Source organism: Acinetobacter sp. NCu2D-2, assembly GCF_001647675.1.
Lineage (GTDB): Bacteria > Pseudomonadota > Gammaproteobacteria > Pseudomonadales > Moraxellaceae > Acinetobacter.
Map to the genome: position 1 here is coordinate 173,015 of NZ_CP015595.1, position 57,671 is coordinate 230,685.

Consider the following 57,671-nt stretch of genomic DNA (forward strand, 5'->3'; position numbering starts at 1 on the left):
CTGAAAGTATCACCTTGATTGGCATAAATCACATCATAAAGATAAGTCGAAATTGAAGCATTCAACTGAGTTTTCTCATTCAGTGCCCGTGAATAACTCAGGCCTAATTCATTGCTCGTGGTATTCTTCCCGCCTGGATAATAATAGGTTGCAGACCATATATCCCCTGTCCACTGTCCAAAGTTATGGCTGTAACCGACAATAAAATCATGCTCAAATTGTTCTGAACGTTTTCTACGTTCACCTTGGAACTCGGGGAAAGAATAATCCAGTGTCGACCCCCAATAACCCACATAAAAATTTTGATAAGATAAATTCAAGCCAGCCTGTAAAGCAATATTATTATCTTCAGGGTTATTGGTTAAACCACGAGAAACGTATTTAGACACAAGATCGATATGCCCAGAAAGTTCGGGTGATATGGGTTCTTCGGCCATCGCGAAGCTAGGTAAAAGTAATAACAATGATGGAAGAACATATGAATTTAAATAAGGTGTTTTATTAAAATAGACATTCATGTCGGTCATCCCTAAATCTTTAAAGAAAAATTCCAGATCAGTGATGGGCTGATCTGGATGCTTTTTTATGAGGACGCTTTATAAAAAGGCGCTGTTGATGGTGTAAGCGGCGTACGCTGGCGAATATGATCTGCAATTTTTTCAGCCATCATAATGGTGGTTGCATTCAAATTACCCGTAATAATTAAAGGCATAATAGACGCATCCACGACACGAAGATGGTCTACACCATGTACGCGCCCATAGCCGTCGACGACAGCCATGTCATCTTCTCCCATCTTACAGCTGCAAGAAGGATGATAAGCCGTTTCAGCATGATTACGTACGAACTCATCAATTTGGTCATCGGTTTGTAGTTGTGTGCCAGGACTAATCTCTTCTCCACGGTATGGGTCTAGCGCGGGCTGATGCATGATTTCACGTGTAATTCGAATCGCATCCCTAAATTCACGCCAATCTTGTTCAGTACTCATGTAATTAAACAAAATACTTGGATGCTCAAATGGATCTTTTGACTTTAATCGAATTCGTCCACGTGAAGGTGAACGCATTGAACCTACATGTGCTTGAAACCCATGCTCATGGATCGCGTTAGTTCCGTTATAGTTAATCGCAATAGGTAAGAAATGATATTGGATATTAGGCCAAGCAAATTCATCCGATGATCGTATGAAACCACCTGCCTCAAACTGATTACTCGCACCGATACCTTTACCTAAGAATAGCCATTCTGCACCAATCATAGGTTGGTTATACCATTTCAAAGCAGGATAAAGACTGACGGGCTTTTTACATTGATATTGCAAGTACATCTCTAAATGGTCTTGCAAATTTTCCCCAACACCTGGGAGATCGTTTACCACTTCAATATCATGCTCACGTAGCAAGTTCTGAGCACCTACGCCTGAGCGCTGTAATATTTGAGGAGATGCAATTGCACCTGCGCAGAGTAATACTTCACGCTCTGCATAGACTTGGGTAGGATTGTGTTTATTTAGTCCTTGGATATATTCCACACCAATTGCTTGTTTTTGCTTAAACAAAATTTTGTTGGTGGTCGCATGCGTAATGATCGTTAAATTTTCACGACCTTTCGCCATATCCAAATAACCACGTGCAGTACTTGAACGTCTACCATTCGGCGTTACAGTACGGTCCATTGGACCGAATCCTTCTTGTTGATAACCATTCAAGTCATCAGTTCTTGGATACCCTGCCTGAACACCTGCCTCGACCATCGCATGGAATAATTCATTATTGTCTTGTTTCGGCGTAGCCACACTGACAGGACCTTGGTCACCATGATAATTATTAGCACCAATATCGCGGCTCTCAGCCTTTTTATAATAAGGCAGACAATTCGCATATGACCAATGTTCTAACCCTTTGAAAGTTGCCCATTGTTCAAGATCCATGGCATTACCACGGATATAACACATACCGTTAATTAAAGAGGAACCACCTAAACCTTTACCTCGCCCACACTCCATACGACGATTATTCATATAAGGTTCTGGATCAGTTAAATACGCCCAGTTGTAGCGACGTCCCTGAAGAGGATAAGCAAGTGCAGCAGGCATCTGTGTTCTAAAATCCAGACGATAATCGGGTCCACCTGCTTCCAATAACAGTACCCGAACTTGAGGATCTTCCGTTAAGCGGGCAGCCAATACATTTCCTGCTGAACCTGCACCGATAATAATATAGTCGTAATTCATCGTCGCTTCCTCACTGGCTAAATACAGATTGGAAAGGACCTAGCTCTACTTGGATAGATTTAGTCTGTGTGTAATTTTGCAAAGTCACTAGACCATTTTCTCGTCCAACGCCAGAGTGCTTATATCCACCTACTGGCATTTCAGCGGGTGATTCACCCCATGTATTGATCCAGCAAATACCTGCTTCAATTTGATGAATGATACGATGCGCCGTCGCTAAATTTTGACTGACAACACCCGCAGCTAAACCGTATACAGTATTGTTGGCACGCTTGATCACTTCTTCCTCGCTGTCATAAGTTAAAATACTCATCACAGGACCGAAGATTTCTTCTTGCACAATTTTCATGTCATCCCGACAATCAGTGAATACTGTTGGGAGGACATATGCGCCCTGCGCCAACTCTTCTGATTGTGGACGGCTTCCACCACATAATAATCTCGCACCTTGTTTTTTACCTGACTCAATATATTGAAGAATCTTGTCCATATGAGCGAAACTCGATACAGGTCCAAAATTCGTTTCAGGTTGAAGTGGGTCACCCACACGGATGTAGTTTATTTTTTCAAGAATTTTTTCTTCGAATTGTGGTTTTAATTGCGTTGGAACAAAAACACGGGTTCCATTGGTACAGACCTGACCTGAACTATAAAAGTTCGCCATCATTGCAATATCTGTCGCCAGATCAATATCGGCATCAGGACAAATAATCAAAGGAGATTTGCCACCAAGTTCCATCGTGACGTCTTTAAGAGATGAGTCTGCAGCCTGAGACATGACTTTTTTACCAGTGGCAATCCCACCAGTAAATGAAACTTTAGCAATCTCTGGATGCGTTGTTAAATATGCACCAACCTCACCTCCGCCAGTCACGACATTAAATACACCCTCAGGGACACCTGCTTCTATGTAAATTTCAGCAAGTTTAAAAGCGGTTAAAGGGGTAATTTCACTGGCCTTAAAAATCATTGCATTACCTGCTGCCAAAGCAGGTGCAGATTTCCATAAAGCGATTTGTATCGGATAATTCCAAGCGCCTATTCCTGCGACCACACCTAAAGGCTCACGACGCGTGTATGCAAAAGATGTCTCACGTAAAGGAATTTGCTGCCCTTCAAGCGCAGGTAAAATACCGGCGTAGTACTCCAGTACATCTGCACCAGTCGTGATATCGACCGTTGATGTCTCAGAAAAGGCTTTACCACTGTCAAGAGACTCTAAGCGTGCAAGTTCATCATTACGTTCACGTAGAATAGCGACTGCTTTATTTAAAATTCTGGAGCGTTGGATTAAGGTCATGGCGCTCCATATTTTCTGACCTTTTTTCGCAGAATCCACAGCACGCTGAACGTCTTGTTCTGAGCACTCTTGAATTTCTGCTAACACTTCACCTGTTGCAGGGTTTATAGAATTAAAAGTGCTACTGGATGTTGCATCGACATATTGACCATGAATAAAAGGTCGTAATACTGATAAAGTTGTCAATGTATGTCCCTCGCATAGTTAAATTATTCAAATTGTCTCTGTATAAACGCATTACAAATCGTAATGGGTACACTGAGATTCATTTCTTCATTCATTAAGGCGCCACGTAACCAAAAGCCATCAATTAATGCAGCAAGTGTTTGAGCAGCGATTTCAGCGCGATCAATCGTCATTACTTTCATAAATTCAAATTTTAAATTGGAATGTAGTCGGTAATGATTGATCTGTTGTAACCGGTGTAATTCAGGCTGATGCAAACTATTTGCCCAAAATGCTAGCCAGACTTTCATTGCTGCATGATCAGTTTGTGGCGTCGAAAAATTTGCATGGACAATTGCCATCAAACGATCTTGGGGCTGGTCTCCACATTCAGCTTTTTTTTGCTGTACGGTAACTGCCAATTGCTGCAATAAATACCGCATAGTCGCCTCAATCAAGCCATTCTTGCCCTTGAAATAATGGCTAATAATTCCCGTCGAAACACCCGCACGCTGGGCAATTTGCTGGATAGATGTCTCTGCAAAACCGAGTTCATTCACTGAAGCTAGAGTTGCCTCGATTAATTGTTGGCGTCGTATTGGCTGCATACCGACTTTGGGCATATATACACCTAATGAACAAAAAACATCATGATCACTACACAGCTTGAATGTAGTGTGTTATTAACATTAATAAACGTTTTTTTAATTGAACGTTCAATTAATAAAAATTATAGTCTTTTTACTTTATTGATGTACAGCGCAGTTTGTTTGGTAATTGCAACTGTTTGTAATGACAATAATGCTTTCATTATTAAGCTTGTGTTACGAATCACACTGCGCTGTAGATCACTTTTCCATTTGAATTAGGGTCACACAGATATGGATAACAAAAATGACTCCCCTCAAGATAGCTTAAATCATGTTGTCTTCTATTTTTCTGCGGGTCTCATCTTATTATTTTCAATAGTCACCATTTTGTTCAATGAACAAGCCAATACCGTCATTGTTAATATTTTGAATTGGGTGAGTGCAACATTCAGTTGGTATTACCTACTGGCTGCAACGTTGTACTTTATCTTTATCGTTTTTATTGCCTGTTCACGTTATGGTGAAATCAAACTTGGGCCAAAACACTCTAAACCTGAATTTAGCTTATTAAGCTGGTCAGCAATGCTATTCTCAGCGGGCATTGGTATTGATCTAATGTTCTTCTCCGTTGCTGAGCCTCTATCTCATTACATGGCACCACCTGTAGGAGAAGCTGAAACGTTTGAAGCAGCACGTCAGTCTATGGTGTGGACCCTCTTCCACTATGGACTCACCGGTTGGAGTATGTATGCCTTGGTCGGTGTAGCACTTGGCTATTTCAGTTATAGATATAATTTGCCTTTAACCATTCGTTCTGCACTTTACCCCATCTTTGGGAAAAAAATTAATGGTCCTATCGGGCATACTGTCGATACAGCCGCCGTATTAGGCACGATTTTCGGTATTGCCACGACCTGTGGTATTGGCGTTGTACAACTCAATTATGGTTTACATGTTTTATTTGATTTACCAGAAAATCTTTGGATTCAAACAGCCCTCATTGCTGTCGCAGTGATTATCACCATTATTTCGGTGACTGCAGGTGTCAATAAAGGAATTCGTGTCCTGTCTGAAATTAATATTTATGTTTCCATTGGACTCATGTTATTTATTTTATTGATTGGCAATACTGAATTTTTACTTGCAGCACTCATCCAGAATTTTGGCGATTATATTAGTCAATTTCCAAAATTATCACTGACGAGTTTTCCATTTGAACAACCTAAAGAATGGATGAACAGTTGGACACTGTTTTTCTGGGCGTGGTGGATTGCTTGGTCTCCATTTGTGGGGCTGTTCCTGGCACGCATCTCACGCGGACGTACGATCCGTGAATTCGTAGCAGGTACGCTGATTATTCCACTGTTATTTACTTTAACTTGGTTATCTATTTTTGGTAATAGTGCGCTCTACAGTGTCATTTTTGAAGGAAATACCGCTCTCGCAGAAACCGTCTTACAAAATCCTGCTCATGGCTTTTACGACTTACTTGCTCAGTATCCTGGTTTTACATTTGTTGCAGGTATCGCTACCATTACGGGTCTACTTTTTTACGTCACCTCAGCAGATTCTGGTGCTTTAGTTCTTGGTAATTTCACCACGAAGTTCACCAATATTGAGCATGATTCTCCTCGTTGGCTAAGTGTATTTTGGGCTGTAGCGATCGGTCTACTTACACTCGCAATGCTAATGGCCAATGGCGTTACGGCACTCCAAAACACCACCATCATCATGGGTCTACCATTTAGTTTTGTCATTTTCTTTGTAATGGCTGGATTATATAAATCCCTTCGTCTTGAAGACTTTAGGCAAGCAAGTACCAGTTATAACGCTGCCCCTGTGGTTGGTAACGTGGATATCTTTAATTGGAAAAAACGTCTCAGTCGAGTCATGTTACATCCGAGTATTTCTCAAACCATTAAGATGTTAGATGAAGTATGTAAACCTGCTATTCAAGCTGTTGCAGAAGAGCTGGATCGAAAAGGCGTTCAGGTGACGGTAAATGAAAAACCTTTAGAACATGGTCAAGGTCTTTATCACTTAGATCTGCAAATTGAGTTGGCGGATGAGGAAAATTTTGTTTATGAAATATGGCCTGTTCGCTATGCCACACCTCAATTTAGTTCTCGAGGTAAAAGTGCAAAACGCCATTACTATCGCTTGGAAAGTTATCTTTTTGAGGGATCTCAGGGCAATGATTTAGTCGGTTATAGCAAAGAACAAGTGATTAACGATATTTTGGATAAATATGAACGTCATATGATGTATTTGCATATCAATCGAATCAGTCCAGGCAAACGCCCACTGTTTCCTGACCGTGAAAACTAATGATATTTAAATAAGGAAAGATTGATGTCTGACAGTTTACATGCTTTTGCTTTGTTCTTTTCATTGCTCAATCCGTTTTTAATGAGCATTTATATGTTGGGCATCATTCGAAACTCTGATGCCAAGGTCTTTAATATGGCCTTGATTCAGGGGAGTTTGATCAGCTTTATCGTCTTTATTATTTTTGCAAAAACTGGTGAGGCATTTTTCAATGAGGTCTTACATGTACGTTTCGAATCCTTTCAAATCTTTGGTGGCATTATATTTCTAGTCATTGGCTATCGTTATGTATTTGAAGGTGCAGATACCATTGGTGTGACGCGCGGAGCACCTAGTCATCTAGCAGGAACAATTGCGATGCCGTTTATGATTGGGCCTGGTACTGTTTCTGCTGCTGTCATCACCGGAATCAAACTTAATTTATTGCAAACTATAGCTGTCATATTTATCACACTATTTCTGACGTGTAGTTTACTTATTCTGATGAAATATCTACATGACAACATGCAGCATAAACATTCCAATTATATCGACTTATACGTGGATATCGTTGGGCGTGTAGCTGCCTTGCTGATCGGAACAATTGCAATCGATATGATAGTAAATGGTGTTACTGGCATCATAAATACGTAATTGACATCAATATGATTCGATATCTTCCGTGTTTAAAGTTGAAATATATTTTTCGTAAACTTAGATGATTTTCAAATAAAGTCCATTGAAATCTGATATCCCAAATATAAAAGGCTGTCTTTATGACAGCCTTTTATTCAAACTATTTATGTTATTGATTGATTTAAAGATACTTATTATCAAACATTCGACCTATCAATTTATTTATTTTGACCAAGGGCCATAGCTGACATTGGGCAAAACAATAAATTTTCGACCAAATTGGTCTTGGTGTTCTACGACTGCCTTTAAGCGCTCTTCACCAGTTTGATGATTACTGAAAGCATCTGCAAAATCATGGAGGGTATCACCTAACAAAAGTACAATATTGTGATCTACAGTAATACTTTGACGACGCTGCTCTTTAGATGTGCCGTACAGCAAGATCTGCTCTTGTTTTAATTGTGGTAGACCTAAAGTTTGTAAAGCTTTCATCGTCGATGGGCGATATTTTTGCGATCGGTCTGAAATATAAAAAATTTTCACACCTTGCTGATCCGCAAATTTTAAAAATTCTAAGCTACCTGGAATTAATTTTGGTTGACCAGATTTTTCCCAGTCATCCCATGATTTCCAGTCGGTATAGCTTTGACATTGATTTAGGTCCTGTACAAAAACATCAGTATTATCAATAACTGTTTCATCTAGATCCGTCACAATCGCAAGATTTTTAGCATCTGGATTGTTCTGCAAGATGTCTTTCAAACGATCTGTAGCTAGATTGTAGGCTTGGATTTGTAGTGCTTGAACTTCAGCAGAACGATTTTGGAATTTTAAACTCATTCGATATTGCTGCACTTCACTGTTACAAGTTTTTGCCTGTGCTACATTTTTTGCTGCGACATTCAGGCATAAGCTTGAAAGCATGAGTGCTAAAATAAGTTTAGAAACTTTAATGTTGTTATTCATGGGTTTTTCTCAATTTAAGCATTTAGTGTGTAACAGGGTTGTACTTGGCATGGTATAAGTTTCGCCACATGCGCCAACCATTTAAGGCTAAAAGAATAAAAATAAAATACAGTACAGCGGTGAGATAAAGGGATTTGTGAATAAACATGCCCACATAAATTGCATCTAAAATGCACCAAAGTCCCCAGCTTTCAATGTATTTTTTCGCAGCCCAGTAACTTGCCACAAGACTAAATGACGCCAACATAGAATCAAGCCAAGGAAGAGAAGCTTCTGTAAATCCTGTAAAGATGCCGCCGAGGATTACACCAAATACAACGCCAATCACAAGGCTATATTTCAATGTTTGTTGATTTAAATGACCAATTTTGATCACAGATTGTTGCTGTAGATCTCGCTTTGACCAGTTATACCAGCCGTATAGTTGCATGAGTACAAACACACATTGAAGTGCTGCATCAGCGAATAAATTGACACGATAGAAAATAATAATATAGAGAAAGACCGCAACAATATTGACTGGCCAGCAAGCCTTGTTTTGTTTAGACGTCAGCCATACGCCAAGGACGTTAAAGATAAATGCTGCGATCTCTATATTTTCCATATGGTCATCCTACGAATTTTTTAAAAATTCATCGTTAAGGAAAGTGTTGCTGTTCTTGGTGCACCTAAAAACAGATAATTATCACCATCAGCATCCCCTACATCACGCCAATACTTTTCATTGAAAATATTTTCAATATTGAAACGCAGTTGAGCATCATTTTGGTGTAACTTAAATTGATAATGTGCACCCAAATCGAATACGGTGTAAGCATCTACCTTCGCAGTTGCTTCTTTATTGGCAAACTTGCTTGAGCTGTAACGACCCGCTGCTAAGAGACTCAGACCATCTATCGCTGGAACTTGATAGGCTAATTGAGTTGCCAGTCTAACTTTAGGTACGTTTTGGGCTTGATGATTTGAATACGCAGGTGCATTAACATCTTCTAATTGTGATTTTGTAAGGGCAAATGAGCTTGCAATTGATAAATCTGGACTAAGTGCTCCATTTAAACCTAATTCAAGACCGATATTGTGCTGTTTACCTTCTTCTACAAAATAGAGTTCGCCATCGATAGGTTTGGTAAATTGATTATCTTGACGTAAGTCAAACACTGCCGCGGTAAATAAGAATTGATTGATCTGTTGCTTTAAACCCAACTCATATTGCGTCGAATGGATTGGTAGTAGTGTACTTCCCTTATTTTTTGTAAACCAAGGTGCAGACCTACCATCAGACAAACCTTTCGCATATGATGCATAGAGCATTGTCGAATCAGTTGGCGAATATGTGACGGCCAATTGCGGTAGCCATTTATTTAATTCAGTATCTCGTTCTTTCTCACGTTTTTTATTATGTGTTTCTTCGTCTAAGTCAATCCACTTAAAGCCTAACAACGTAGACCATTTTGAATTCCACTTAATATGGTCATGTAAATTTATAGCAAATTGTTTACTATCAATCGCCTTAAAATAATGCTCAACATCTCCAAACTCTTGTTGGCGGTCATATGTATCTTCATAAATATTTCCTAAATAATCATCTTCTGTGATGTATTTATTTACACCTTTATGACGATGTCGTGATTTGTTAGTTTGCGATACTTCGAGATTAACCCCATGGACTATCGAACCAGTCAAATAATTACCATTTAAATTGATTTTTAATTGATTGGTTTCATATGTATCGTCGGGATTTTTATAGTCATAAATATCATATTCACCATTCGGGCCAAACATACCGCAATTCACTTTTTCTTCACAGCCACTTGTGTAATATCCAAAAGGAAAAATTGAATAATCATCTAATACTGATTTACTATGAGATGCTGTAACAGCAGCGTTCCAGTCTTGGTTTATCGCATAGTTGTATTTAATGCTTGCATTTAGACTATCAGTACTCACAGGCTTACCCCAAGACTGATATCCAAGTAATCGATCCCATTTCACATGCTCTGGTACTTTGCCATCGAGCAATTGATAGCCAGGAACGGATCTCTGTTCAAAACGTTGCGCTTCAATATCAAATTCTAATTTAGATACATCATCTAGTTGCCAATCTAATGCCAGCGACGCGAAATAACGTTCACCATCAACATGGTCTACATAAGAATTCAGCTGCTCATTCGCTACATTAATACGGTAACCCAGTTGATCATTTTGGCCACTAAATCCACCCACGTCAGCTGCAACAGAAAATTGTCCGTGCTGATTGGCTGCAAGGGTTAATGTCTGAATATCTTGAGGGCGTTTAGTGACATAATTGACTACCCCACCTGGTGTAGACATACCACTTTGAATTGCTGAAATGCCTTTCAAAATTTCAACTTGTTCTTTATTTTCCAGTGCAATATTTTGCTCACCACGTACAGTATTACCATTAATCAGATAGCTTGATGCCAAATCTAGACCAAATCCGCGAGATATTAAATTTGGATAATAACCAATAGGGGCATATGCATCGCCAATTGCAGCCTCATTTTTCACAACATCCGAAAGTACACGTGCGTGTTGGTCCTGCATAAGTTCCGATGAAACCACTGATATTGATGCAGGTGTTTTTTGAATATCTTCTGTCCCAAAACCTGAAAGATTAATATTTGTAGGTTTATAAAGTGCCTCAGCTTGGACCACAATTTTTTCTAATTGCGGAACATTATCAGCAGCGTGAATTGCTGTTGAAAGCAAGACTGGTGAGATCAGAGCAGCTTTGAGCGCCAAGTTTAAGGTAGTGTATTGAAACCTATGCATGTTCATAATCAAACCTTATCATTTTGTGAAGGTAACTGTGGTCGTGCTAAATTTTCTGCGTGAATAGCAGCGTTTGGAAAAACTGAGTATTTTTGAATCAGAGAAATTAATTTTTTAGTAAATTGCTGACCTTGCTCGCTCGCAAACCATTGGGTATGACCGATGATCCAATCAAAATAAGCGGCATCTGCGTGCGCCCTATTTCGAGTAATTGCAACAAAGTATTCCAATTCGGAAAAAGCAAAGTCCAGATGAACAATTTGAATTAGGTCAGCAAGAATCAATAGATTTTGACTGAGTGTTGATTCAGCACAATAAGATTTAATGAATGCTTCTAATCCCAATTCATCAATACGTATATCGTTGGTATGTTCTAAATCCAGCCAAGCAATAAAATTACGTTCGATTGTGACTGCCAAATCATAAAGTGCCGAATTTTGGTCAGCTAAACCGAAGTCAATAACAGCAGTAATCTTGGCGGATTGGTTTTTCTCAGACCAAAATAAATTTGAGGCGTGTAAATCGTTATGAGTCCAAATTTTTGGGGCTTGTTGCAAATCAAATTTAATTCTCTGATGTATCCCAGAAACATATTCTAGAAAATCCTGATTTAAATGTTTATTTTCAAAATACATTGATAATGTAGGGCTGAATTCAATATTCTTCTGAATTGCTCCAACAATCTCATCACTCAGTAATAAATTTTGGTTAGATACTAAATAATGTGAACAACGACTTTTATTACTGAATGGAAAATTAGTCATTGCTAGATGCATATTTGCTAGAAGCTTTCCTGCTTGAGCAGCATGTTCTGGATAGAAAAAAGGTGTCCATGACTGTTGATCTGCATATAGATCATATCCCTGTGCACGGTCAAATACTTCATAAATCCACTCGCCTACTTGCACTGCGGTGTTATTGTCATTATCGGTACATAATGTCGTTACTGGAATATTTTGAGTAGCTAAATATTCTATTAGACTGTGCTCTAATAAAATATCTTGTCGCGACCGAAATGAGTGATGACTGCGTTTGATAAAATAGGTCTGAATGACTTGATTACTATCAGATTCCACAGTGACAAGTGCAGCAGAAGAAAATGGTCTAGGACTTTTCCAAATAATTCGAGTATTGCCTTTTAAAAAAGAATACTTGTTACTTATTACATCAATATCGAATAAGGAAATATGTGGCCAATCTTTCTCTTCCCAAGATTGTCCCATACCATGACCTAATTCATTGAGTTGCGTCATTTATTTACCTAAGTGCACAAGCCGATCCACTGTCTACACAGAGCAGTTTGATGATGAATAAAGCAAAAATTCGACTCGACTTAAACACAAGCGTAAAATACATCCACACTTTGAGTAAGCTCGGTCTATAGAGGTTTCACTTTAAAATTAAAAAATTATTTTTAGCCAAAATTATTAAACTAAAAATATAAGTGGTACATACCACTTTAAATTTTAACCTAGTCTATCCTTTTTATAATAATTTTTGAACAATTAATTTAAAATAAATGCAATAAAAAAAGTCTAAACCTGCAATGCAGTTTTAGACTTTTAAAAAATGATTGAATTTTAAAGTGCTTATGCAAACACATCCACAGTCATTTCAATCTTATCCTGCGGCCAAATTTCTATATCATATTCAATGACTAAGTCATCAGATCGTGAAATTCTTTCAATATAAGTCGCGGTTTGACTAGAGGGAATACCTAATAGTTGGCCATCAAATTTACTCACACCCGTATTTTTTATTTTTAAACTACTGCTGGTGTAATCATAATGGAAACTATTTTTAACCACTTCTTGTACTGAAGTAATCACATCATATTCTAGTAAATCTGGAAATAACTTTATGGGTAAATAGTTATATTCAAGTAGTACGGGAACCTCATCTGCATATCGTAGACGAATAATTTCTAAGAATCCTAGTTCACGACTTTCTTCACTAAAAATTTCATAACCATCAAAGCTCTCCACCTGTCGAGTAGAGATCATTTCAGTTTTTGCATGAAAACCTTGGGTTTTCATATATCCATTAAAGTTATCTATAGAAGTTGGATAATATTGAATTTTTTTATTGCTCACGAACCAACCGACATTTTGAACTTTGTAAATTTTGTCATCTGCTCTCAGTTGGTCGTAAGCTTTTCGTACAGTTTCACGCGAACAATTAAATTTTAGGGCCAAATAACGTTCTGATGGAATCATTTGATTGGGGCTGTATTTTTTCAACTCAGCATCAATCAAATCTCTGATTTCCATATACTTCATTCGAATACCCAGTCCTTTTAGTTCAATGCTATAGATACTACTAAATTAAGACTACAAGGCAAATAAAAATATACTCGGCTTTATCCGATTTAATCCACTCACCATGATCACACCTACGTCAAATATAGACATAAAATGATTAAAGGTGACCCTCTACTTTGATTAAAAAATAATCTATATTTAATTTTATTCAAAAGAATCAATAATTAAACTATAAAATTTATCCACATTTACTGTGGATAATTTCACATTCTTGTAAGCTACTGCGTACATCAATTACAGTCATTTGCACCTATTTTTATTTCTGTAGTTTTCATAAGATAGATTCATACAGAGCAGGATGCTCTAAAGTAAAAAAATAAAGATGTAAAACAAGGAATGTACGATCCGACATGATGTTAGATCAAAATAGATTTGTAGAAAGGCTCAACAGGATGTTGGGCCTTTTTATTTCATATTTATAAGCAGTCTGGCTCTATCTACTCTAAGTAATGCTTTGATCCATTCATGCACTACATCATTATTTTTTGATCTTATCTAATTATTTTCTAGATGATTGAATAAAGCTTATATGTGAAATCATTTTTCGCATACACATACTCAATTGTTCATTTGTTATTTGATTTAATATGCGTCATTGTTGATCTAAAGTAGATTATTTCTTAGGCTATCTATGCGTAAATAATGTTTTAAGATCATTCATAATCATAAAAAAACGCGCTCATATGAGCGCGTTTTTCAATTTTAAAATTAGGCTGGATTGACACACTCCCACCACTTTCGACTAGCTCAAGTGGAGGATTCTAAAAGCAAAAGCTCTTAGGCGACTCCCTCACGGATTTCGCTTGCTTTCTGCTTCACAAGGCGACCTTTACCGCATCCACCCTCCACAGACAAAACGGTGTGTCCCACCGCCAAAATATTGCGAGAAGCATTTATATCCGCATTCTCGCTAAAACCACACTCAATACAGTTAAAGTTTGCCTGAGTGAGCCTATTTTCTTTTGCAACATGACCACATGAACTACAAGTCTGACTTGTATATTTAGGGTCAACTTTAACAAGTAAGCCACCTCGCCATTGTTGCTTATACTCCAACATATCAACAAGCATTGACCACCCTTGATCTAGGATTGATTTGTTTAAGCCTGATTTGGCTTTAACATTCTTTCCTTTTTTCTCAATTGAGCCTTTTGCAGACTTCGACATATTAGCTACTTTTAAGTCCTCAACTACGATCATTGCGTGGTTTTTGCTGAGAGTTGTAGTGACTTTGTGCAAGTAGTCATGCCGAATATTGGCAATATGATGATGTAGTTTGTTAACTTTTAAATTAAGTTTTTTCCAATTTTCACTGAACTTGATTTTCTTTTTCAACTTGCGTTGAAGTCTAGCTAATTTCACTTGATTGGCTTTAAAACTATTGATCGGGTTGAATACCTGACCATTAGAGGTTGTGACCAATTTCTTGATGCCAAGATCAACACCAATAGCTGATTTAGATGGGTGAATTGGTGTTTCAATTGTGTTTTCAACACCAAAAGAGATATACCACTTGCCAACATGCTTTGAGATTGTGACGTTCTTAATCTCGCCTAAAATATCTTGTGATTTTCTAAATTTTACAACGCCAATATCACTAGGCAATTTAACTTGGTTGCCTTTAACCCAACAATACCTATTAAATTGAACAATACGAATTGAATCATAACCATCTGATTTTTTCTTGAATCGTGGCATGAGTGGTCTAAGTTGAATTTCATTACCATCGGGTAATTTAAAAAATTTTGGCTTCTTAGCTTTGAATGGTTTTTGCTTTAGCTTGGCTTGTTCTTTTTTATCGAAGAATTTACCCCAAGCATCACCAAGATCACGAACTTTTTGTTGAAGTGAGACACCATTTGAACTGTTTTCTAAAAAAGCACACTCAGGCTTTTTGCGTAATTCAGGGATTTTATTAACTAAATTAACTTTGTTAATTCGCTCATTATTAGCAAGCATCTCGAATGATGCAGCCAATATCTGATTCCAAACAAAACGTGCAGAACCAAGCAACTTGTTTAAAACAAGCTCCTGTTCTGCATTAGGCTCAAGCCTAAATTTGTACGCTTTGTTGATTTTCATAAATGAGTGTGTATGTGTTCATATGTATAAATACTACCACTAATTAAGCCATTCACCAATGACAGAAATATATAAAAACCGACATTCAGCCTTTAATTTGCATGTACATTTAGTGTTTATTACTAAGTACAGAAAGAAAATTCTAGGTGAGTTGCATCATAAGTATTTTATTGAGTGTGCATCTGAAATCTGCAAAGAGTTTGATGCGGAATTAAAGGAGTGTAATGGTGAAGCTGACCATGTTCACATGCTTATTCAGTACCCACCGACAGTTCAACTCAGTAAATTGGTAAATAACTTAAAATCAGTAACAAGCAGAAGAATGAGAAATGAGTTTTTGGATTTACGTGGTAGTTATGCAAAACCTGTTTTGTGGTCACGCTCATATTTTGCAGGGTCTTGTGGTGGCGCACCTTTGGATATTATTAAAAAATACATTGAAAACCAACAAGGTTAAAATCCTTGAAATTCACCTCCACCCTGACTGTCGGGTGGAATCCTCTTTCACTTTAAGATAGAGTTGAACCACGTACGCCCGACTTTAAACTATTTTGGTTATCGGAAATTTTGACACCCTGATTGGTCGTAAGGGCTTGCTCGGTTGCATCCGTCCGGTAATCATCTAACTGATTATTTTTAACATTCTGATTGTTTAAATCCGTGCGATCTGACCTGCAAGTTGGCTATTTGATACTGGCTTTTTCATATTCTTTCCTATTTACAGTTATTTGTGTAGACAGGCACCTTAGGCTGTCTCGAAGTCATTTTTATAAATGGTAAAGATTGTGACTCATTTTCTAAAAATAAGATGCCTTCAAAAAATCAGTCATTAACTAAGGTACACCTCTAATTCAAAGAGGTTGTTCGACTTTGTAGAAACTCTGTATAGAAGCGTTATTTTTCTATTTTTTATGCATCCTCTTATAGATCAGAAATTTTCCTGATTTAATTGTTATGATGAGTCAAAGCTATTCACTTTATTGATTGAAAATTAGCTTAAGGCGATTCTGTATGCTTTTGGCATCTATTTTGCTTAACAGTATTACGTTTTGAAAATTATGTAATATTGGGGCAATGTAGGTATGGGATATGTCGCACGTGAACTGACACCTCGAAATAAACTACTGTTCGGATTGGGTTCATTTCTGATTCCAATTTTAATTTGGTGTGCTGTTAGCTATTTACCATTTGTATGGCATCCACAAGTACAGATTACTCATGCAGGGAGTGTGACCTATCTTCAAGAAGGTAGTCGTATAGATAAGCATACTTACTATGAGGCTGCGCAAAATGCAGTAGATACAGGGGTAGCTCCACCTGAAGGTAAACTCGTCAATCCTATTTATTTACCTGCACCGCATGAAGTTGCAAAAGCACTGGTGACCGCGTTTACTACACCGCCTATGCAAGCCAATGCGCCCTGGTTTCACCAAAGTTTATGGCATAGTATTCAACTCGTTTTTACTGCATTCTTCATTTCGTCTTTAATTGGATTACCTTTAGGTATTCTATGCGGATTTTCTAATCGTATCTCTCAGCTGACCGAGCCTTTTGTTGAGTTCTTCCGTTATTTACCAGCGCCTGCTTTTGGTGCACTTGCGGTCGCCATTCTCGGGATTAACGATGCACCTAAAGTCGCTATCATTGTCATCGGCACTTTATTTCAACAAATTTTAATCATTGCCAATACCACACGATTGGTCGATCGCAGTTTAATTGAAGCAGGTTTCACTTTAGGCACAAATAAAATTAAAAGCCTATTTAACGTGGTTATTCCTGCTGCCTTACCCGAAATTTACCGTAATTTACGAGTCTTATTAGGCTGGGCATGGACGTATTTGATCGTTGCTGAATTGATCGGGAGTACCTCGGGTATTACTTGGTTTATTACACAACAGGCACGTTATCAAAACTTCGATAATGTATTTGCAGCGATTTTAATTATTGGTGTCATTGGTTTGCTCTGTGACGTCATTTTAATGAAATTAGGCCAACATCTCTTTAAATGGAAAGCAGGAGCAAATTAATGAGCACAGTAGAATTTAACGCTCGCGAATACTTCGACAAAATTTATAGTCGCCCTGTTATTCTTGAAGCGAAAAAACTCACACAAAGTTTTAAACATGGTCGTAATGAAAGAACGATTCTCAATGCGCTAGATCTAAAAATTCATAAACGAGAATTTATCTGTGTGATTGGACCTTCAGGCTGTGGTAAATCAACATTCAGTCGTGTTGTTGCCGGCCTTGATCCTTATACTTCGGGTGAAATCCTAGTCGATGGAGAAGCCATTACTGGTCCAAGCCCGGAACGTGGAATGGTATTTCAGGGCTATACTCTTTTTCCATGGAAAACCGTCAAAGAAAATGTCATGTTCGGTCCAAAAATGAAGGGTCAAAGTAATGCGACTGCTGAAACTCAAGCACGCGAATGGATTAATATCATTGGATTAGAAAAATACGAAAATCAATATCCGCATGAACTGTCTGGGGGCATGAAGCAACGTGTTGCAATTGCACGTGCATTGGTCAATGAACCTAAAATTTTACTCATGGATGAACCTTTTGGTGCACTGGACCCGCATACTCGGCAAAAGATGCAGCGTCATTTAATGGATTTATGGCAAAACATTGATATCACAATTATTTTTGTCACGCATGATATGGATGAAGCGATTTTACTTGCGGATCGCATTGTTGCACTTAAAGCTAATCCTGGTGAAATTAAAGAAATTATTGAAGTTGATCTACCACGCCCACGAGATCCTGATGTAATGCTCACACCAGAATTTAAAAAACTTCGCCAACGTGTCGATCAACTGGTTCACGCAGAAGAAGATGAACTCGATCCAGCATTGGCCGATTTACCTGAAATTCCACGTATGACCAAAGTTAGTCATCAAAAATAATCTCCTATTCCTAGACCTTTAGGACGACCTAAAGGTTTATATCGCTGTGTTGGACGACCAACAGTTAAGGTGACAATTATGACAGACCAATATGTACTCCCACTGGTCGATATTTCCAAGCTACAAAGTCCATTACTCACTGATCGATTAGAGGTTGCGGCTGCACTTGATCGTGCTTGTCAGGAGGTTGGATTTTTATATTTAACAGGTTCGCAATTCAATTTTGAATATGCTAAGAAGTTGATTGACATCACCAAAGCATATTTCAATCAAAATTTAAGCGATAAAATGAAACACTATATTGGGCTATCTCAAAATCATAGTGGTTATGTTCCGATTGGTGAGGAACAATTTGCCAGTCAAAGCTATGATCTAAAAGAAGCTTACGATGTGAATTATGATTATCAAGGTGCAATTAGCGATTATCCGTTATTGGGTCGAACACAATGGCCTGACTTCCCTGAATTTAAGACGGTGGTGAGTCAATATTATGAGCATTTACGGCAAATCAGTCGCGATATTTTTTCTACCTTCGCACTGGCATTAAATGTTAAAGAAGATTATTTTGCCGATAAAATTACTCATGCACCTAGTCAGCTCCGACTAATTCATTATCCTTTTAATCCTGAGATTCAAGATGCTGAAGGCATCGGTGCACATACAGACTATGAGTGTTTCACTTTATTATTGCCTACTGCACCAGGACTACAAGTTCTCAATAAAAAAGGACAGTGGATTGATATTCCATTAATTGAAAATACACTGGTCATGAATATTGGCGACATGATGGAAATTCTCTCTAATGGCAAATATTTAGCTACTAAACATCGGGTCAAGAAAGTTGCCGAAGAGCGATATTCTTTCCCACTTTTTTGTGCCTGTAATTATGACACTGTGATTGAGCCAATTGTGAAAGATGAAACACCCCAATATGCTGCATTGATTGGTGGCGAACACTTATTTAACCAAACTGCTCAGACGTTCCAGTATTTAAAAAAACGTATTGCTTCAGGTGAATTGGTTTTGAAAAATGCTGTCCCCCTCTCCTCTTTCGGCCTTTCTGAAAAAAGTGAGGAAACAGTGCAATGAATTTATTTGATACCTTAAAACACATTCCTCATAAGAGCAGCCAAGATAGTAGAGTGCCCCACTATTTATATGGAGCCTTCCGGCGTAAAAGTATTAGTTTTCATAACGGGCTTACAGATGAAAAAACCATTGTTTATTGGTTCCAATCCAAATCATTTACGATTGATTTGCGTCTAAAAACTGTCACTGATACTGCTATTACCGAACGACAAGGTTGGATTGGCGACACACTCTGGGACAAATCATCACAATTATTATCTTGGGAGGTAAAGCCCTATGCTAATTATCAAAACCATGTGCAATGGCCTGAACCTGCAAAATTACATGTCATTGGAAACAGTATCCTAGAATTTTCTCCCAGCAATGTGTATGTAGAAGATTGGAGACAACAAGCCACTGATGGATTATTCCTTGGATTAAGGTTAAAAGAATGTATTGATCAAAGTACAGGTGAACATCTCACGATGGATGGTGGCTTGATTATTTGTGGAAGTTATATCGCGTTCGCTTTAAGTCGTATACCAGAAATCCAACAGAAGGTGGCATCTCTTGATTTCCATTCATGTGAAGATCAGGCTCTTAGTGCTATTGAGAGTTTTGAAGTTTCTATCTCAACCAATGGTCAGACGAAACAATTCACCACCTCTGAAAAGTGCTATCAAACTGCATTCAACTTTGACGGCTTTACTATTTTAGAAGATGGATCTTTAGCTCAAGATATACAGCAAGATGACAAACAGCTAAAGTTGATTTTTGAAGTCGATGTTTTTGAGCCAAGTTATCAATTCTCTACAAGCACGGTTACACTTCCTGCTGCACAAGATTGGCTCAAACAAGAACAAGATCATTTGATGCATCATGCCGAAATGGTTTTATAAGGAGCAATATGTCTTTTATCTACCTCGCCATTGCGATTGTTGCAGAGGTTATAGCGACTTCTGCACTAAAAGCATCTGAAGGATTCAGTATGCTGTGGCCATCGGTGATCACCATTATCGGTTATGCAATTGCCCTGTTTTTTTTATCTTTAACATTAAAAACGATACCGATGGGCATTGCTTATGCTATTTGGTCTGGAGCAGGTATCATTCTGATTTCTGCGGTTGGACTGATCGTTTATAAACAACAACTCGATCTGGCTGCACTGATTGGTTTATCTTTCATGATCATAGGTATTGTGGTCATAAATGTTTTTTCGAAAAGTACGCAACTTTGAGCGAACTAAAAAATCCCCGCTTGCGGGGATTTTTGTTGTCGATGATTAAGGTAATTCTTGCAACACAGATGCATCGATCACGCTGTCTATATCGACTTCTTGTGCATAAATACCATTGCTCACATTGAATTTGTTAACGTGGTAGCTTGATCCATAAATCGAATCGAACCCTGTTCCTTTATTAAAGACTTTTTTGTTTGCATCTATATCAAGCAAATGTGTGCCATCAATAAACTGCATATATTTCTTCGCATCTACACCGACCCGCTTTGACATAATACTCGCGGCTTCTTCACGAGTTGCAGGATCATTAATATATTTAACTGTTTTATCCCAGACTTGAATAATCTTTTTCCATTGCTCTTTATTCGCCTGAAGATGCGATGGGTTTACGGTTAATGTGTCATAAATCAGACCTGGTTTATCCTTCGAGGTGAAGATAATTTTAGATCCAGCAACTGATGACAATGCTTGGTTGGCCACAGGTTGCCATACTGCAATCGCATCGATATCTGCTGTAGCGAACACTTGTGGTAACTCATTGGTCATCGTATTTACAAGTTTTACATCGTTCAAACTAATTTTGGCATCATCCAATGCAGTAGAAAGTAAAAGATGATCGACTAGGCCTTTTTCAGTGGCAATGGTTTTGCCTTTAAGATCCTCAATACGCTCAATTCCATTTTTCGCAATAATGACATCATTTCCCGCTGAGTAATCTGTTGCCATGATCATAACCCCTTTGGTACCGCCTGATCCGGTCACGAGGTTATCACCATTGGTTACTAAAACTGCATCAAGCTGATTTGCTGCAAAAGCTGAAAGTGAAGCTGAATAATCAAACCATTTAAACTCAGCATTGACGCCTGCTTCCTTTAACCAACCTTTATCAATAGCCACTTGCCAAGCAACAAAACCTGGCCAGTCACTATAACCAATGGTAATGACATTGGCAGCTTGAGTACTTTTCGCATTTGCAGATGGTTCAGGAATTTTAGCTGTATTATCACAGCCAACCATAAATAAACTGCCACTCACTGCAACAGCTAAAGTTAATTTTTTGATCATTGCGCAACTTCCCCTATGCATTCGCATCTAAATTTTGTGTTGGATAAATTTTTTGAGTAAATATAGTCACGCCAGCCACCAAAATGACTGACATCAGTTGCATCACCTAATGCATAGTGTTCACAAATAAACCCTTTAACCCACTGCCCATCTATCAGTTTTAGATTTCCAATCCCTAAAGGTGCAGGGACTTCCGCCACAATTTCGCCAAATCGTGCAAATGGAATTTCCCAGATTTCAACTTCAATAGAATGACCTGTTGCCCCATAACTCAAAGCTGGTTTTGCTGGGGTGGTATTTTTCAGTGCATATAGATGGTAATTCGGGGCTGTTTTTGTTTTTTTCAGCAATGTACCACCACGCGTGGTGAGCTGAAAATTCAGCGGCATACCCGATAAATGTGCACCGACCACAGCCAACTGAACCGTGTGTGCAGAATCAATTTTGATATTTTTCTGATAACGTTGTTGAGATGTGCCTAGAGTTAAACCCGTTGCCTGTTGCCAAATTTGTCCGAAGTTGGCTAATGCCTGATCCATCCATGCCTGTGCAATAAAGGTCACACCAGTCGGTAAACCATCTGCACGAATTGTATTAGGTAGTGCTAATGCCGACAAATCAGCAAAATTCACAAAGTTGGTATATGCCCCCATATGGCTATTTTTCACAATTGGGTCAGCTTCAACCTCATCAATTTTATAAATCGTCGGTGCTGTCGGTACCATCAAAGCATCAAATGGTTCTAATGCGATATTAATTTTTCGAGCCAATTGAGCACGTTCATATTCAGCTTCGATCATATCCACTGCAGTGAATTGATCGGCTTGTGCAATAATTTGTGCAATAACAGGATGTGCTTGTTCTCTTGTGACATGTTTTGCCACTGCACTGGTACGCTCAGAAACCCAAGCTTTGTTATAAAGTGCTGAGGCCAACTGATTAAAGACATCAAAATCAATCTCTTCTACGCAATATCCTAATGATTTCACACGTTCAATGGCGTGATCAAAGGCTTTTGCAGATTCTCTATCGCAATAGAATTCAAGCTGTGCAGGAATTGCAATTTTGCCTTTTGAAAATTGGCTTGGCACATTGGCTGGGTGCCGACGAGAAAATTCATCTGTTTCATCATACCCTTGCATCACTTGTGCAACCGTCCATGCATCGTCTACGGTATGTGCAAAAATTGAGATTACATCAATCGTACGACACGCTGGCACGAGACCCGTACTCGAAAACCATCCCTTGGTTGGCTTTAGACCAACAATATTATTATGTCCTGCAGGGACACGACCAGAGCCAGCAGTGTCCGTACCTAAACTGAAAGGTACCTGTCCATTTGCCACCGCTACACTTGAGCCTGAGCTTGAACCACCGCTGATATATTCAGGATTAAAACTGTTTTTAACTGCTCCGAATGGTGAACGTACACCGACTAAACCTGTTGCAAATTGATCGAGGTTCGTTTTACCGATCACAATTGCACCTGCTGCTTTTAATTTCGCAACTACAGTCGCATCATTCTCGGCGATATAGCTCGCTTCTTTACAGGCTGCTGTGGTTTCAAAACCGGCAACATCTATATTGTCCTTCACTGCAAAAGGAATACCGTATAGAGGTAAATCCGCTTTGGCTTGCAATACTAATTGATCGATTTGAGCTTTGAGCTGTGCTGCCGTAGCAATTGAGATCCAAGCATGGCCCTCATTGGTGATTTGCGCTACATATGTATATAAGTCATTCAGTTGAATACGCTGTTCTGCGTAGGCGGTTTGCCAATCTTGAATTGTCCATAATGAATTCATGGCGAAACTCCTTATTCTGTTTCATTTTGAGGAATGGGAGGCATGACGGCATCCATCATTTCAAGATGCCCTTTAATCACCCCTTTTAAGGCAATAAATTTCTGGCTAATTTTGACAAGATCACTACTCTTGCCTTGTAAAAGCATGACTTCCAAAACTTTTTGGTCATCGAGTTGGATATGATGTGAGCTGATGACTTGGGTAAGATATTGCTGTTGAAGTTCAAACAATTGGCTCCGGCAGGTTTTTGAACTTACGTCGTACAATAATGTAAATGTCCCGACCATGACCTCATTATGCTCAGCATGATCTGCGATAAGATGTTGATTAATCATGTCTACAATCGCTTGTGAGCGACTTTCGTAATGCTGATTCACAATTTTTTCATCGAGCGCATTTAAGGTTTTTTCTGGAACAGTGACACTGATTCGTGCCAATTTAGCTTTCGGCACGGGGCTTATTCCTTAATTTTTTGAAGTTGTTGAAGATGAAATCCAGCGCGTGCTGTAAAAATTTCGGCTAACACACGTAGCCATGGATGCTTGGTTTTTTTTGCTTTTGATAAATCCATGTGCATCTCCTGTCTTTAGTATTACAAATAAAATATTTCGTATTACTAAAATGCAGAAAGCGTGCCAAAACAGGTAAACGACTGTTATATAAATATTTTCATTAAAATTTAAGTTTTAATCGCTATTTTGGGGATGTAGCAATTCAATACGATTTACTGAAATGGTGCTGAACGTATTTTTTTTGCACTAAGTTGGTTATAGATGCTGGGGGATTATTTAGATCATAAAAAAGACCGCATCTAGCGGTCTTTTTACATCTTTTTATAAATCGTATCTCTACGATCCACGTCAAGTACAAGAACGACAATTTTTGAATCAATGACTTGGTAAACCAAACGATAGCCTGCCGATCTCAATTTCACTTTGTATAAATCGACTGAGCCACTCAGTTTGTTTTTCGGGATTTTGGGATTGCCTAAAACTGTCTCGAGCTTGCGAATAAACTGTTCCGCAATTTGCGGATTGAGTTTATCGAACTTTTTAAGCGCGGTTTTTGTGAACTCGAGCTCGTAGGTCATTTAGGCTTACCTTTACGGTTTCTTCTGTTTGTGCTTCTTCAGCAAGTTTAAGCAGTTCTTTGTCTTCAATTAAATCCATCAAGCGTTCATACATGTCCGCAGGAACACAATAGAATGCTGGATTGTTACGGTTGAGGATTGCTACTGCTTCACCAAAGCCATTGTTTACGACTTCCATTGGGTTCTTCTTAAGCTCTGAAACACTTGCGACAAAACGTGAATGAATAATATTGTTCATATTGGTCGATTTCCTAGATATGCAAACAATAGTCAAATGATAACCAATTTAAAGATCATTTAAAAGACCTGTTATTTGGTCTTTAAACTCATTCAATCGTTCTTAAATAAATTGCCCAATAGGTTCTCTCTAATATTTCTTGTATATGTTGATTTACACCTTTTATTTCACATAAGTCATTCAATCTTAAAAAATGTTGTCTCAAACCTGTGTACTCAAGATTAGATACAACAATATCTACCGCTAAATCACAATAATTGGTATCAAGCCAAGATATTAAGACTTCAAATGCTTCAACAATACTCCATCCTTGATCAACACAATCATGAAGCCATCTATCTGACCAAATAATTTTGCCTTCTTGAAGTTCTTCACTAAGCCTTTTAGTACTTATTTTTAAGGAATATTGGCTATCATCAGCAATTAGAGGTTCTATAATTTCTTGTGCAAAATTTTTCCACCCATTTTTAATACAAATTTGGTACAAATTCATTTTAGCTAGATCATCAAAATATTGAATATATGGCTTTATTGCTAGAATTTGTTGATCACGATAGATTCCTTTACGACCTTCAGTTTTAAAGCCCCAATGATGATTAAAGTATTTAAAAACTTCTTGTAAATTTCTCTCTTGGATTGAGTTATGCACTAACGAACATAATTTATCAGTACCAACTAAAAGTGCTAGCTGAATAAAAATATTATATTGATTGAGCTTATCCCAATGTTTTTCTAATAAAGTTTCTGCTTTCTCTATAGAGAATTTTTCGAATATTTCAAATAGCATCCAATAATTATCATCATTGATGGTCAACATATGATCTTCAAAGATTTGTTCAAATTTGTCATGCCACATATAGCGAGTTGCTTGCCACCAATATGTGGAATCATTATTTTTAATTTTATCTATTAACTGATCGACTATACTCAAATCCCTATATGTTGCTTTTGCCATTAAAACTCTATCATATATTTCATCTTTACTTAAAATGGTTTGAAGTGTAGGTAGATCCCCCTCACTAGGACTGCTAATCCATATAGCTAAAGCATGTTTACGAGCACAAGAATCATTTTGATTATTTATAAATATTTCTTTAAGTCTATCCTTTGAAGGCTTAGATAATAATTGACCTTCTTTAAAAGCACGACTCACATCGTCAGCTATCTGTCCCCATGTATGAAATCCTCTTCTATCCCAATCTGCTAATTTTTTAACTTGGGCTTCTAATACATCAGGATGATCAACTAATCTCAATAAATACAAAATATAATTTTTTAAACCACTCGTCTGAGCCCAATTTAGTAAATAATGGATAGTAGACTCTGTTGGTAAATAATTTTTAAATTTAAAGTCCAAAGAGTACATTGTGAATGAATTTTTAGGTGATCTCTGATACTGATCTTGCTCTTCTGATAAGTTATTCCAATAGTTTAAAACTGAATCTAGTAAATATACTGATTTTTCATCACAGATTCTTGATAGCACCCAAAATATAAGAAGGTAATCTTTTTCTTCATCTTTAATGTTGTCTATAGCAATCGTTACCGAATCTAAATACTCTACATCTCCAATGTATCCTATGATTATAAATAGCGAATGAAGAGTTGAAACTTTAGTATTTTGATCTTTAAGAATTTCAAATAACTTATTTTTTAAGCCATTTTTATATTTTTTTACTATGAAATTTATAACCAAATGAATCTGCGGATAGTTTATTTCAAAAGGGAACAATCTTATCCAATGAATACCATCACTTAAATTTCCATTTTTAAAGCCACATTCATAATACAAATCATGACGATCTTTTTTAGGATAAAGTTTAAGCAATTCTAGAATTGAGGGGTGTACCAATTCATTTAGAACCGTAAGTGATTTATAACGTAATGTACTCTTCGATAGCTTATGATTTTCTTGATTATTTAACCAATTTGAAATAACTTTTATGCAAGTATCAATATATTTAGAATTGTCTTTGATAGCATAATAGTAAGCATATATTCCTATTAAAAAATTATGCTGAGTAAGTAATTCAAGTCTTTCAATGTTTAATAAGGATAAATAACAGGATAGTCCCAATGCTTCTGAGAAATAGGGATCAGTCAAAAATTCTAAATATTCATCTTTTTCTAAAAAATCCTGTATAGCTTGAGCCATGAGCAGAAATTTAATCTTGTCATGACGAAAGATAATAATATTTTGTTCATCAAGTCTTATAATTTGTCCATCATCGAGTATATTCCGTAGATCTGACCTTTCCTCACGATCTAAAAATCCAGATAATTGAATTATATTGATTTTATCAATCTTATTTAAAACCAAATATGAAATACTTTTTGAAAGAGTTATTTCAAGATCATTACAAAATTTTTCTTTTGCATATGCAATATTTTCTAGTGTTGTTGAAATAAATTTTTCAATAATTTTATCATTTTTTTTAGTTTCCTTAAAATCAACTAAAGCCAAAAGCAAGGGATCATTGCCAACGTTCCTTGCAATACTTTTTAATGTCAACTCATCAATATTTAGGTTTTCTGATTTACATCTTTTTTGTAATGCCTCTAATGCTTGCTCATCTGTGTAATTATCTAAATAAATATATGAAAATCCGTTTTTAGATAATTCTTCTTTGAGCTTGAGTGAAAGTATGCTTAGTTTTTGATACCAAACAGGACACAAGATATTTATTCTTTTTTCATTGCTTGCCCATGAGCTAATTTTTTCAATTAGTTGTTCGGTATTATTTATATTGTTAATATCCTCAATTAAAATGATTAAAGGGTTTTCCACAGAACATAAATCTAAAGCCTTTCTACCACATCCTTTAATTAAGCGACCTGAATATCTTTGTAGCTCTTTTTCAATAGCTTCATCTAAGTTTAAAGAATTTTGTATGTTTTCTTCCCTCAATACTAAAATCGAATGCCCTTTATCTAACTTTTTTAGAATAAAGTTCGTACAAATAGTAGTTTTACCTGAACCAGAGGTTCCAATTACTAAATTCAAATTTTGAAATTTTATGTCATCACGTTCAACGAATAAGTCTTGTTTAAAATTAAGATGTACAGTACTTAAAGTGCCTATTCTTAAGAGTTCTTCATGAGATAGAACAGTAGGCAAAACACCAAAATATTTATGACGAATTGTTTGACCATTCGGATCAATATCTAAAAATGAAGAAATTCTAGAGTTTGACCATATTTCTAATTCAATATCATGTTGTGAAGCAAGCTGATGTGCTTTTATACGTATTTCTTGAGGCTCAACACTATTACACATCAAGGCTAACCTTGCTTTTAAATCAGGATTTCCTTGCCTAATTTTAACTAACTCTTTAATTGCTTTTACTAAGTCACCATCACTTCCTGTGGGTTTACTACCTTTTTTTCTCGGTGTAACTGTGTCTAAATCTCTCAACCATTTGGTTTCTAAATCATTACGTGATGTTGTTGTATGTGCTACTGCAACAACCTTTGCTTCGCCGTTGACATAACACCAACCTACATTATCCAATGGTGCTTTAATTGTTTTACCTTGCGGATTCATACCCTGATGAGAAATACTCTTATAAATCTCAGGTTCAGCAAATCTAAGCACATCAGATGCTAATCTTTCGAATAATCCTGCATCAGTAATATTTGCTAGAGCACTATTGGTTTCATTCATAGTCTAGATTTGAATAATTCATATATTTTTCATTAGTATAATAAAAAACCGCCCTTACGGACGGTCTTTTTTATATCTATCTCATCAAGCTACCGGCGCCAATGTAAACAATACCTGCCCCGTTTTCACCGTTTGCCCTTTTTCAATGGTAATCGCTTCAACCTTCATACGCTCAGGCGCAATAATTGGAATCTCGATTTTCATCGCTTCAATCACGGCAAGCGTTGCGCCTTCTTCCACAATATCACCTGACTGACATTCAATTTTCCAAATTGAACCCGGCATATGCGACTCCACTGCACAGCCACCATCAGGCACTTCTACCCCTTCACCATCATCCACAGCATCTAAACTTTCAGACACATATTCTGCAAGCCCTGCTTCATGCCAACGACGACGTTCTGCATCAAAATTAGCTTGTTGCACTGACTTAAATGCTGAAATGGATGCTTGGTTTTCAGTTAAGAAGTCGTTGTACTCTTTTAAGTTTAATACACCTTCTTCAATACGCAATTTTAAGCGACCTGCTTTAAAGTCCTCACGCATTTGCATGAGTTCAGTTTCAGAAACTTCATAGAATTTAATTTGGTCAAAGAAGCGTAGTAACCACGGCATACCTTTTTCAAAATCAGGATTCCTACGGTAGCGAGACCACATTTGCGTGGTACGACCAACAAATTGATAGCCCCCCGGACCTTCCATACCGTATACGCACATATACGCACCGCCAATACCCACGGCATTTTCAGGCGTCCATGTACGAGCAGGGTTATATTTGGTGGTCACTAAACGTTGACGTGGATCAAGTGGCGTGGCCACAGGTGCACCGAGGTAGACATCACCCAATCCCATCACCAAATAACTCGCGTTATAGACCACATCTTTCACGGCTTGTTTGTCTTTTAAGCCATTAATACGACGGATAAATTCGATATTGTCCGGACACCATGGCGCATCAGGACGCACAGTTTGCATATAACGTTCAGTCGCAAGTTGGGTTTGTGAATCTTCCCACGCGAGCGGTAAATACACCGTACGTGATGGCACTTGTATTTCCGTCACATCTGGCAGCTGTTCTTCCGCTACTTGAAGTAGACGCAATAAATCAATTTGATCAAGTTTGATTGAATCAAAATGGATTTGTAGCGAACGAATCCCCGGTGTCAGGTCGATAATGCCCTGAATATTTTGCTTTTGAACCCATTGCATCAGCGCATGAATACGGAAACGTAAGTTCAGATCTAGCACCAACTCGCCATATTCCACCAATATGTAATTATTGCCAGCAGGACGATACACCACATCAGGTGCACCATTTTCACCTTTTAAGGTATCGAGGACGGCATTTTTTAATGTCGAAAGTTCAGGATAGAACGATTCATCAAATGCCACCGCTTGTGTATCTGAAGCTTCTAATTGCGCTTGATATTTTTCATTTAAAAGTTTGGCTTGGTGATAGCTCACAGGGACAAATTTCACTTTGTCACCGGCTTTAAGCTGACCGAGTTTCCACAGCTCAGAATTAATCAACACCGCAGGACAGACGAAACCACCAAGACTTGGACCATCTGGCCCAAGAATAATTGGCATATCCCCAGTGAAATCGATCGCACCAATGGCATAAGCATTGTCATGAATATTGGATGGATGCAGACCAGCTTCACCACCATCTTCACGTGCCCATTCCGGTTTTGGCCCGATTAAACGAATACCGGTACGGCTTGAGTTAAAGTGGATCTCAAAGGTATTAGCAAAGAAAGTATCAATATCATTTTTGGTAAAGAAATCAGGTGCACCATGCGGGCCATACATCACCGCAATTTCCCATTCATGACTAAATGATGGCACTTGCTCAGGTGCAAGGCTTTTCACTTCATCACTTGTGAATGCCGTAATTGGCAACATATCGCCAATCAATAAGTTACGCCCTGCATGACCACCAAATTGACCTAAGGTAAAGGTCGCTTGTGAGCCGAGGTATTTAGGTACATTCAAACCACCTTTAATGCCGATATAGGTACGGCAACCTGTCGCGATTTTGCCACATTTGAGAATCTGACCTTTACGCACATTCACGGTTTGCCACATCGGAACTTGAACGCCATCTAGTGTTGATGGCATATCACCACCGGCCAGTACGATTTGGCTATCACAATGGAATTTTAGAGTTGGACCTTGTAGCGTACATTCGAGTCCTGCAGTGTTATAGGCATTGCCAAGCAACTGGTTTGCGACATTCAGTGACAATGGATCAATCGCACCTGATGGTGGCACACCCACATCCCAATAGCCCAAACGTCCTGTGACATCTTGTACAGCAGTTTGAATACCGGCTTGTAATACTTCAATCTTTTGAGTTTTCCATTCAAAGGTATTTAAGAAACGTGTGGTTTGTGTGCCAGCTTTAAATACCTCACAGTAGATGATGTTTTGTAGATATTCAAGATTGGTTTCAATCCCTGCAACTGAAGTTTTCGCCAAAGTATCAGTCATGGCTTGAATCGCAGAAGCACGATCGTTTGCTGTGACAATGATTTTAGCAATCATCGGGTCATAGAATGATGATACATTTGAACCTGTTTCGACCCATGTTTCATTACGGGCATTAGAATCAAACTCAACATGTGTCAGTAAACCGGCACTTGGTTGGAAGTTTTTGATTGGGTCTTCAGCATATAAACGCACTTGAATCGAATGACCTTTCGATTCAATTTTTTCTGTTGGTGCAGTCCAATCACCACTAGCCAAGGTGACCATCCATTCCACCAAGTCCACACCAAAGACTTGCTCGGTCACGCCATGTTCCACTTGTAGACGGGTATTCACCTCCAAGAAATAGAATTCTTGGGTGTCGGTATCCATCACAAATTCAACTGTACCGGCAGAACGGTAATTCACTGACTGCATCAGTTGAATGGCAACATTTTGAATATAGGCACGCTGTTCGTCATTGATATGCGGTGCCGGTGTTTCCTCAATCACTTTTTGGTTGCGACGCTGTACCGAACAATCACGCTCTCCCAGTGCAATCACTTGACCTTGACCATCACCAAAAATTTGCACTTCAATATGACGGGCATTTTGCACGAATTTTTCAAGGTACAAACCGGCATCTTTAAAGTTGGCTTGGGCTAAATAAGACACCGTTGCATAAGCATCTTTCAGTTCTGCTTCGTTCCAGACCAAACGCATGCCGATCCCACCACCACCGGCAGTACTTTTCAGCATCACAGGATAACCAATACGATTTGCTTCCATTAAAGCTTCAGCTTCATCCGCCAATAACTGACTACCCGGCAATAACGGTACACTGGCTTGAATCGCAAGTTCACGTGCAGTGTGTTTAAGACCAAAGGCTCGCATCTGTGCAGAGTTTGGCCCAATAAAAGCAATACCTTGTGATTCACACAAGTCACAGAATTCAGCATTTTCGGACAAGAAGCCATAACCCGGATGAATCGCTTGTGCGCCGGTTTGTTTGGCAACCTCTAAAATTTTATCGACATTTAAATAGCTTTGGCTGGCAGGTGCTTCACCGATATAAACGGCTTCATCGGCCAAAGTCACATGGAGTGAATCACGATCGGCTTCCGAATAGACTGCAACAGATTGGATACCTAATTTTTTAAGGGTACGAATGACACGACACGCAATTGCACCACGGTTGGCGATTAAAACTTTATTAAACATATTATGCGTCCTCGCCTTCACGGATGATCAATTGAATTTTAGTTGGGTTGTAAGCATTACAAGGGTTATTCAGTTGTGGGCAGTTAGAGATCAGCACGATCAAATCCATTTCCGCTTTAATTTCCACATATTTACCCGGTGCCGAAATACCATCATCAAACTTTAGATGTCCCTCACTTGTGACGGGTACATTCATAAAGAAGTTAATATTTGGACCGATGTGACGCACATTTAAGCCGTGTTTTTTGGCAATTGGATGCTGAGACAGCGCAATCATGAAATTGTTACGGCAACTGTGCATTGGATATGTGTCATGTGCATAACGAACCGTGTTACTTTCACATGAACATGCCCCGCCTAAGGTGTCATGGCGACCGCAGTTATCATCATGGATGGTGGCAATTTTGTTGCCAAAGTTGGTGTATAGCGCTGCGCCTTTTTCTAAATAGATCTGTTGATTGATGGCTAAGGTATCAGTTGCGCTATAACGCTCTTCAGGGTTAGAAGCCGAGATAAACAGCGTATCTACCGCTTGGTTGCCTTCTAAATCCACGATACGGAAATATTGCCCTTTTTTGACTTCGCACATCCATGCTTCACCGGCTGGACAAATTTCACTTAAAACTGATTTTTCTAATTTTACGAGTGCAGTCATGATCTGTTCCCCTTAAGCAGTTAATGCGTAGTAGCGATTATTGTTTTGAAATGCACGCTGATTTTGCGGGCATGAATCACGACATACATCGCTGTCACCTAAAGGAAGTGCTTTGTATAAAGACAATTGAACATCGGCAGGCGCATATTCCGTGCTGTTATCTAAAGCATGCGGTGCGGATGATAAGAACACCAAGCAATCCATTTCAAAGCGCAGTTCAATCACTTGATTCGTATTGTCAGATGCTACATAGCTGAGATTGCCATGGTCATCCGGTTGAACTTTAGAAAACAGATTTAAAGTACTGCTCAAATCCGTTGCAGATAATCCAAACTTGGTCATCTCAAGCAGTAACGAATCTTTGCCGTTACGGTACATGTCGTTGCGTGCATCTTGGAAGGTTTTTGAACCAAATTGTTGTTCAATTTGTTGTGCAGTGCTTGGTGCACAGAACGCATCATTCCAACCGTGGTCATCTTTGACGATGGAAATCATCGCGCGACCCAGGTCAGATGCAAGGATATGTCCTGTACTTAAAAATGCCGTATGTTGCCCTTTTAAGCTGTCTGGCATGTTATAGCGTTCGAGCTTGTCTTCGCTATTGACGCAATACAGTGCCACATTGGCATTTTTGCCTAAGGATTGAAGTTGTAATACTGCGCCACGCTGAATACGTGCTGACCAGTGGTGTCCACCCGGTAAACGTTCCGTCCAAAGGACTTGATCTTCGTGATAAGTTATTGTGCTCATATGCATCCATCCCAATCTTCTACGGTTTACCTCCCGGGCTTTTATCCCTCCGTGTAGCTTGAGCTTGCAACTTAAGCCGTGAACTCTCGGTCGCAGACATACTTGAAACTTCATGTATCGGAACCCTAGATCACTTTTCATCTAAGTATATGAATGCAAATGGCATGCCAAGCTAGTATTACGTTTTTTAGTTTTTATCATACTATTTTTGCTCAATCATGATGCAAAAATCCTAACTCACTCTAGATTGCACCATTTTAGTTATTTCCATTACACTTTATATTTATGAATCAGTTCCTGAATTTTATTTTTTCATAGATGTCTTAACTCAATTACACGTCGAGCTAAATGATGACATCCAGTTTTACAATTAAGCTCATTTACACTAACCAAATGTCATTAATTTTAAAAACTGAAACGATCCTTCCTAATGTCTCAGAAAAGTGTAGCAACTTGCTACACATTGCGATTGAGTGGTTAGTATTTACAAGATCTGAATCACCTAGCTATTAACACCATTTAAATTAATAAGCTTAAAATTTTGCTCCGTTTAAATTTATCCTCAATCAAGTTTTTTCATAACCTTTAAGGCTATACCTAGTAGCAATGTAAATTTGTACATAAGCGTTCGAAACTTTTCAGAGATTAATGTGCTTAATTAAATTTTATAAATAGACCTCTTGCGAAAGTAAAAAATTGTTTATACTAGTCCCATGAAATATGAAAATTTAACTAGATTTAATGATGGGGAATTTAAACGACTTGTTGGCGTTCCTCGTCCATTATTCTTAAAAATGGTATCAGTGTTACAACACGCTGAACTTGCCAAGAAAAAATCTGGAAGACCTCATTCGTTGTGTTTAGAGGATCAATTGTTGTTAACTTTAAATTACTTACGCTGTTATAGAACTCAAATTGAGTTATCCGCCGACTATAACCTAGCTGAAAGTAATGTGAATCGTACGATTCAGAAAGTTGAAAAGGCTCTGATTCAATCACGGATTTTCGCATTGCCTAAAAGGAATCAAAAGTTTAGTGAGGAGGATTATGTAATCGTTGATGTCACTGAGTCACAGATTGAGCGTCCCAAAAAAACAAAGAAAATTCTATAGCGGTAAAAAGAAGAAACATACGCTAAAAACACAGGTCATTTTTAACCCAAAATTAAAGCAAATTGTAAGTATACAGATTGAAGATGGCAGAAAACACGATCTGACGATTGCGCGTAAGTATTTGAAGGAGATGGTCATTTATCCTTGTATCATGGCAGATTTAGCCTATAAAGGATTTCATCAGATTAAGAGTAAGTTACTCATTCCCATCAAGAAACCTAAGAATTTATCATTACCCCAAATAGCAAAACAGATCAACCAAGAAATCAGTCGGCGTAGGATCACAATTGAACATATCAACGGCAAACTTAAACATTTTCGGATATTAACAGAACGCTATAGAAATAGACGGAAACGCTTTGGTCTAAGAATGAATTTAATTGCTGGAATGGTGAATTGGATGCTCTTAAATTAACTTTCGCAAGAGATCTAATATATAGGTATATCGACCAAATTTAGTCTTAAACAGAATTTTAAAATTCAGCATTAATGATTGAGCTATAATTACAGCTGTTTAAAGAACTTTGAGATTCATTATCTTTGTTAAGGGCGAATTCTAATATCAAAAATTAGAGAATACATTTAGCTGACTTAAATTTTTCATGATTTTGCTTAAAAAAGTTATATCTTAGATAAGCGTCTGAACCAATTTCAGAAGAATGTAGACCCAAATTAATTGAGGTAAATTAATTCTACAGCTGAGATTTAATTATTTAATAAAAAACTCGGACCAAAAGTCCGAGTCAATACAATAGATCAGGAAGTTCAAGTTTGGGTAAATTAAATCACTTCTTTACCAAAGATTTCATTTAGCCGCTCACGTATGCTCTTCACAAATTCACTATCTGTTTTTAGTTTTTGCTTCATTGAACGTTTAAAATCATTCAAACTCATTCCGACGGTTGCAAACTCCATTTGGAACAAGGTGTCGTTAATAACCACATTAGCCTGTGAATCAGTTAAACAACCTTCTTTTTTGAACCATTTTTTAAATTTTGGGTAATTTATATCATCAGAATAGATATGCCATGAACGTACATTCATATCAAATTTAGCGCCTAAATCTTTGACCAGTGCATTGTCTTCAAAGGGAACATCTAAATATATTTTTTCTCTTTCTTTTGTCGGGATTTCAATTTTTTCTTTTTCAAATCCACGATGATTTAATTTAAAGTTTACACCAACAATAGGTCTACCTTTTTTAATCGTCTCGTATTCCAAATGTAGATCTGTGTTTTCATTAATTTCAGCAACTATTTTATCTAAAACGTAGCGTCTAAAATCAACCCAACGATCATATTTAGTTTCATTGATATCAATTAACGCTTTTAGGTTTTCAAGCATTAATGGAATTTCGTATGTCTCTTGATTATTAAACTTGAACTCATTCTTAATAAAGTAGGTATAGAGACTCATACTCGCGACAGAATCTAAGGCAAAAAGATGCTTAAGCTGATATGTTGTAAAATTGCCTCCCGCCAGCTGAGTGAAGTAAGGAAGCACTTCGCTGGTAAAGCGAATTTGAATTGCATTCTTTAAATCATCTTCCCAACGTAATTCGCGAATAATAGGTACTACAGAATGTACTTTTTTGGTTTTTTTCTTTGAATCAACAGTAGGCTCTTCAATAATGAAATGCGCAACCCTTGATGACAACTCTTTATAAATACGATCAATTGCCACATTAATCGAATTACGTTTACTTAGCCCAAGTAATTCTGCTAGATCATCTTTATACAAATAAATATAAGTTTGCTCGGTGATTTCTTTATCCTGATTAACTTTCTCACCTAAATTTGCAACAGCCATTGCATACAGTAACGCTTTATATTCATTGGCAGATAATTCAATGGGGCGTATTAAGCGGTTACTCGTACTTACAACGCCATTGTGCCTAATGTTACCAATACAGTATGGAATATAATCGTTCTCTTCAGATATTGAATTGTTGTCAGTCATGTCGGTGAGTTTTTAAAATGTTCTATAGTTTTATATATAAAAGTGGAAAAACTTTCAATAGTTTCACCACAAAATCTAAGAGTGGAAGGTTTGTCACTCTAAATTTTAAAAAAATCATTAGAGTGGAAAACATAAATTTATATTCCACCAATAAGTGACAAACATTCCACTTTAAGCGAAATCTACCAATTCTTTTTGAATAGTAAAAATACAACTTCTATAAATTAAAAATAGTTTGACTATTTTTTGTTTAAAGCTGTGACAAAGCTTCCACTCATAAAAATCTTAGATTTGAACCTCACTAAGTTGAAATTTACTTAATGATCAATTTATCCACAATTTCGTGTTTTATTAGTGACAAACTTTCCACCTTTAAGATTTTTGATTTTTTTATCACATACAAAAAATACAATATTGAAAATGACATCTAAAAATTTGCTGATTTTAGCCTGAGTAAGTGACAAGATTTCCACCAATGGCAATGATGTATCATTGTTTTAATTTATTGAACTTAATATTTAGGTAAACACATATACAGATAGTAGTGACAAACTTTCCACCTTTTTACATACATTCAAAAATTTGCATACTTCATATACAAGTTGCAATGATACTATCCCTTCTAAGATGTTTTCTTAGGGTGATATGACAAGCCTTCCACTTTAAATATTACTATCAAGTCATGTGGCTATTTATAATTATAAGATATCCACAACTTCCAGATGCGTGAGTGACAAGCCTTCCACTTTTACTTTATGACATGTACTCTCATTAAAATATCAGACCATTAGATACATTTAACCTGATAGGCTACACAGAAGAAATTTAATTAATCTTTTTTGTACTTCATCGTTGTATTTTGATGTCGAAATAATCAAATCTTAATCCTCAACTTCAACATATATCAGTGACAAGCTTTCCACTTTTATGTGGAGCCACGACTCCTAATCAAAAAGGAATAAACCCTTAGCCAGTGCAGTGATCCCATAATTCGATGTTTAAAAGGAATTGTTATGCGTACGACCAATAGATCAGGTGAATAAAGGTGATGAAAAAAAATTACCCACAGATATAAAATCTATGATGACAAACCTTCCACTCTTACGCCTATAATTTTAATTCTTATCCACAAAATAAAGTATTGTTTTTAAACTTTATTATTCTAGATTTAATGTATAATTATAACGTAAGTGACAAACTTTCCACCTTAATGACATATCTTCCACTTTAAAATGACAAACCTTCCACTTTTGAGTGACACCCATTGCACCTTTAAGTGACAAGTATTCCACTTTTCTATGACAAACCTTCCACTTTTTTGTGACAAGCCTTCCACCTTTAAAATTCTAAGTATATGTTTTAAAAAAAGAAAAAACTCTCTAATTATTAATTACTAATTAACTAAATATATATTAATTATTTAATTAAGCTAGCTATATTTTTTAAATTCATTATTTGTTTCTCATATAATCAAATGAACATTTTAAATTTAAAATATGTAGCAAGTTGCTACAAACTTATTTATATTAGTTTCATTCAATTATGGAATTAGATGACAAGCATGTCTGCTAAAATCATTGCTGTAGCAAATCATAAAGGTGGCTGTGGTAAAACAACAACCGTAGTTCATCTTGCATCAGAACTCGCTAATCTTGGTAACAAAGTTTTAGTTATCGATTTAGATCCTCAAGCTAACGCAAGTCTACATATTGGAACCAAACATCCAAGTGAAGTACCTGTTACAACAGCTGAACTTCTTGTGGGTGATATTTCCTTATTAGCTGACGCATTAGATGAAACAACAAATTTTGAAAACGTATCATTAATTTACGGTTCTCTAAACTTGGGTAAAACAGAAGATCAATTAAAAGATGATGCACCGAGACCTTCTGAAGAACTAACGACAAAAATCGAACTGTTACGCGATATTTATGATTATATCTTAATTGATTGCCCGCCAAGTTTAAAATTATTGACGAGTAATGCATTAGCATCTTCAACGCATGTCATTATTCCAATTGAGTCAGGTTCACAATATGGGCTATATGGTGTAACAGATTTATTGAATCATTTAGAGAAAATACGTCGTATAAATCCAGATTTAAAATTGTTGGGTGCATTACTCATCAAACATGATGAGCGCCAAAATGTTTGTAAACTTATAAAAGAAGAAGCATTAAAACAAGTTGGTGTAATTCTGGAGAATTCAATTCCCCAAAGTACAAAGGTAAATCAAGCAGCGATTATGCAACAACCTCTTCTCAAACTTGAAAAAAGCTCGAAAGTACGTAAAGCATTCCAAATGCTTGCCGCAGAAGTTATAGAAAAAGTTTAAAAGGATTGATGTATGGCTAGCGCTAAAGAATTACTTGCACAACGATTGAAGCAAAATACTGAAAAGCATCAACAAGCACAGCAAGAGACAATTAAGGATCAAAAAGAGTTCCGACGCAATGTCAGTATTTCTGATATTACAAAGAGTCCTAATCAACCGCGTAAAATTTTTAATCAAACTGAGTTACAAGAGCTAGCAGATTCGATTTCAGAAGTAGGTCTTTTGCAACCTATCACTGTTCGTAAGTTAGGGAACTCCAAATTTGAATTGATCGCAGGTGAACGTCGTCTTAGAGCACATCAGTTACTCAATAAGAATACGATAGAAGTCATTATTATTGATGCAAATGATGAAGAGGCCTCTTTACTTACTCTTGCTGAAAATTTAAAGAGACAAGATTTAAGTGATTACGAAATCTTCTTAGGATTAGATGCTTTACATGAGGATTTGAAGAAGAATAAACAAAAATTAGCGAAATCATTAGGTTTAAATCGTGAAGATATGTATAAATACTTATCTTTTGAGAAACTTCCACCAGTAATACTTGGTGATTTGAATACGATGCCTAACTTATTAGGTCGTAGTGCGGCTACCGCATTTAAGAAGTTTTTATCTGATCATTCTGAAGATTTAGATGTCGCTGTAAAGGCTCTACTAGGTGCTTGGGAACAAGTTAAAGCTAAGAAGCTAGAGCAAAGTAAAGCTGTAACATATGCTACGAAGCTGTTGACCGAAAAAAATTCGAAAGTTCCATCGACCTCACTTGTTCGAAAAATACAATTTGAAGGTAAGGTTGCAGGTAACATAAAAATGGATACTAAACAGCTAAAAGTATCATTAAACGTTTCAGAAATTGATGAAGAAGATTTAGAAAGTTTAGAAAATCTGCTGAAAAAAATCATAGAGAAAAATAAAAAGGTGTAGCAACTTGCTACACCTTTTTTTTAAAAGATAAAACAAGTAAATATTGGAAGACCTCGATCAATATCCAATGTAGCTACTGCTCTGTGGCTTGCGCTCTAAGCGCTTGTTTGAAGCGCGATATAGGGATGTATGTAATTTGGTGTGGGAGTTGATTTGGTGGCTTCTATGCGTATATATGGTGTTTTGAAAGGATAATCTGAATTTTATTCAAAAGGTTTATTTACTTCAAAAATCCAGTTAGAAGTAGAAATTTTATCCCACAAAATTTAAACTGATTATTGATTACGGAATTTATTTTAATTTAACGTTTTATTTCTAGTAGTGAATGATCTTACATTTTAAATGCTCACTGCTCGTAATATGACACAAGCATATTCCGGAACTTTTGAATGAAAAAAATTGATACCCAATAAATAATACATAATGTGATGAAAGCTTATTTCATACCAAAAAAATTAGTTAGTAATGAATTTACGTAAAGGTAAAATGTAAGTAGCATTAAGCTATGGACATCCAAAACCGTGAGCAAATTTCGAGTTGTATAAAATTTAATTTTTATCATACATAGTAGATAAGAACCTCAATCGATCTCTTGAAAAAAAATCTATCTGTTAGATTAGGTCGCCATTACGCCAATTCTCAATAGTAATTTCTGTGAAAATTAAGTCATAAAAGTATATTTTAAGAGACAGGCCACTAAGCACAATTAAATAAAAAACAACTCAAGTCCATAAAGCATTTTTTCAAATTTTTGGTCAATCATTATTGAATGTTTAAACCTTCATTTTATTCATCAAATTTTAATTTGCTGTCCATTTATAAGTTTGTACAAATTTAAGAGTCTTACACTATTGTATCAAATTCATATTATTCTGATGTGAAGAGTATATGAAACAGAAATCAACAAGAGTAATTAGCCTATTGAAATTGTGTTTTTCTAGAATTGTAAAAGAAATTTTTAAAAGGTATATAGAAATTTACCAATAGAACTAGATGCAAATTATTGAACACAAAAAAGCTAATTTTTTAAACCAACAACAAACTTTAAATTGTATAGATAAAACTCGCCTTAGGATAAAGAACATTAAAGTGAATTCTTATATTGACATAAAATTGTTGAAATGTTTTTGATAATCAAAATAACGCTAAATAAAAATATATTCATATTTCAATATTTTAAGAGAATTATTTTGAGGTTTAAATAATTATCCCTAGAGTTGTCCGCAGCTTTTGTGGATAAATTATAGGCTAAGAACCCTAGCGGGAATAGAGAAAGGGATGTATTGGTTAATAAATATGCAAATTAAACTAAATAAACGTGAAAAATCATCTTTAATAAGATTACACATTAGCGAAAAAATGCCTCTAATCGATTGATCTGCAATACCTCTAAATAAATTTTAGTAAAATCCAAATTATTAATATGTAAGATAAGTATTTCGGTAACAATTAGAAATTAAATAATAGCCTAAGCAAAGTAGGAATTTAAATCTCAAAAGTGCTTAAATATTTACAATATGATATTTTTATCTTAGATTAATATTTGTTTAATAAATAAATATATAAGAAAACTTGATAATTTGATGTATACCTGTCATAGTACTTATGACTAGAAAAAGTCTAGTTTGTATAATTTTTTAATCATCGTTGCTTATTTATAATTCTTCGTTTTTTAGATTACAAATACTATTCTTTATTATTTTTCAAAGTTATATCTCGCCATGCAATTGGCTCACAAATATTAAAATAGGTTTTATTATGTCAAATTCAAACGTAGTTAAAGGTACTGTAAAGTGGTTCAATGAAGCAAAAGGCTTTGGCTTCATTCAAACCCAAGAAGGACCAGATGTTTTTGCTCATTTCAGTGAAATTGCGAGCTCAGGCTTCCGTACATTATTTGAGGGTCAACAAGTAGAGTTCAGTATTGCACAGGGACAGAAAGGTCCTAATGCCGTAAATATTGTAGCAATCTAAATGTGTTGATCATAAAAATGATAAGTGATCATAAATAAGTATTAATTTTAGGATAAAAGTTGTTAATAAAAGAAAATTTAGTTGCAAAGTCAATCAATGGTACAGAAATTTTAGTATCACTGATTCCTCATAATAAACTTCAGAATACTCGTCAGGGCTTAAAACCAGTCGAAGTAGGTAAAAGAGTTCGTTTGGCTTCAGGTATTGAAGTGGATTTAAATCTCGATGGTCGTAGTTTTTATGCCGCATTGAACCAGCTATTTAGATTGGAACAGAAAGTGAGTTAAAAAGAATCCAATTAGAGCAAACCATTTTAATTAATTTCAGGTAAATCAATGTATATAGAAAATATTAAAGTCACAGATCAGTTTGGTGCAATGTATGCAATTAAAGCGACTGTAGAAAGACATTTCTTAGAAAGCAAATCAGCCTCACATATCCAATATATTACAGTGGATGGTGAAGATATTCGTCCAAGTTTTGAGATGTGTTTTCAAAGTAGATCGAGTGGAAAAATTTTCAAAGTCATTAAAAATGGCGGATTCAAACGGCAAGTGCAACAGTATAAAAACCAGCCATAACTTCACTCGGTGTATACCAACCTAGTGTTTTTCTAGGACGATGGTTGAGTGCAAATTCTATCTGCTCTATTTGTTCGTTTGACACATCATCAAACGATGATGATTTTGGCAGATATTGACGGATTAAACCATTCGTATTTTCATTTCTAGCTCGCTGAATAGACTTGTAAGGATCAGCAAAATACGTCTCTATCCCAGCATCAGTAATTCTTTTGTGTTCGGAAAATTCTTTGCCATTATTAAATGTCACACTATAAGCATGGCTCATTTGTAAACGATCTAATGCACAAGTAATCGTTTGAGAGGATGCTCTCGTTGGCCCTAAATGAACAATATGTACATACAGGCTCTTTCGATCAACGAGTGTCAATAAAGCACCTTTATGATGTTTACCAATCACCGTGTCACCTTCGAAATCTCCTAAACGTTGTCGTTGATCAATGACCTGGTCTCTGCAGTGAATACTTGTTTTATCAATGATTTGCCCCCTACGATCCGTGTTTTTGTAACCGCGTTTTCGATATTTCTTCTGATGCCTTAAGTGTAGATGGAGTTTACCTCCTTGTGATTTATCTTGATAAATGTACTGGTAAATCCACTCATGTGAAGGTACATCCAGCCAACCGCGTTGTGTTAAAGCACCTGAAATTTGTTCTGGTGACCAGTCCAAACCAATCAAATAATCAATATAAGCGAAGGCAAATGCTGTCATTGATGATGAAGGACGGTACCGTCTTTGACTTGCAAATTTAGCTGCCTGTTGAGCTCTATATCCACGTTGCCCAGTATTTCTTTTTATTTCACGGTAGATGGTTGATCGTGAACGTCCTAACTCCCGAGCAAGGGTAGCGATTGAACTTTTACTTTTCAAAGTAGCATAAATTTCGTATCTTTCATCTTGAGAAAGTTGGGTGTATTTCTTCATTGTGTGCTTTCCAATTGCGAGTTGAAAAAGTCTAATGATTCTATGAATACACCTAACTTTTTCAACTAACTACAAATGTGTTGCACTTGGGATTTGAATCTGCGAATTAAAATGTTGATAGAAAAATAGAAAAAATGTGTAAACATTTTTTCTATTTTATCAAAATCTTATACTATAAATTTTTGGATAGCACGATTGAAGTCATCTGCTTTTTCAAGATTGGAAATATGTGATGCATTAATCTCAAACAATTGGCTGCCAGGGATGTTATGTTGCATATATAAACCATCTTCTACAGTCGTCACCGGATCCTGTTGACCTGCAATGATAAGCACTGGAATACGAATTTTAGATAAATCCTCCCGGACATCCGCTTTAGCCAAAGCTTCACAACAACTCGCATAACCTTCTGGGCTGCCAGCTCCAAGGTCGTTTGAAAGTTTAGCAACAATTGTTGGGTTACTTTGGATAAAGGGATCTGTGAACCAACGCCCGGCAGCAGTGGAGGCGATAGGTAAAAGTCCTTGCTCGCGAACTAAATTTGCACGATCTAGCCAAGTATTTTCTGAACCGATTTTAGCAGCGGTATTACATACAATCACATAGTTGAAACGATCAGGATAATGCTGTGCAAGCCACTGACCTGTAATCCCCCCCATAGAAATTCCACAAAAAATTGCTTTGGAAATTTCTAAATGATTCAGTAAATTTATAACATCTTCACCCAATAACTCTAGATTATAAGGACCTTGTGGTGCTGTAGACTTCCCATGACCACGGGTATCGTAGCAAATTATAAAATAGTTACTCTTAAAGAACTCAATCTGTGGTTGCCACATACTGTAGTTCGTACCTAATGAATTTGAGAAGATAATGGCTGGATTCGATTGATCACCAAAGGTCTGAAAATTAATCTGAGCAGTATTAGATGTAAATGTCGGCATAGATTCCTCTCAACCTCCCTTGATTAAAGGGAGGGGAATTTTAAATAGTTATACGCGTTCGATAATCAAAGCGATGCCTTGACCAACACCGATACACATTGAACAGAGTGCATATTTCCCGTCAGTTTGTTCAAGTTGATTCAGTGCGGTTGTAACTAATCGGGCACCTGAAGCACCTAATGGATGACCGATTGCAATTGCACCACCGTTTGGATTCACACGTGCATCATCATCCGCCAAACCTAAGTCACGTGTTACAGCGAGGGCTTGTGCTGCAAATGCCTCATTGAGCTCAATTACGTCCATCTGTTCAAGACTTAAATCTGTTTGAGCCAACAATTTCTTAATTGCAGGTGCAGGGCCATAACCCATAATTCTGGGCTCCACGCCAACAACAGTTGCACCAATAATTTTCGCACGAGGTTGAAGTGCGTATTTTTCTACTGCTTCTTCCGATGCAATAAGTAGTGCAGCGGCCCCATCATTAATGCCTGAAGCATTTCCCGCAGTCACGGTCCCGTCTGATTTCACAACTGGTTTAAGTTTAGTTAAGCCTTCAAGGGTAGTAGAAGCACGTGGATGTTCATCCTGAGCAATCACGACAGGCTCACCTTTACGTTGAGGTATGGTGACAGGGATGATTTCCTTATCAAAAAAGCCTTTAGCTTGTGCTACAGCTGTTTTTTGCTGACTGCCTAATGCAAACTGATCTTGATCTGCACGGTTAATATTAAATTGTTCCGCAACATTTTCTGCAGTTTGCGGCATGGTTTCAACGCCATATAGTTCTTTTAATTTTGGATTGATGAAACGCCAGCCCATGGTGGTATCTTCAATCTTTTGCGAACGGCCGTATGCTGTTTCAGGTTTACCCATAACAAAAGGTGCACGAGACATTGACTCAACACCACCTGCAATGATCAGATCTGCTTCACCTGATTTAATTGCTCGTGCAGCCATAGCAACTGCATCAAGCGATGAACCACACAAGCGATTGACAGTGGTAGCTGGAACTTGATAGGGAAGGCCAGCAAGCAATGCGGACATACGGCCTACATTACGATTATCTTCACCTGCCTGATTGGCACAGCCATAAATCACATCATCAACTTGGTTCCATTCCACACTCGGATTTCGTTCAATTAATGCTTTAATGGGCAAAGCGCCTAAGTCATCTGTACGTACGGGTGCGAGTCCACCTGCATAACGGCCAAAAGGTATACGAATAGCATCAATGATATATGCGTTTTTCATTATATAAATCCTTGGAATATAGCTCCTCACTTTCTTGAAGGGAGGATAGGAGGGATTTAAAGGAAGTTAATTTTTAATATTAATACTTCCTAAATCCCTCCTTTAATAAAAAGGGGACTTTTCGTTCTAAGCAGTCGCATCAATCAGTTTTGCACCAGTCATTGCTTGTAGTTCTTCGAATGACAAACCTTCCACTTTTTCAATAACCTTCATTCCTTCTGCTGTGACATCAATAACACAGAGGTCTGTATAGATACGATCGACACACTTAAGTCCTGTCGCAGGATACGTCAGTTCTGCCACAATTTTAGGTTCACCTTTTTTGGTTACATGATCAGTCGTAATAAATACTTTTTTGGCACCAACGGCTAAATCCATTGCTCCACCAACAGCTGGAATTGCATCAGGGGCACCCGTATGCCAGTTGGCAAGGTCGCCATTTTCAGCAACTTGAAATGCGCCGAGTACAGCAATATCTAAATGTCCACCACGCATCATGGCAAATGAATCGCCATGGTGGAAAAAAGCACCGCCTGTAAGCATTGTGACAAATTCTTTACCAGCATTAATCAGTTCAGGATCACGATCTTCTTCGAGAGGGGGAGGACCAAATGCCAATAAGCCATTTTCAGAGTGTAGGAATACATCTTTATCTGAAGGTAAATAGCTAGAGATTTTAGTGGGAAGGCCAATACCTAAATTGACGTATGAACCATCAGGAATATCCTGCGCAACACGTTCAGCAATTTGATCACGGGTTAATTTGGTATAGCTCATGAATTCTCTCCTTAATCCGTGATTATTGTGCAGGTTGAACTTGAACAACGTGTTGAACAAAAATGCCAGGTGTGATGATATGTTCAGGATCAAGCTCACCTAATTCAACAATTTCTGCAACCTGTGCAATAGTAATATCAGCTGCCATCGCCATGATTGGACCAAAGTTACGTGCCGATTTGCGATAAATCAGATTGCCCCAGCGGTCACCTTTTGATGCTTTGATCAAAGCAAAGTCCGCTTTAATTGGATTTTCTAAAACGTAATCTTTACCTTCATAATTCAGAGTCGGTTTACCTTCAGCCAGCAATGTTCCAAAACCTGTTGGTGTGTAAATTGGACCTAAACCCATACCTGCAGCTTGTATGCGGCAGGCTAAATTCCCTTGCGGTACAAGCTCTAACTCAATTTTTCCAGCGCGGTACAGTTCATCAAACACCCAAGAATCTGATTGGCGTGGGAAAGAACAAATAATTTTACGTACAGCACCAGTTTTAAGCAGCTTTGCTAAGCCATAATCGCCATTACCTGCATTGTTATTGACGATGACCAAGTCTTTAATACCCAGTTCGATTAAGCCATCGATTAATTCAGCTGGCTGACCCGCGGTACCGAAACCGCCAATCATAATGGTCGAACCGTCCTTAATTTGGGAAAGCGCTGTTTGTAAGGATGCTGATTTATCAATCATAAAAATCACTCAAACTAATATTAATTTGTATTTAAACCATTATTAATCAGTATCTTATAAATATTGATTAGTAATAATTCAATGAAGAAGGGAAAGAATGGATAGAGAGGGCTATCCATTCTTTGATCAAATTAAGCGCTTACGCGGCGACGCTCAATTTCTGTAGTCGGTGCTGATTCAGTTTCTTTCACAAGTTCAACGTTGAATTGGATAAACTTAAACGGTTTATCAACACCACGACGTGCGATTTCTGCTTCATCAGTAACATCAACAGCAGTAGCAACTAAGCCATCACGTGTTGCAAATGCAAAGTCATCCCAAAGGTATTCATCACCTTCAATATTGAATTGAGTTGTTAATTTGCGATAACCAGGTGCAGATACAAAGTAATGTACATGTGAAGGACGATTACCATGACGACCAAGTTTATTCAGAACGAACTGAGTCGTACCTTCAGGTGGGCAGCCGTAACCTACAGGCATTGTAGTCTGAGCGACATACTTACCATCCTGATTGGTAAAGATCGTACGGCGGAGGTTAAAGTCTGACTGTGACTTATCAAAGAAAGAATAATTTCCTAAGCTATTGGCATGCCAAACTTCAACTTTAGCACCTTCAATCACTTTGCCATCAGCATCGGTCACTGTGCCTTCGATAAATAAAGTATCAACCGTATCAGATTCTGAACCATCATCCATGCGTGCAAAACCGACAGATTCAGGTGCACCTGCTACATAAAGTGGACCCTCGATCGTACGTGGTGTACCACCGGTAATTCCCGCTTTTGCATCAGCTTCATCTGCACGAAGGTCTAGGAAATGTTCCAAGCCTAATCCAGCTGCAAGAAGTCCAAGTTCATTCGCTTGACCTGCATCAGTGAAATATTCAAGACCTTTCCAAACTTCTGATTGCGTGAGATCTAAATCTTCAATCGCTTTGAACAGGTCTGAAACAAGACGAACAACTACCTGCTGAACGCGAGCATCGACAGGCCCACTTGCAGTATCTACGTTCATTTTTTTTACTAATGCATCGATTTCTTGATGATTCATGTTACTTACTCCTTAAGTATTTTTTGTTGATTTGGTCAATATTTTTAAAAATTGACCTGGTCCTTGTTACCCAATATTTTTCGTGTTTATAAATGTGAGATTCAATCGAATGATTTAATGATCATCATCCCGGATTGAAGAAGGATGACGATTTAAAGCCATCACTTCAATTTTCATAAATGGATAGAGAGGTAATCCTTGTAAAAGATTATGTAATTCCTCATTACTTTCTACATCGAAAATGCTGATATTCGAATATTGTCCGGTAATACGCCAAATATGACGCCATTTACCTTGACGCTGTAATTCCTGTGAATACGCTTTTTCGACAGCTTTAATCTCGTTAACTTGTGTCTCTGGTAAGTCTCGAGGAATATTGACATCCATTCGTACATGAAACAGCATGGCTTCACTCCTTAATAGCAATTTTGAAATTATTTTCGTCGAAGCTGATCTAATTTATTTTCATCGATTTCAATACCCAGCCCATTTCCTTGCGGTAGGTGCAACTCAAAGTTCTCGTATTGAAGCGGTGTTTTTAAAATCTCTTGAGTTAAAAGCAGAGGTCCAAATAGTTCAGTTCCGTAAGCTAAATTTTTAAATGTTGAGAATAGATGCGCAGAAGCAATTGTGCCGACTGAACCTTCAAGCATCGTGCCACCATACAAGTCAATTCCTGCAAGATGAGCAACTGTAGCAACATCACGACCTTCTAAAAGACCACCTGATTGCGCAACTTTGACAGCAAACACGGATGCAGCATTCGTCTTAGCCAGTCGATATGCTGAAGAAGGTCCCATCAGGGATTCATCTGCCATAATCGCAATATCAAATCGGCGGGTTAATCGTTCCATTGCATCAATATTGTCAATGGCACAAGGTTGTTCAATAAGGTCTACACCACCATCTTGAAGCAATTGAATGCCTTTAATGGCTTCAAGTTCAGACCATGCTCGATTGACATCAACACGTATTGAAACCTCTGGACCTAGTGCTTTCTTAATCGCTAAAACATGTTCTACATCTGCTTCAACTGGGCGTGAACCAATTTTCAGTTTAAAGAAATTATGGCGTTTAGCAGCAAGCATTTTCTGCGCTTCAGCGATATCTTTGTCTGTGTCACCTGATGCCAGTACCCATAGAACTGGGACACTATCACGTAGACGTCCACCAAGTAATTCAGATAACGGTAAACCTAAACGCTGTGCTTGAATATCAAGTAATGCAGTCTGAATTGCACATTTTGCAAAGCGGTTACCATTGATATTTTTTTGAATAATTTGCAATGTCTGTGCAACATTCAAATGTGATAAAGTCTTCAACAGAGGTGCGAAATAAGTATCAACGTTAACTTTAATGCTTTCTGGGCTTTCTTCACCGTAGCCTAGACCGCCAATCGTCGTTGCTTCACCCCAACCTACAAATCCATCATCAGTCTCAATTTTTATTAAGACCAGTGTTTGGGTTTGCATCGTTGCAACGGCCATCTTGTGAGGGCGAATCGTTGGTATTTCAGCGAGTATCGTTTCTATGTTCTTGTACATATAGCGTTATAATCCATATATTGCTGTAAATACCTTAATTGATATTTTTCTTTTTAAATAGAAATGAATTAGTATTTTAAAATACTTAAAAGGTATATTAGTAGGAATTTTCAATGGAATTGAGAAGTTTAAAATACTTTGTTGCGGTAGTAGAGGAAAAAAGTATTACCAAGGCAGCAGCACGATTATGTATTGCGCAGCCGCCTTTAACACGACAAATTAAGAATCTAGAAGATGAGCTTGGCGTGACCTTATTTGAAAGAGGTACGCGTCCCATCAAGACCAGTGAAGTGGGTGAGTATTTCTATCAATATGCCGTACAGATCCTGACACTGACTGCTCATGCAAAGACCATGGTTGGCCGATATAAAATTAAAAATACGGCCATTCGGATTGGCTATGTCGGTTCACTTTTCTATTGGAAACTTCCTGAAATTATCGATCATTTAAGAAAAAATATTAGTGGTATTAAAATTGAACTGGTTGAATGTGGCACTAGGGACCAAGTTGAAGCTTTAAAAATTGGTAAAATTGATATGGGGTTTGGACGACTGGGTATTAGTGATCCGTCTATACGCCGCACTATCTTAGAAAGAGAAAAATTATTACTTGCTGTGCATAGAGACCATCCGCTTACAAAATATCAGAAAGAGGGGATTTATCTATCACAAGTACTCAATGAAATTATTTATATATATCCAAATGCACCTAAGCCCAGTTTCTCAACTTTTATTCAAGGACTATTTTCTGAATTGGATTTAATTCCACAGAATCTTAAGGAAGTGCGGGAAATTCATATGGCACTCGGGTTAGTGTCATCTGGGGAAGGAATTTGTATTATTCCGGCAAGTGCAAGTGCAATCGGTATGCGTAATTTGCAATATATTTCGATCTTGGACAATGAAGCTTATAGTCCAATTTCGATTGCATACAGAAGTATTGATGACAATGCTTATATTTCACAAATTTTGGATTTTATGAATCAATTACCTGATGCAAATAGACTTTAAAATTATTTTTATATTTAAATTATTATTTTTAATTGCCTGAGCAAAGCTGCTCAAGCAATTTTTCATCGTATAGGAAACGATTAACGAGTCGGCATTAGGTCGAAGATTTTTTTCAACTGTGTATTAAGTTCTAAAAGTTCTTCTTCTTCAAAAGAATTTAAAATACCGGCCAATGTCACTTTATTGATTTGGTTAATTTGTTCGACCAAATCGTAGCCCTTATCGGTTAATTTCACCATCGAAATACGCTCATCGAAAGGCGATGAGAAGATTGTCACAATGTCTTCATCGACTAAACGATAAATGGCTTTAGTTGCTGTAGTCAGTTTAATCGTTGAAAGATTTGAAATTTCAGTAATATTAGCTTCGCTAAGCGCATTTAAGCTGAGAATGATTTTTCTCTTTGTGTTGTCTAATCCGATCTTTTTTAAAGATTTATCAATAAGTTGGGAATATTTACCATTGACCTGAGAGATCCAAAAGAAAGGGAACTTCTCTAGGCTTTTGGGGTCCTTATTGGGTAAGAAACTCTCAAAATCTTTTAGCATAATCGTGCACTAACAATTTGAATTAAATCTAATTATACAAGTATACGTAATATTACGTAGAAATAAATAACTTATTTACTTGACAATTACATTGAATTTTCAGATATTCAAATGAACAGGTAAAATTACATGGAAAAGTGAATTGAATAGTGTATATAAAACGATACTAATCGGTTCAGGCCGAAATCGTGTAGTCATTAAAGATTCTATTGATATTGAGGGGTTACAAACAACTTTGGGGAGTTGTTCGTTACTTGATGTGGCACCAGCTACTGAAAATGCAGAAGTGATAACACATCTACTTCAACATGATTGTCAAATTGTGGGTAAAGCGGTCATGCATGAACTTGCCTACGGAATCACAGGAATCAATCAGCATTTCGGAACACCGACTAACCCTAAATATCCGGAGCTTATTCCAGGTGGATCATCAAGTGGTTCTGCAACAGCAGTCGCTGAGAATATAGCTGATTTTAGTTTAGGAACAGATACCGGTGGATCGGTTCGTATGCCTGCTGCTTGTTGTGGTGTATTTGGGCTAAAACCAAGTTTTGGGCGTGTAAGTCGCATCGGTGTACATCCTCGAGATACTTCACTGGATTGCGTGGGTCCGTTTGCTAACTCTGTTGAAAAAATTGAGTTGGCGATGCAGTGCATTGATCCGAGTTTTACGCCTGTAAGTACACCTGATCATGGACCTCGCTTAGCGATGCTAAATGTTGATGCTGAAGCAGTTGTTATATCGACGTTGGAAGCAATCTTACAAGATGCAGAAATTCAATATGAAGTCGTTGATGCACCTTCGCTTAAAGACGCTTTCGATGCAGGGATGCATGTTATTAATTATGAAACATGGCAAGCCTTTGGTCATTTAACCGAGACAGGAAAAATTGCGGATGATGTTCAACAGCGTCTGCTCAAAGCATCACAGACAACTTCAGATCAAGTGGAAAAAGCCAATCTGGTTCGTGAAAAATTTCGAAAAGAGATTGATGACCTGCTTAATCAATTTGATGCCATTTGCTTACCGACATTACCTCAAATTCCACCGAAAGTGGTTGATGCTGCCAATACCGTTGCATTCTTGAATTTAACGGCATTGGTTCGCCCATTTAATTTATCTGGTCATCCTGCAATCACCATTCCATATGAAACAGCGCAGGGGTTACCTGTGGGATTGCAATTAGTGACGAAACACAACGCAGATGAACAACTCTGTGCAATTGCAAAATATATATCAGATGCGACTAAATCCGCACAAGGAGCTAGATCATGAACTCTTTAGCTGTCAAAAAACCAAAAATAGAAACGACTGATATGACAGCGTTATGTCAGGAGATTAAAACTCGTGCATGTACTGGAGAGTTTGATAATCAAGGCTTTGTTTCTCAAGATATTATTGAAAAATTGAGAGCAGCTGGAATTTATCGTGCACTGGTCCCAGCACGTTTTGGTGGCGATGAATGTTCTCCAAAACAGTTCTGTGAATGTATCGAACGTTTATCGATGGCAGATGGATCAGTAGGTTGGGTCGCAAGTTTTGGTATGAGTCCAGCATATTTAGGCTGTTTACCAGAATCAACCTTAGAAAAAATTTATGAAAATGGACCAGATATCGTTTTTGCAGCGGGCATATTTCCACCGCAACCTGCAGAAGTGACAGAACAAGGTTTTAAAGTCAAAGGTCGTTGGAAGTTTTCAAGTGGCTGTTTAGGTGCAGACATTATTGGGGTTGGTATCGCACCCAAAAAAATCAATGAGGCATCTGGATTACCACGTATTGCTGTTATGCCTTCAAACCAATTGAAAATTGAAATGACTTGGGACACTGTCGGTTTAAAGGGTACAGGTAGTCATGATCTTATTGTTGACAATGTTGAAGTAAGCGAAGACTGGACATTTGTCCGAGGTGTGGCTTCATCTTTGCCTGAGCCTTTTTTTAAATATCCTTCTCTATCGTTCGCAACACAAGTCCTTACTGTTGTAGGCATTGGTGTTGCTGCAGCAGCTCTTGAGGAATTTAAGCTTTTAGCACCTGGTAAAGCATCTATTACTGGTGGTTCTGAAATTGCCAATCGTCCCGTCACTCAGTATGAATTCGCACAAGCTGAAGCTGAGTTTCAAGCTGCCCGTTCTTGGTTCTACCAAACTATGGACAGTGCATGGGCAACCATCTTGAATGGTGAAAAACCAAGTCCTGAACAAGTAAGTAATATGCGTCTTGCATGTACGCATGCTGCTCGGACCAGTGCAGAAGTTGCTCGAAAAATGCAGATGCTTGCCGGCATGACCGCGATTTATACAAACAACCCATTTAGTCGATATGTTAACGACGCCAATGTCGTGACACAGCATGCATTTATGGGGGATGCAACGTTATTAAATGCAGGTGCGATGAGCTTTGGTCTACCACCTACACCTGGTTATCTGTAATTCAACACACTCAATCAAATTTAAAATGAACTAAAAAGGAAAAATCTCATGGAAAAAAAATCACCTTTACGCGTTTTGTTCTGCATGGGTATTAATCAAAACTTTTTCGATGCAGTACCAGAAGAAGCGAAAGCAGTATGGGCTGCATTTGGGGAAATGTGGAATGGTATCCATGATTTACCAGGTGTGCACGTTTACGGCAACCTTGACGATGACCAAAGTATGGTAGGACCTAGTACAGGATTCCCTTGGACAACGTATTTACTTGCAGATGTTCCAGATATTGAGACTGTACATGCTGCTTGCAATTTGATGCGTACCACAGTTGTCGGTGAAGGACCTTATAAACTTTGGAAATACTGCAAAATCGAAGCACGCGTGGGTCGTGAATTGATCATTCAACGTTAAGTTCAAGCTGTTTGAAGGTGAATAGAATGGATGTCAGTAAGCAAGAACTCACACAGTTAATTCAACGTTTAGAAGAACTTGAAGCTGTGAATGCAATTCGAAATTGTATAAATCGCTATATGGAGATTTGTGACCATTTAGACGCAAATACCAATCTTGATGAACTGATGTCGCTTTTTGATGCTGACAGTATCTGGGAAGGAATTGGCGAGAAATATAGTCAAAGTTTTGGGCGTTATACAACATGGCAATCGATTTACGACATGTTTAAAAGCTATACGCAAAAAAAATCACACTTTGTCATGAATGCCCATTTTGTGAGTTCTGAACAGATCTATGTTGAAGGCTCAACTGCTAAGGGGAGTTGGTTGATGCTTCAGACGTCAACGTTCCAGCATCAGCAAAGCCATCTTACTGCTGCCAAATTGACTATTGATTTCTGTAAAGATGCCAATGGTCAATGGAAGATCAAACACTTTCAAACAGAAAATATTTTTAGTCGTCCCGTAGATTACTGGAACAGCACTGCTGAATTGCCTGTACCTGAAGCCAAAAGTGCAGAAGTAAACGCTCAGGACGCAAAGTAAATAGGAAATAGATATGAATAGCCTGATTCCAACACAAAATATCGAAATTGATTACAACGAACTTGTTCAAAGTGACCGTGTACATACGTCACTGTATAAAGATCCAGCCATTTTTGAAGAAGAAATGGAAAAAATCTTTTACAACACTTGGGTATGGGTTGCACATGCCAGTGAACTTCCTGAAGCAGGAAGCTATAAAACGATTAATGTAGGTTTACAGCCTGTTGTCGTTGTACGTGACCGTAAGAAAAAAGTTCATGTACTTTTAAACCGTTGCCGTCACCGTGCCGCGACAGTATGTGAACATAAAAAAGGTAAAACCAATAGTTTCGTTTGTCCTTATCATGGTTGGAGCTATGCATTAGATGGCACATTACGTGGCGTACCATCTCCGGAAAGTTATGGCGAATGCTTAGACAAATCTGAACTCCCTATGGTGAGTTTACGTGTCGAAGAATATAACGGCATGATCTTCGCTACATTTAAACAAGACATTGAGCCGCTTGTAGATTTCCTTGGTCCTGCTAAAAAGTGGATTGATCTGTTCATGAAACAGGGTGCAGGCTACCCAGTCAAAGTCTTGGGCGAACATCGCTTTACCTTCCCTGGTAACTGGAAGATTCAGTTAGAAAATACAACGGATGCTTACCATTTCCCATTGGTACACAAATCATTCCTGAGCTCTGTTGACGAAAAAACTGAAGAACTTTTCAACTTCGAAAATCAGCCTGGTTATGTTGAAGATCTTGGAAATGGTCACAGTGTCATGGTCATGATTCCTGAACTGATTGATCTCGAAGAAGAACTAATGGAACGCCCAATTCAAGAGCGTTTCGAAGAGCTGGCACAAGCACTTCGTGATGAAGGACATGAAGAACTTGAAGTACGACGTATCTGCCGAGCTGTAGGTGGTACGGGCTTCAACCTGAACATCTTCCCGAATATCGCATGTTCAATGGCATTTTTCCGTGTTATGCAGCCTTTAGCAGTCGATAAAACTGAAATTCATCACTCTGTTATTACGATGGATGGTGGACCTCAAATTGCCAACCAATATCGCTTACGTCTACACGAACACTTCCAAGGACCGTTTGGCTTTGGTACGCCAGATGATGCCGAGGCTTGGGAACGCGTACAAAAAGGCTCAAATGCAGGCAATGATCTTTGGATCATGCTACATCGCGGATTACCCGGTGAAGTTAAAACTGAAGATGGTCTGAAAAGTGATGTAAGTGCTGAAACAGGTATGCGCGCTGCTTATCAGCAGTGGAAAAAGATTATGACGGCTTAAGGGGAATGCAATGAAAATCGACGTAAATTTAGTAAATGAAGTAACCGCATTTATCTGGGCAGAAGCGGATATGCTCGACCATTCGGATTACCAAACTTGGTTAGCATTATGGGAAGAGCAAGGTCAGTATATTATTCCAATCGACCCAGCCTTAACCGATTATGAAAACCATCTGAACTATGCATATGACAATCATCATATGCGTCAACTACGTGTTGAACGTTTAGAAAATGGTGAAGCGATTTCGACATCTCCAAAAGCGAATACAGTGCGTAGTTTATCGCGTGTACGCATTCTTCAAGAACAAGATGGTGAGATTATCTTACGCTGTGCACAAAACTTGCGAGAATTCCGTAAAGAAAACTTGCGTCATTACACAGCAGATGTGATTTACCACTTGGTACGTGATGAAGAATATGGTTTCAAGATTCGTCGCAAGGTGATTAACCTCATTAACTCAACCGATACCCTAGCGGGTATCAGTTACATCTTGTAATGGAGTGAATATGAAAAAAGTCGCTTTAGTTACAGGTGCAGCTTCAGGTTTAGGTTGGACCATTGCAGAACATCTTGCATCACTTGATTATCAAGTCATTGTTTCAGACGTAAATCCTAATCTTGCTCAACAAAACATTGCAAGTAGTCAGTTTTCAGAAAATATGTCTGCGTTAAAGCTCGATATTTCTGTACGTGAAGATTTTGAAAACGCGGTCAATTATGTAGAGCAAAATTTTCAGCAATTAGATGTTGTTGTCAATAATGCAGCTGTGACAAAAGCGACACCTGTACTTGAAATCACTGCTGAAGAATTCGACTGGGTATGTCAGGTGAATCAGCGAGGAACTTTCACTGCTTGCCAAGTCTTTGGTCAATATATGGCGAGCAAAGGTTATGGCCGTATGATTAACCTGTCTTCCCTTGCAGGTCAAAATGGTGGGACAGCAACAGGTGCACACTATGCAGCGTCTAAGGGTGCAATCACCACTTTAACCAAAATTTTTGCCAAACAATTTGCTGCACAAGGTGTGACCGTTAATGCAATTGCACCGGGTCCAATGGATTCACCTATGGTTCGCCAGGTAGTCGGTGAAGAAAATATTGAAAAATTTGTAACCAATATCCCCGTACAGCAACTCGGTTCTATGCAGTTTATTGCACAAACAATTGCACTATTGGCTCAGCCTGAAGCAGCGTTTGTAACTGGTGCGACTTGGGATATTAACGGGGGCTTGTTTATGCGCTAACAGCGTATAAGGAGATAAATATGACGGATTTATTTGATGTAGTACTCCAAAGCCGCCGTGTAGAAGGTGGCACAATCGCAGTACTGGAATTGGCATCTGCGAATGAAAATACACTCCCTGAAATCGAAGCAGGTGCACATATTGATGTGCATTTGCCGAATGGTCTAATACGCCAATATTCACTTTGCCAAGATCCTAAACAAGTCGGCATTTTTCGACTCGGTATTTTGAAAGACCCTCAGTCACGTGGTGGTTCAACATGTGCATTTGAGCAACTGACACCAGGTATGCAGTTGCAGGTGAGTGCACCAAGAAACTTATTCCCATTGGTTGATGCTTCCCACTCAGTGTTGATCGGTGGCGGTATTGGCATTACACCACTCATTACCATGGCATATGAGCTACTGGCTCAGGGCAAATCCTTTGAATTACATTATTGTGGCAGTAGTCGTGATCGCTGTGCTTTCGTCGAAGAAATAGAACAGGGATCACTTGCACCATTTACAACC

General features: G+C 37.7%; 52 protein-coding genes and 1 riboswitch (2 of these 53 running past the window's edge). Of the genes, 23 read left to right on the top strand and 29 right to left on the bottom strand.

Going from position 1 to position 57,671, the window contains the following annotated elements; genetic code table 11:
- The 4 genes from A3K93_RS13975 to betI form a co-directional block, all read right to left on the bottom strand.
- A protein-coding gene (locus A3K93_RS13975) for a TorF family putative porin (protein WP_081408569.1) crosses the window boundary here: on the bottom strand, positions 1-437 show its 5' portion. It extends 268 nt beyond the left edge of the window; only the first 437 of its 705 coding nucleotides appear in the window; it begins with the start codon at positions 435-437; its stop codon lies beyond the left edge, outside the window.
- A gap of 146 nt (positions 438-583) precedes the next feature.
- Positions 584-2,236 (bottom strand): choline dehydrogenase, encoded by a 1,653-nt coding sequence (betA, locus tag A3K93_RS13980; RefSeq protein WP_067731923.1) that lies wholly within the window; start codon positions 2,234-2,236, stop codon positions 584-586.
- 10 nt (positions 2,237-2,246) lie between these two features.
- Positions 2,247-3,722 carry a betaine-aldehyde dehydrogenase gene (betB, locus tag A3K93_RS13985; protein ID WP_067731925.1) on the bottom strand — a complete coding sequence of 492 codons (1,476 nt, stop codon included), beginning with the start codon at positions 3,720-3,722 and terminating at the stop codon, positions 2,247-2,249.
- Positions 3,723-3,745: 23 nt separating this feature from the next.
- On the bottom strand, positions 3,746-4,324 hold the full coding sequence (gene betI / locus A3K93_RS13990; RefSeq protein ID WP_067731929.1) for a transcriptional regulator BetI: 579 nt from the start codon (positions 4,322-4,324) through the stop codon (positions 3,746-3,748).
- Between the two features lie 258 nt (positions 4,325-4,582).
- On the opposite strand from betI, the gene A3K93_RS13995 reads away from it, so the two are divergent.
- Together A3K93_RS13995 and A3K93_RS14000 are read left to right on the top strand one after the other, a co-directional pair.
- Positions 4,583-6,619: a choline transporter gene (locus A3K93_RS13995; protein ID WP_067731931.1), complete on the top strand. Its 2,037-nt coding sequence runs from the start codon at positions 4,583-4,585 to the stop codon at positions 6,617-6,619.
- Between the two features lie 24 nt (positions 6,620-6,643).
- Complete coding sequence (locus A3K93_RS14000; protein WP_067731933.1) at positions 6,644-7,252, top strand: MarC family protein; 609 nt, start codon at positions 6,644-6,646, stop codon at positions 7,250-7,252.
- Between the two features lie 204 nt (positions 7,253-7,456).
- Here the strand turns inward: A3K93_RS14000 and A3K93_RS14005 are convergent, their stop codons facing one another.
- The 6 genes from A3K93_RS14005 to A3K93_RS14030 all read right to left on the bottom strand — a co-directional run bounded on the left by A3K93_RS14005 (position 7,457) and on the right by A3K93_RS14030 (position 15,396).
- Positions 7,457-8,200, bottom strand: a complete 744-nt coding sequence (locus tag A3K93_RS14005; protein WP_067731935.1) for a 5'-nucleotidase, lipoprotein e(P4) family — start codon at positions 8,198-8,200, stop codon at positions 7,457-7,459.
- A gap of 22 nt (positions 8,201-8,222) precedes the next feature.
- A complete protein-coding gene (gene pnuC / locus A3K93_RS14010) occupies positions 8,223-8,804 on the bottom strand; it encodes a nicotinamide riboside transporter PnuC (protein ID WP_067731939.1) in 582 nt (193 codons plus the stop codon).
- Positions 8,805-8,824: 20 nt separating this feature from the next.
- Positions 8,825-10,999, bottom strand: a complete 2,175-nt coding sequence (locus A3K93_RS14015) for a TonB-dependent siderophore receptor (RefSeq protein WP_067731940.1) — start codon at positions 10,997-10,999, stop codon at positions 8,825-8,827.
- A 2-nt stretch (positions 11,000-11,001) separates the two neighbouring features.
- Positions 11,002-12,246, bottom strand: a complete 1,245-nt coding sequence (locus A3K93_RS14020; RefSeq protein ID WP_067731941.1) for a phosphotransferase enzyme family protein — start codon at positions 12,244-12,246, stop codon at positions 11,002-11,004.
- Positions 12,247-12,582: 336 nt separating this feature from the next.
- A complete protein-coding gene (locus A3K93_RS14025) occupies positions 12,583-13,272 on the bottom strand; it encodes a GntR family transcriptional regulator (protein WP_067731942.1) in 690 nt (229 codons plus the stop codon).
- 819 nt (positions 13,273-14,091) lie between these two features.
- A complete protein-coding gene (locus tag A3K93_RS14030) occupies positions 14,092-15,396 on the bottom strand; it encodes an RNA-guided endonuclease InsQ/TnpB family protein (RefSeq protein WP_067731944.1) in 1,305 nt (434 codons plus the stop codon).
- A 58-nt stretch (positions 15,397-15,454) separates the two neighbouring features.
- Between A3K93_RS14030 and tnpA the strand changes: the two genes are divergently transcribed.
- The 6 genes from tnpA to A3K93_RS14060 all read left to right on the top strand — a co-directional run bounded on the left by tnpA (position 15,455) and on the right by A3K93_RS14060 (position 20,609).
- A complete protein-coding gene (gene tnpA / locus A3K93_RS14035; RefSeq protein WP_067727883.1) occupies positions 15,455-15,853 on the top strand; it encodes an IS200/IS605 family transposase in 399 nt (132 codons plus the stop codon).
- Positions 15,854-16,478: 625 nt separating this feature from the next.
- On the top strand, positions 16,479-17,423 hold the full coding sequence (locus tag A3K93_RS14040; protein WP_067731946.1) for an ABC transporter permease: 945 nt from the start codon (positions 16,479-16,481) through the stop codon (positions 17,421-17,423).
- Positions 17,423-18,304 carry an ABC transporter ATP-binding protein gene (locus tag A3K93_RS14045; RefSeq protein ID WP_067731948.1) on the top strand — a complete coding sequence of 294 codons (882 nt, stop codon included), beginning with the start codon at positions 17,423-17,425 and terminating at the stop codon, positions 18,302-18,304. The genes A3K93_RS14040 and A3K93_RS14045 overlap by 1 nt, the downstream gene beginning before the upstream one ends.
- 78 nt (positions 18,305-18,382) lie before the next feature.
- Entirely contained in the window at positions 18,383-19,393 is a 1,011-nt protein-coding gene (locus A3K93_RS14050; RefSeq protein ID WP_067731950.1) for an isopenicillin N synthase family dioxygenase, read from the top strand.
- A complete protein-coding gene (locus A3K93_RS14055) occupies positions 19,390-20,271 on the top strand; it encodes a hypothetical protein (protein ID WP_067731953.1) in 882 nt (293 codons plus the stop codon). Before A3K93_RS14050 ends, A3K93_RS14055 begins: the two co-directional genes overlap by 4 nt.
- A gap of 8 nt (positions 20,272-20,279) precedes the next feature.
- Positions 20,280-20,609, top strand: a complete 330-nt coding sequence (locus A3K93_RS14060) for a DMT family transporter (RefSeq protein WP_067731955.1) — start codon at positions 20,280-20,282, stop codon at positions 20,607-20,609.
- Between the two features lie 45 nt (positions 20,610-20,654).
- Here the strand turns inward: A3K93_RS14060 and A3K93_RS14065 are convergent, their stop codons facing one another.
- The 9 genes from A3K93_RS14065 to A3K93_RS14105 all read right to left on the bottom strand — a co-directional run bounded on the left by A3K93_RS14065 (position 20,655) and on the right by A3K93_RS14105 (position 33,569).
- Positions 20,655-21,677, bottom strand: a complete 1,023-nt coding sequence (locus A3K93_RS14065; protein WP_067731957.1) for an ABC transporter substrate-binding protein — start codon at positions 21,675-21,677, stop codon at positions 20,655-20,657.
- The gene (atzF, locus tag A3K93_RS14070; RefSeq protein ID WP_067731959.1) at positions 21,674-23,482 is read right to left on the bottom strand and encodes an allophanate hydrolase; all 1,809 of its coding nucleotides are present in this window, start codon (positions 23,480-23,482) and stop codon (positions 21,674-21,676) included. Before atzF ends, A3K93_RS14065 begins: the two co-directional genes overlap by 4 nt.
- An 11-nt stretch (positions 23,483-23,493) precedes the next feature.
- Positions 23,494-23,934 carry a CopG family ribbon-helix-helix protein gene (locus tag A3K93_RS14075; protein WP_067731961.1) on the bottom strand — a complete coding sequence of 147 codons (441 nt, stop codon included), beginning with the start codon at positions 23,932-23,934 and terminating at the stop codon, positions 23,494-23,496.
- A 371-nt stretch (positions 23,935-24,305) separates the two neighbouring features.
- A complete protein-coding gene (locus A3K93_RS14080) occupies positions 24,306-24,572 on the bottom strand; it encodes a type II toxin-antitoxin system RelE family toxin (protein WP_067731963.1) in 267 nt (88 codons plus the stop codon).
- Complete coding sequence (locus A3K93_RS14085; RefSeq protein WP_067731965.1) at positions 24,535-24,810, bottom strand: type II toxin-antitoxin system Phd/YefM family antitoxin; 276 nt, start codon at positions 24,808-24,810, stop codon at positions 24,535-24,537. Before A3K93_RS14085 ends, A3K93_RS14080 begins: the two co-directional genes overlap by 38 nt.
- A gap of 88 nt (positions 24,811-24,898) precedes the next feature.
- Complete coding sequence (locus A3K93_RS14090; RefSeq protein WP_067731967.1) at positions 24,899-28,474, bottom strand: ATP-binding protein; 3,576 nt, start codon at positions 28,472-28,474, stop codon at positions 24,899-24,901.
- An 84-nt stretch (positions 28,475-28,558) separates the two neighbouring features.
- Complete coding sequence (gene uca / locus A3K93_RS14095; RefSeq protein ID WP_067731969.1) at positions 28,559-32,164, bottom strand: urea carboxylase; 3,606 nt, start codon at positions 32,162-32,164, stop codon at positions 28,559-28,561.
- Position 32,165: 1 nt separating this feature from the next.
- The gene (locus A3K93_RS14100) at positions 32,166-32,819 is read right to left on the bottom strand and encodes an urea amidolyase associated protein UAAP2 (RefSeq protein ID WP_067731971.1); all 654 of its coding nucleotides are present in this window, start codon (positions 32,817-32,819) and stop codon (positions 32,166-32,168) included.
- Between the two features lie 12 nt (positions 32,820-32,831).
- Positions 32,832-33,569, bottom strand: coding sequence for an urea amidolyase associated protein UAAP1 (locus tag A3K93_RS14105; protein WP_067731973.1), 738 nt, complete (start codon positions 33,567-33,569; stop codon positions 32,832-32,834).
- Between the two features lie 28 nt (positions 33,570-33,597).
- Positions 33,598-33,709: riboswitch (guanidine-I (ykkC/yxkD leader) on the bottom strand.
- Between the two features lie 573 nt (positions 33,710-34,282).
- Here A3K93_RS14105 and A3K93_RS14785 point away from each other — a divergent pair.
- A protein-coding gene (locus tag A3K93_RS14785; RefSeq protein ID WP_101494815.1) for an IS5 family transposase occupies positions 34,283-35,096 on the top strand; the annotation gives its coding sequence in 2 pieces (ribosomal slippage) (positions 34,283-34,669 and positions 34,671-35,096; 813 coding nt in all).
- Between the two features lie 365 nt (positions 35,097-35,461).
- Here the strand turns inward: A3K93_RS14785 and A3K93_RS14120 are convergent.
- On the bottom strand, positions 35,462-36,640 hold the full coding sequence (locus A3K93_RS14120; protein WP_067731975.1) for a replication initiation protein: 1,179 nt from the start codon (positions 36,638-36,640) through the stop codon (positions 35,462-35,464).
- A gap of 1,561 nt (positions 36,641-38,201) precedes the next feature.
- Between A3K93_RS14120 and A3K93_RS14125 the strand changes: the two genes are divergently transcribed.
- From A3K93_RS14125 to A3K93_RS14145, 5 genes are all read left to right on the top strand, one after another.
- Positions 38,202-38,975, top strand: coding sequence for a ParA family protein (locus A3K93_RS14125; RefSeq protein ID WP_067732192.1), 774 nt, complete (start codon positions 38,202-38,204; stop codon positions 38,973-38,975).
- Between the two features lie 12 nt (positions 38,976-38,987).
- Entirely contained in the window at positions 38,988-39,899 is a 912-nt protein-coding gene (locus A3K93_RS14130; protein WP_067731977.1) for a ParB/RepB/Spo0J family partition protein, read from the top strand.
- 1,758 nt (positions 39,900-41,657) lie between these two features.
- Positions 41,658-41,873 carry a cold-shock protein gene (locus A3K93_RS14135; RefSeq protein WP_067731979.1) on the top strand — a complete coding sequence of 72 codons (216 nt, stop codon included), beginning with the start codon at positions 41,658-41,660 and terminating at the stop codon, positions 41,871-41,873.
- A 59-nt stretch (positions 41,874-41,932) separates the two neighbouring features.
- Positions 41,933-42,160, top strand: coding sequence for a hypothetical protein (locus A3K93_RS14140; protein WP_067731981.1), 228 nt, complete (start codon positions 41,933-41,935; stop codon positions 42,158-42,160).
- Positions 42,161-42,208: 48 nt separating this feature from the next.
- Positions 42,209-42,454, top strand: coding sequence for a hypothetical protein (locus A3K93_RS14145; RefSeq protein WP_067731983.1), 246 nt, complete (start codon positions 42,209-42,211; stop codon positions 42,452-42,454).
- Here A3K93_RS14145 and A3K93_RS14150 read toward each other — a convergent pair.
- The 8 genes from A3K93_RS14150 to A3K93_RS14185 form a co-directional block, all read right to left on the bottom strand.
- Entirely contained in the window at positions 42,417-43,379 is a 963-nt protein-coding gene (locus A3K93_RS14150; RefSeq protein WP_067731985.1) for an IS30 family transposase, read from the bottom strand. The two genes, A3K93_RS14145 and A3K93_RS14150, sit on opposite strands and share 38 nt — an antisense overlap.
- Positions 43,380-43,546: 167 nt before the next feature.
- Positions 43,547-44,323 (bottom strand): 3-oxoadipate enol-lactonase, encoded by a 777-nt coding sequence (pcaD, locus tag A3K93_RS14155; RefSeq protein ID WP_067731988.1) that lies wholly within the window; start codon positions 44,321-44,323, stop codon positions 43,547-43,549.
- Positions 44,324-44,371: 48 nt separating this feature from the next.
- Positions 44,372-45,577, bottom strand: coding sequence for a 3-oxoadipyl-CoA thiolase (gene pcaF / locus A3K93_RS14160; protein ID WP_067731990.1), 1,206 nt, complete (start codon positions 45,575-45,577; stop codon positions 44,372-44,374).
- Positions 45,578-45,703: 126 nt separating this feature from the next.
- On the bottom strand, positions 45,704-46,354 hold the full coding sequence (locus A3K93_RS14165; RefSeq protein WP_067731992.1) for a 3-oxoacid CoA-transferase subunit B: 651 nt from the start codon (positions 46,352-46,354) through the stop codon (positions 45,704-45,706).
- A 22-nt stretch (positions 46,355-46,376) separates the two neighbouring features.
- Positions 46,377-47,045: a 3-oxoacid CoA-transferase subunit A gene (locus A3K93_RS14170; RefSeq protein WP_067731994.1), complete on the bottom strand. Its 669-nt coding sequence runs from the start codon at positions 47,043-47,045 to the stop codon at positions 46,377-46,379.
- A 131-nt stretch (positions 47,046-47,176) separates the two neighbouring features.
- On the bottom strand, positions 47,177-48,097 hold the full coding sequence (catA, locus tag A3K93_RS14175) for a catechol 1,2-dioxygenase (protein ID WP_067731996.1): 921 nt from the start codon (positions 48,095-48,097) through the stop codon (positions 47,177-47,179).
- Positions 48,098-48,211: 114 nt separating this feature from the next.
- Positions 48,212-48,502, bottom strand: coding sequence for a muconolactone Delta-isomerase (catC, locus tag A3K93_RS14180; RefSeq protein ID WP_067731998.1), 291 nt, complete (start codon positions 48,500-48,502; stop codon positions 48,212-48,214).
- A gap of 29 nt (positions 48,503-48,531) precedes the next feature.
- A complete protein-coding gene (locus A3K93_RS14185) occupies positions 48,532-49,641 on the bottom strand; it encodes a muconate/chloromuconate family cycloisomerase (protein WP_067732000.1) in 1,110 nt (369 codons plus the stop codon).
- 113 nt (positions 49,642-49,754) lie between these two features.
- Here A3K93_RS14185 and A3K93_RS14190 point away from each other — a divergent pair, with 113 nt between their 5' ends.
- Entirely contained in the window at positions 49,755-50,651 is an 897-nt protein-coding gene (locus tag A3K93_RS14190) for a LysR family transcriptional regulator (protein WP_067732001.1), read from the top strand.
- An 80-nt stretch (positions 50,652-50,731) separates the two neighbouring features.
- On the opposite strand, the gene A3K93_RS14195 is transcribed toward A3K93_RS14190, so the two are convergent.
- The gene (locus tag A3K93_RS14195) at positions 50,732-51,199 is read right to left on the bottom strand and encodes a MarR family winged helix-turn-helix transcriptional regulator (protein ID WP_067732003.1); all 468 of its coding nucleotides are present in this window, start codon (positions 51,197-51,199) and stop codon (positions 50,732-50,734) included.
- Positions 51,200-51,341: 142 nt separating this feature from the next.
- On the opposite strand from A3K93_RS14195, the gene A3K93_RS14200 reads away from it, so the two are divergent.
- The 8 genes in view from A3K93_RS14200 to A3K93_RS14235 are tightly spaced (at most 48 nt apart) and all read left to right on the top strand, a layout consistent with a single transcriptional unit that may run on beyond the window.
- Positions 51,342-52,475: an amidase gene (locus A3K93_RS14200; protein ID WP_067732005.1), complete on the top strand. Its 1,134-nt coding sequence runs from the start codon at positions 51,342-51,344 to the stop codon at positions 52,473-52,475.
- Entirely contained in the window at positions 52,472-53,632 is a 1,161-nt protein-coding gene (locus A3K93_RS14205) for an acyl-CoA dehydrogenase family protein (RefSeq protein ID WP_067732007.1), read from the top strand. The genes A3K93_RS14200 and A3K93_RS14205 overlap by 4 nt, the downstream gene beginning before the upstream one ends.
- A 48-nt stretch (positions 53,633-53,680) precedes the next feature.
- Positions 53,681-54,040, top strand: a complete 360-nt coding sequence (locus A3K93_RS14210) for an IacB protein (RefSeq protein WP_067732009.1) — start codon at positions 53,681-53,683, stop codon at positions 54,038-54,040.
- A gap of 26 nt (positions 54,041-54,066) precedes the next feature.
- Entirely contained in the window at positions 54,067-54,627 is a 561-nt protein-coding gene (locus A3K93_RS14215) for a nuclear transport factor 2 family protein (protein ID WP_067732011.1), read from the top strand.
- A 13-nt stretch (positions 54,628-54,640) separates the two neighbouring features.
- Complete coding sequence (locus tag A3K93_RS14220) at positions 54,641-55,918, top strand: aromatic ring-hydroxylating oxygenase subunit alpha (protein WP_067732013.1); 1,278 nt, start codon at positions 54,641-54,643, stop codon at positions 55,916-55,918.
- Between the two features lie 10 nt (positions 55,919-55,928).
- The gene (locus tag A3K93_RS14225; protein WP_067732015.1) at positions 55,929-56,414 is read left to right on the top strand and encodes an aromatic-ring-hydroxylating dioxygenase subunit beta; all 486 of its coding nucleotides are present in this window, start codon (positions 55,929-55,931) and stop codon (positions 56,412-56,414) included.
- A gap of 10 nt (positions 56,415-56,424) precedes the next feature.
- Positions 56,425-57,162, top strand: a complete 738-nt coding sequence (locus A3K93_RS14230) for an SDR family NAD(P)-dependent oxidoreductase (protein WP_067732017.1) — start codon at positions 56,425-56,427, stop codon at positions 57,160-57,162.
- A 20-nt stretch (positions 57,163-57,182) separates the two neighbouring features.
- Positions 57,183-57,671: the 5' portion of a PDR/VanB family oxidoreductase gene (locus tag A3K93_RS14235; RefSeq protein ID WP_067732019.1), read on the top strand. The gene runs 465 nt beyond the window's last position; 489 of the gene's 954 nt are visible here — the first part of the coding sequence; the start codon lies at positions 57,183-57,185; the stop codon falls past the right edge of the window.

Bases quoted from the DNA above. Each gene is read 5' to 3' on its own strand.
- betA (WP_067731923.1), bottom strand. From the start codon at position 2,236: ATGAATTACGACTATATTATTATCGGTGCAGGTTCAGCAGGAAATGTA.
- betI (WP_067731929.1), bottom strand. From the start codon at position 4,324: ATGCCCAAAGTCGGTATGCAGCCAATACGACGCCAACAATTAATCGAG.
- A3K93_RS13995 (WP_067731931.1), top strand. From the start codon at position 4,583: ATGGATAACAAAAATGACTCCCCTCAAGATAGCTTAAATCATGTTGTC.
- A3K93_RS14000 (WP_067731933.1), top strand. From the start codon at position 6,644: ATGTCTGACAGTTTACATGCTTTTGCTTTGTTCTTTTCATTGCTCAAT.
- A3K93_RS14005 (WP_067731935.1), bottom strand. From the start codon at position 8,200: ATGAATAACAACATTAAAGTTTCTAAACTTATTTTAGCACTCATGCTT.
- pnuC (WP_067731939.1), bottom strand. From the start codon at position 8,804: ATGGAAAATATAGAGATCGCAGCATTTATCTTTAACGTCCTTGGCGTA.
- A3K93_RS14015 (WP_067731940.1), bottom strand. From the start codon at position 10,999: ATGAACATGCATAGGTTTCAATACACTACCTTAAACTTGGCGCTCAAA.
- A3K93_RS14020 (WP_067731941.1), bottom strand. From the start codon at position 12,246: ATGACGCAACTCAATGAATTAGGTCATGGTATGGGACAATCTTGGGAA.
- A3K93_RS14025 (WP_067731942.1), bottom strand. From the start codon at position 13,272: ATGAAGTATATGGAAATCAGAGATTTGATTGATGCTGAGTTGAAAAAA.
- A3K93_RS14030 (WP_067731944.1), bottom strand. From the start codon at position 15,396: ATGAAAATCAACAAAGCGTACAAATTTAGGCTTGAGCCTAATGCAGAA.
- tnpA (WP_067727883.1), top strand. From the start codon at position 15,455: ATGACAGAAATATATAAAAACCGACATTCAGCCTTTAATTTGCATGTA.
- A3K93_RS14040 (WP_067731946.1), top strand. From the start codon at position 16,479: ATGGGATATGTCGCACGTGAACTGACACCTCGAAATAAACTACTGTTC.
- A3K93_RS14045 (WP_067731948.1), top strand. From the start codon at position 17,423: ATGAGCACAGTAGAATTTAACGCTCGCGAATACTTCGACAAAATTTAT.
- A3K93_RS14050 (WP_067731950.1), top strand. From the start codon at position 18,383: ATGACAGACCAATATGTACTCCCACTGGTCGATATTTCCAAGCTACAA.
- A3K93_RS14055 (WP_067731953.1), top strand. From the start codon at position 19,390: ATGAATTTATTTGATACCTTAAAACACATTCCTCATAAGAGCAGCCAA.
- A3K93_RS14060 (WP_067731955.1), top strand. From the start codon at position 20,280: ATGTCTTTTATCTACCTCGCCATTGCGATTGTTGCAGAGGTTATAGCG.
- A3K93_RS14065 (WP_067731957.1), bottom strand. From the start codon at position 21,677: ATGATCAAAAAATTAACTTTAGCTGTTGCAGTGAGTGGCAGTTTATTT.
- atzF (WP_067731959.1), bottom strand. From the start codon at position 23,482: ATGAATTCATTATGGACAATTCAAGATTGGCAAACCGCCTACGCAGAA.
- A3K93_RS14080 (WP_067731963.1), bottom strand. From the start codon at position 24,572: ATGACCTACGAGCTCGAGTTCACAAAAACCGCGCTTAAAAAGTTCGAT.
- A3K93_RS14085 (WP_067731965.1), bottom strand. From the start codon at position 24,810: ATGAACAATATTATTCATTCACGTTTTGTCGCAAGTGTTTCAGAGCTT.
- A3K93_RS14090 (WP_067731967.1), bottom strand. From the start codon at position 28,474: ATGAATGAAACCAATAGTGCTCTAGCAAATATTACTGATGCAGGATTA.
- uca (WP_067731969.1), bottom strand. From the start codon at position 32,164: ATGTTTAATAAAGTTTTAATCGCCAACCGTGGTGCAATTGCGTGTCGT.
- A3K93_RS14100 (WP_067731971.1), bottom strand. From the start codon at position 32,819: ATGACTGCACTCGTAAAATTAGAAAAATCAGTTTTAAGTGAAATTTGT.
- A3K93_RS14105 (WP_067731973.1), bottom strand. From the start codon at position 33,569: ATGAGCACAATAACTTATCACGAAGATCAAGTCCTTTGGACGGAACGT.
- A3K93_RS14120 (WP_067731975.1), bottom strand. From the start codon at position 36,640: ATGACTGACAACAATTCAATATCTGAAGAGAACGATTATATTCCATAC.
- A3K93_RS14125 (WP_067732192.1), top strand. From the start codon at position 38,202: ATGTCTGCTAAAATCATTGCTGTAGCAAATCATAAAGGTGGCTGTGGT.
- A3K93_RS14130 (WP_067731977.1), top strand. From the start codon at position 38,988: ATGGCTAGCGCTAAAGAATTACTTGCACAACGATTGAAGCAAAATACT.
- A3K93_RS14135 (WP_067731979.1), top strand. From the start codon at position 41,658: ATGTCAAATTCAAACGTAGTTAAAGGTACTGTAAAGTGGTTCAATGAA.
- A3K93_RS14145 (WP_067731983.1), top strand. From the start codon at position 42,209: ATGTATATAGAAAATATTAAAGTCACAGATCAGTTTGGTGCAATGTAT.
- A3K93_RS14150 (WP_067731985.1), bottom strand. From the start codon at position 43,379: ATGAAGAAATACACCCAACTTTCTCAAGATGAAAGATACGAAATTTAT.
- pcaD (WP_067731988.1), bottom strand. From the start codon at position 44,323: ATGCCGACATTTACATCTAATACTGCTCAGATTAATTTTCAGACCTTT.
- pcaF (WP_067731990.1), bottom strand. From the start codon at position 45,577: ATGAAAAACGCATATATCATTGATGCTATTCGTATACCTTTTGGCCGT.
- A3K93_RS14165 (WP_067731992.1), bottom strand. From the start codon at position 46,354: ATGAGCTATACCAAATTAACCCGTGATCAAATTGCTGAACGTGTTGCG.
- A3K93_RS14170 (WP_067731994.1), bottom strand. From the start codon at position 47,045: ATGATTGATAAATCAGCATCCTTACAAACAGCGCTTTCCCAAATTAAG.
- catA (WP_067731996.1), bottom strand. From the start codon at position 48,097: ATGAATCATCAAGAAATCGATGCATTAGTAAAAAAAATGAACGTAGAT.
- catC (WP_067731998.1), bottom strand. From the start codon at position 48,502: ATGCTGTTTCATGTACGAATGGATGTCAATATTCCTCGAGACTTACCA.
- A3K93_RS14185 (WP_067732000.1), bottom strand. From the start codon at position 49,641: ATGTACAAGAACATAGAAACGATACTCGCTGAAATACCAACGATTCGC.
- A3K93_RS14190 (WP_067732001.1), top strand. From the start codon at position 49,755: ATGGAATTGAGAAGTTTAAAATACTTTGTTGCGGTAGTAGAGGAAAAA.
- A3K93_RS14195 (WP_067732003.1), bottom strand. From the start codon at position 51,199: ATGCTAAAAGATTTTGAGAGTTTCTTACCCAATAAGGACCCCAAAAGC.
- A3K93_RS14205 (WP_067732007.1), top strand. From the start codon at position 52,472: ATGAACTCTTTAGCTGTCAAAAAACCAAAAATAGAAACGACTGATATG.
- A3K93_RS14210 (WP_067732009.1), top strand. From the start codon at position 53,681: ATGGAAAAAAAATCACCTTTACGCGTTTTGTTCTGCATGGGTATTAAT.
- A3K93_RS14215 (WP_067732011.1), top strand. From the start codon at position 54,067: ATGGATGTCAGTAAGCAAGAACTCACACAGTTAATTCAACGTTTAGAA.
- A3K93_RS14220 (WP_067732013.1), top strand. From the start codon at position 54,641: ATGAATAGCCTGATTCCAACACAAAATATCGAAATTGATTACAACGAA.
- A3K93_RS14225 (WP_067732015.1), top strand. From the start codon at position 55,929: ATGAAAATCGACGTAAATTTAGTAAATGAAGTAACCGCATTTATCTGG.
- A3K93_RS14230 (WP_067732017.1), top strand. From the start codon at position 56,425: ATGAAAAAAGTCGCTTTAGTTACAGGTGCAGCTTCAGGTTTAGGTTGG.